Below are 57,671 nucleotides of genomic sequence, written 5' to 3'. Positions count from 1 at the left end.
GCCTGCGGAACCCAGCCGCGCAGCGCCGTGCCCAGGGTCTCGGTGATGTCGTGGAAGGGCATGTTCACCACCAGGTGCGTCCCCGAGGCCATGGCCAGTCCGGCCAGGGCCAGGGACACCGTGACCACCCAGGGCCCCGCGAGGTACGGCAGTGCCCGACCTCCCAGGGACGGCCTGCCGGGTTTGGCGTGGCGCAGGCGTTTCGGGGCCCGTCGGGCCAGCCACCACAGGGTCAGCAGGATCAGCCCGACCACGGCCGCACCGGCCCAGCCCGCGATCCAGACCCCGTAGGCCAGGCCCAACGGCAGCACCACTCGTCGGGGCAGCCAGCCGGGCCCCACGCCGGGCAGGGCGCGCGAACCATGCGGGCCTTGGGCGGCCGTCGACCGCCTGCCGCCCGGCAGCCAGCGGCGCGGCCACAGGGCCAGAACCACGAGCAGCGCGGCCAGGGCGCCGCCCGCCACCAGCACGCGGTGGTAGACGGCGTCCGGGGCGTAGGTGAGGGTGACCGTGCCCGCGCTGCCCTCGGGCAGCACCCAGGCCTGCTTCCAACCCTCGAGCCGGACCGGTTCCAGCGGCCCGTCGCCGCCGTCGACCCGGGCCTCCCAGCCCTCGTTGAAGTTCTCATTGACCACCAGGAAGCTGTCCTCGTCGACGTCCACGTCGAAGCGGCGCTCACCGGGCCCCCAGGTGTGCACCGCGTCGACCGCCGCCATGTCGACCCCGGGGGTTCCACCGGCCGCGCCGTCGCTGGTCTCCACCACGGCCGAACGCACCTGGTAGCGGTTGCCCGGGTCGACCACGATCCGGTTCTCGCCCTCGGTCAGGTCCAGGTCGGTGCAGGTCTCGTACCGCAGCGGGCGGCCGGTGAGCTGGTCGGCGAGGGTCCCGTCGCTGATCCGGGTCTCCACACGCTCGCCGTTGACGCGCAGGGTCGGGCCCAGGCCACAGGTGGTGGAGGCGTCCCCCTCGGGGAGCGGGTCCACGGCGGGCACGTCCGGAAGCTCGACGCCGCCGATCTCCAGGGCCTGACCCTCGGGGCGTTCGAAGGTCACCCGCACGGAGGAGGCGGTCAGTTCGGCGAAGTCGACCCTGCCGCTGCCGTCCAGCCACCCCTCCCGGACGGTCCCGCCGCCCTCGACGGTGACGCGGATCGGCCGCATCACGCTGTCGGCCCGGGGGAACTCGACCCTCATGTGGTCGATCGCGGTCCGCTCCCCCAGCTCGATGTCGAGCCAGGGTTCCCTCTCCTCGGGGTCCGGATACCAGACGGTGGTCTCGTCGTCGTCGAGCGCGCCCCGGCCCATGGCTGCGGGGTGGCTGACGGCGGTGGAGGAACCGGTCACCAGCGGGTACCCACCGGCCCGGTTCGCGGCGTTCTCCGCCTCGCGGGGGTCGGTGAGGACCACCTCCCCGGAGATGGCGTGCGGCCCGGCGGCAGCTCCGGCCGAGAGGTCGAAGGTGCGGTCGAGTCCGCTGGCGTCCTCACCGCTCACCTCCAGCCGGGGGTTGCACACCCACACGTGCGACCCCTCCATGCAGCCGGGGGCGGTGCCGGTCGACCCGGTGAAGAGGAGGGTCCCGGCGTCGGTGGGACCGGGGACCCTCAGCGTGCGGGTGGGCTCCAGGCCGGGCAGGGAGATCATGGAGATCCCCACCCGGGTGCCGAAGCGGTACTCCGGTTCCCAGGCCAGTTCGTCGATCCGCACCCGGAGCGTGGTGGTGAGCCCGGGCGGCGCCGCCAGCTCCTGGGGTTCGTCGGTGGCGGCCACGGCCGCCTCGGTCCTGCCCTCGTCGGTGATGAGGGTGACCCGCGAGGGCGGCGGTTCGCCGGAGAGCTGCTCGAAGGCCACGCTCAGCCCGCCGAGGTCGCGGGGCTCCTCGAACTCGACCTCGATCCACTGGCCGAGGGCGCCCGCGAAGGCGCTGGACCGCCAGGCGGTGCCGAGGTCGGAGTCCAGGGCCGCGTGGGGGGCGTGCCCGGGGTCGCGGTCGCTGGCCCGGGACTCCACACCGGCCTCGGAGCTGGACGCGGTCACCCCCGCCACGCCCAGGTCCTCGGCGTGGGAGACGTACTCCTCCCAGGCGGGGTCCATGATGTCGGGGGCGGGGACGTCGCGCTCCAGCTCCTGGTCCTCGGTCATGGTGGCCGAGACGTTGCGGCGCACGTCGGAGTAGACGACCTCGCGGCGGCGGACGGTGTCGGTGACGATCGTGTCCTGCGCGGCGACCGCGTCGGCGCCGGGGTCGTCGCCGAGCAGGATCGGGCGGTCGTCGTTGACCATGCCCTGCTCGGCCAGGTGGAGGACCGATTCCGTGCCGCCGGTCACCCGCAGCGCGTCGCCCGACGGCACGGTGCCGACCGTGGGCGCGGCCCCCTCCACCTCGTAGATCGTGAGTGAGGGGTAGGGCTGGTCGAACCACTGGGACGCGGACGAGTGGTCGACCGAGCCGATCACCGGGCCGAACTCGGCGGCCTCGGCGACCCCCGGGGAGTTCCTGAGCGACTGGTGGACGCGGGCGGGCCAGCCGCCGTTGTTGCCCACCCGTTGGAGGTCGTTGCGGACGATCAGGTGGGTGACGCCCATCCGTGCCAGGGTGTCCGCCAGCCCTTCGGAGCCGCGCCCGGAGGAGACCCTCTGGTCGATCTCGTGGTTGATCCGCGAGACACCCGAGGAGCCCCACGGGATGATCTGGTGGTTGGTCCAGGCACCGGAGAGCAGCGGCTGCATGGGTTCGTCGAGGGGGCGACCCCACTCGTACTCACCGCGCGCCGACCCCGGCAGCGCCATGGTCATGCCCCGCTCCTCGCCCTGGTCCTCCAACCACTCCACGGCCTCGTACCAGTGGTCCGGGATCTTCTCGAAACCGCCCCTGGGTGCGATGCCGACGGTCGCGATGGGGGTGAGCGTGACCAGGAAGACCGCCGCACTCGCTCCGGCCACGGTCCGGCGGACCCCGGCCACCGCTCCGGGATCGCGGTCGCGGCGGTCGGCCCAGTCCCGGGCGACCACGACGGGCAGGTGAGCGAGGCCGAGGACGATCGGCAGGCGGATGAGCGCGTCGAACTTGTGGACGTTGCGGAAGGGCGCCAGGGCACCGTCGAACAGATCCCGCATGAGCGGCGCGAAGGGGCCGGTGAGGGCCCCGGTGTGGCCCGCGACGACGATCACGGTGCCCGCCAGCAGACAGCTGATGAGGAAGAGGCGCTCGGGGGTGCGCCGGTTGATGAGCCCGGCCATTCCCAGCCCGGCGACCAGCGCCGTGACCGCGACCAGCCACGGGGTCAGGGAGAGTTCCGCGCCCGAGGGCAGGGCGGTGTTGCCCATGTCGGGCAGGAAGCCCATCCAGTTGGAGGTACCGCGCAGGGAGTTGAACAGGGAGGCGATCCCCGTGGTGACGGCGGCGTCCTCCGTGTAGGGCATGAACGAGTACACGTACCGCGACATGATGAGCAGCGGGACGACGTACCAGAACGACGCGAGCACGAGTGCGCCCGACCACCACAGGATCAGCCGCCACTTGCGCGGGCCGCCGGCCCTGGTGAGCAGGTACAGGCCGGGGACGACCAGGACCGCCAGCTCGGAGGCGGCGTTGGTGCCGCCGCACATGAGGAACGCCAGGCCGGACAGCAGCGCCATGCGCGCGGGCGGGTACCCGTGCCTGGCGCCCAGGACGAGCGGCAGCAGGATCCACGGCATGAGCAGCATGGGCTGGAGCTCGGCCGAGTTGTACGACAGCAGGGTGAGCACGCGCGGGGCGAGCGCGTAGGCCACACCGGCGATGATGCGGGTGTTGACGGTGCCCAGGCCCAGGGCCTCGGCGACCTTGTACACCCCCACGAACGCGGCGATGAGCAGCAGCGCCATCCACAGGCGCTGGATGAGCCACTCGGGCATGCCGAGCACATCGAACAGCAGGTGGAAGGGGCCGTTGGGGAAGAAGTACCCGTAGGCCTGGTTCTGGATCTGCCCGAAGTACGAGGCGTCCCAGAGGTGCAGGGCTCGCTCCATGAACCCCAGGGGGTTGACCGTCAGGTCGATCTTGGTGTCGCTGACGATCCTGCCGGGGTCGATGCTCGCCGCCAGTGCTCCCAGGAGCAGACACACCGCGAGGACCTTGAGCCGCGCCAGCAGCCTCTCGTCCACTCCGCCGGGGGCGGTCGGTGTTCTGGAATCCTCCGGTTCGCGCCTGGCGGTGGATTCCGCCGAAGTCACATCTTCGCTTTCTTGCCTGCTGCGGGGTGGGTGCCGGGGGCGGTGCGGGTGGGGGCGTCCAGACCGAGTTCGGCGGCGACCAGGCGGGTCATGCGGGCGCCGCTGGCCTCCCAGGTGAACCGGGACGCCCAGGAGCGGCAGGCTCGCCGGACCTCCAGGGAGCGCCGGGGGTCGGACAGTTGCGCCAGGGCACGGGAGACGACGTCCTCCAGGGTCTGGCCCTCGCGGACGAGCCATCCGGTCTCGCCGTCGCGGACCGAATCGCGAAGTCCGTCCACATCGTAGGCCACAGTGGGCACGCCGAGCCGTGCCGCCTCGATGACGGTGAGGCCCCAGCCCTCGAACTCGGAGGCGGTCACGTGCAGGTGGCAGGAGGACAGGACGGAGTTCTTGTCCTCCTCGGAGAGGAAGCCGTGCAGGTCCACGCGTCCCTGGAGGCCGTCCCCCTCGACCTGCTCGGCGAGGTGTTCGCCCTCCGGGCCGCGGCCGATGATGTGGACGCGCAGTCCGGGGTGGGTGTCGTCGAGGGCGCGGACGAGGTCGACGACGCGGGAGACCCGCTTCTGCACGACGAGACGACCGAGGCTGACCAGGGCGGGAACGGTGTCGGCGGTCGGCGCCGGAACCGTTCCGGGCTCCTCTACGGCAGGGGCGACGGACGGGCCGCCGTTGTGGACGATCTCTATGGGCGCGCGCCAGCCGAGTTTGTCGCGCATGGCCGCGCGGGAGGACTCGGAGACGGTGACGGTGGTGCAGTTCCGGTAGACGCGGGAGGCCACGGCGGACTCCAGGAAGCGTCCGAACCAGGCCAGCGGTGCCGGGAAGTAGGCGTTGAACTGGAGGTCGTGGACATGGTGCACGACGCTGACCACCCTGGTGCGTCGGCGCAGGACCAGCCGGGAGAAGAACGGGATTCCGTTCATGCAGTCGAAGGCGAGGTGGTACTCGCGTCTCCACAGGGCGAGCCAGGCCATGACGCGGGGGTAGACGGTGAACTTGCCGCCCATGCGGCGGATGACGACGCCGTCCCTGGTCTCGACCCGGGCCTGGTGGGGTTCGCGGCTGGTCAGGAAGGTGACGATGGCGCCGCGTTCGGCCAGGTGGCGGCTGATCCGCCAGGCGTACTCCTCCGCGCCGCCCGCGGTGGACTGCCAGGGGTCGCGCCAGTTGACCATGACGATCCGGACACCGTCGAGGCGGGGGCCGGGGTCGGCGGGTTCGACCCGCGCGATGGCGGGCGCGGGTGCGGGCTCGGGGGCGTTGGCCGGTGCGGGAACGGTGGCCTGGGCGGGGGTGGCCGTGGGGAGGCCGGACTCCACCCGGGCTGGGACCTTCTGGAAGACCACACGCTCTCCTTCCGCGCGGTGCCCGGCGCGGACCCTGGCGTGAACGCGGAGAACACGCGCGAGCACGCTGAGCGAGCACTCATGGGATGCACCGAGCGCACGCCGAACGGGCCCGTCGACCGGACGTCATTGGGGATGGGCGGTCACGAGGGGTGCGACCGTGATGGGGGCGGGGCGGGCGCCCCACTGGCGGCGGAGCGCCCGCCTACCTCGGCAAGAACGGCCGCCTAGCGGTCGCCGTAGTTGTAGAGGGTTTCGTTCACCGGTTCCGCGGTCGCGGTGGACTCGGTGGCGAGGTTGGTGGCCACCACGGTGGCACCGCCCGCCAGAGCCGCGCCGATCACGCAGGCGGCGATTACCTTGATCACTTGGGGATCTCCTTCCGCGCGCCCCGCTCCGATCGTGGTTGGGGACGCTGGAACCCGAGACTAGAACCTGATCTAGCCATAGACCAGATGATTGCCCCAACTGTAACTAACCCGCTGGTAACTTCCAACCCCGACAAAGGGTCTTTGTCCGCACTGATGTGCTGGTCATCCACTTCCAGAAGGGTCAGATCCGCACCCTCGACCACCGGGGACAGGGACTCCGCACCAGACCAGAACCGGTTATCGACGGGTGCCGAGACGACCACGTGGCGGACCCCGAGGCCGCCCAGTCGCTCCGCCAGTGCGTCGGGGTCGGACAACCACCGGTCCGAGGGCAGGCCGGTCGCGGGGTCGGGTTCGAGCAGGCGCGCGACCTCCCTGGCCCGCGTGTCCTCGCCGGTCACCACGACCCGGCCGCCGTCGGGGGTGCCCACGCTGAGGTCGTCGTTCCAGATCGCGCGCCGGTCGAACAGCTTGGTCGCCGGGTCGAGCGCGACCACCGGTTCGCCGGACCACTCCAGGCCCCGATAGGCGCTCCAGGGCAGGACCAGCACCGCTCCCGGCCGGTGGTCGGCGGCCACCGCCTCCTGGGCCGCCAGCCACTCCCGCGGGTACTTCACGGGCGCCAGCCGTCCTCCCGCTCCCCACAGCAGGCCCGGCAGCACCACCACGGGCGCCAGCACCACCAGCACCGTGCCCACCACTCGCCACAATGGGATCTCGGGACCACGGTGGCCCTCTCTCGTCACCGTCCGGGCAGTCGCTCCCCCAAGGTCACGTCCGGACCGGCCCCCTTCACCCGGACCACCACGGCCCCGCGAGCCCTGTGAACCGTCACCCCCCGCACGGTCGGGGTCCCCTTCCTCGGCTGCCCGCCCAACCGATCCTCCGCCACCCGGACCACCACGGCCCCGCAGGCCCCGCAGGCCCCGTGAGTCCCGCCCTTCGCCAACAGGCAGGGCGCGCAGCAGCCACAGCACCGCGGCGCCCGCCCCCAGAGCCTGCACCAGGGCCAGGGGCGCCAGGTACAGCTGACCGTCCCGGAGCGGACCGAACCCCGGCCAGAGGTCGATCAGCACGACCAGGAGCTCGCGCCCCGGCGCGAACACCCCCAGGAGCGCGACAGCAAACCCCACCACCGCCGACACCGACAGCCCGACCCCCACCACGGGGCGGTTCCGCCGCAACCACCAGACCCAGCCCGCCAGGGACACCGCGCACACCAGCAACCGGGCCGTCGCGGTCACCGGTTCGCCGTAGCCGGGCGGCACCGCGCCCGAGTTCCACACCCCTCCGAGCAACAGCAGGGACCCCACCGCCCCGAAGGGGGTGTCCGAGCGTGCCGCGAAGGCCTCGACCCCCGCCGGATCGGTGACGGCGCCGCTGGTCAGGGACGGCATCAACCACGGCAGCGACACCACGACCAGGCCCGCCGCGAACAGTCCCGCGTTCCGGAGGCGGCGCGGCCCGGCCAGCGCCTGAGGTCCGACGGTGAGCGCGCTCAGCACCACCGAGGAGAACCCGCCGATCGCCGCAGGGACCAACGAACAGACCACCCCGGCCAGGCCCGCGCCCGGTCGGGCCGACGCCAGTCGCACCACCGCCCACAGCACCCACGGCAGCCCCGCGTACCCCAGCAGCATCGCCCACTGCCCGAGCAGCAGGCGCTCGGCCACGAACGGGTTCCACACGTAGAGGACCCCGGCCGCGGCCCCGGCGGCCAGTACCGCACCCGGCACCCGGCCGCCCCCGGGTGCGGCCGAGCCGTCACACACCAGGCGGACCAACAGCCGGAAGGCGCCCGCGCCACCCACCGCGAACACCGCCAGCAGGGCGAGGGTCTGCACCACGTCACCCGGCAGCAGGAGTGACAGGGCCGCCACCACCGCGTCGCTCGGGATCGCTCTCGGGAAGCCGTCCGCCCCGGCCAGCACCGCGGACAGTGAGAGGTCGGGGACGAAGAGCATGTCGTACCGGAGCACGTAGCCCGGCCCCAGGGCGGGCCCCAGCGCGAGCACCCCGGCCACCACGCCCACCAACCAGGGCAGCACCCGGGCCGGGAGCCGCGCGGCGGACCGCATCAGCCCTCCGAGAGGACGACGCTGTCGGAGTAGCCGCCCTCCACGTAGTCCCGGTAGGTGCGGACCACGATCTCGTAGGGGCCGGACACCGACGCCACCCAGCGCGGACGCTCGCCGACGGAGCCGAGCGAGCGCCAGCCGTCGCCGTTCCCGGGGCCCTGACCGTCCTGGGGCGCGCAGGTGACACCGGGTACGGGCGCCGCCGGAACGGAGGGTTCGGGGGCCGGTCCGGGTTCTGGTTCGGGCCGGGACGGTTCCGGTCGTTGCGTGGGGGTCGGCCCCGGCTCCTCGACCCCCGGCTCGGTGACGTCGGGGACCTCCTGGTCGTCGGTGGCCGGGTTCCCCGGGCGGGGACCGACCAGTTCCCTCGGGGTGGTGAACACCCGGCGGTCACGGGAGACGTCCAGGTCGTCCCGCCCGCACTCCAGCTGTCGGATCCACACCTCGTAGTGACCGGCCTCCGCAACGTCCTCCCATGTCACGAGGGCGCCCCCGTCGTGCACGCGGATCCACGACGGCGCGGGCGGCGGCTCGGCGTCCCACAGCACCTGGAGGGGTTCGGACTCGGTGCCCTCGTCCCGTCCCTTGAACGGGTGGACGACGAACTCGTACCGGGCGCCGCTGAAGAGCGAACCGACCAGCATGGAGCGGTCGTCCTCGTCGCTCTCGACGTCGGCGGGGATCACCCCGGCCGCGTCCGGGTCCGGATCCACCCGGCGCTGCACCACCCGGTAGTCGGTGGCCCCGGGCACGTTCTTCCAGCTCAGCAGCAGGCCGTCGTCAGTCTGCTCGTACTCGGGCTCGGGAGCGGTCAGCGGTCCGACGGAGAGCTCGGGAAGAGGACGCGCGTACTCCTCCCCCACCCCCAGCGGCGCGGCCAGGGCGTCGGCGAAGGCGGCGGCGATCTTGAGCTCCCCGCGCGCGTTGGGGTGGGTCGCGTCCCAGTTGTCGAAGGCCGGCGCGTACTCCCTGGCGACCTGGGCGACGACCACGGGTGAGGTGGCGGAGGTGAGCTGTTGCGCGAGGTCGACAAGACCCATGTTGAAGCGCGTGATCTCGGCGTTGACCCCGGGGTCGTCACTGGTGCCGTCCACGGCGGGGAGTTCGCCCACCACGAAGCGGGCGTCGTCGAGCACGACCCGCACGGTGGAGACGGTCTCGGCGACGCCGTCGAGCGCCTGGTCCGCCCCGCCTCCGGCGAGGATGTCCTCGGTTCCGGCGAGCAGCAGCAGGTACTGGGGGTCGTGCTCGGCCGCGACCTGCGCGATGTCGGTGGACAGCTCCTGCGCGGTGGCGCCCCAGCGGGCCGCGTGGTCGGTGTCGAACTCGGGCTCCGCGTAGCTGAGGTCTCCGGGCTCCTCGTCGTCGAGGGAGTACATGTCGTCGTTGGGGCCGACGAAGTCGAACTCGACTCCCTGACCGGACAGGTGCGACCACAGGTGGTAACGCCAGGTGTGGTCGCCGCTGCTGCCCTGGGTCGCGGAGTCGCCCACCATCATGATGCGCAGTTCGCCGTCGGGCGGACCCGGTACCGGAAGGGGCTCATCGTCGGCGGCGTCCTGCTCACCACCGAGCCCGCCGGATCCGGTCTGGAGGAGCAGCAGGGTGACGGCCATGGCCGAGAGCATGACTCCGAGCAGTCCGAGCGGGCCGGGTTCGAACCGTGAGCCGGGGCGGCGCCAGACAGCGAGGTCGCGCCAGCTGAGGTCGCGCCAGAAGTCGGCGGTGAGCCAGTACGGCGGGCGGGGTGCCCACCGCGCGGCCGGACCGCGCCGCTCGGGGGTGGCGTCCTCGTCCGGGTCCTGCACCATGCCCCATCTCTCGCCGCCGCGGTAGTTACAGGTTCTGGTTCAGCGCCGGAGCGTCGTTCCCCCTAGTCCAGCGACCAGGGGGCGATCACTCGCCAGACAAGACTAGAACTGGTTATATGGATGCCGTCAACCTTCTGGCCCCGCCGGGTCCGGCGGCACCGAGCCGAAAGGCCCCCTCACCGTGATCGGACTCCTGATCGCGCTGCTCTCCGCGCTGGTCTACACGATCGGACTGACCGTGGAACAGCGCGCGCTGCACGGCTCCGAGTCGATCTCGATCAACCGGCCTCTCCACCTGGCCAGGGTACTGCTGGGTAACCCGCGATGGGTGTTCGGATGTGCCTTCGCGGCCCTGGGCAGCGTGGGACTGATCGTCTCCCTGGGGCTGGCCCCCGTGTCCGTGGCCCAGCCCGCCTTCGCCGCCGGTGTGGCCACCACCCTGCTGGTCGTCACCCTGGTGCGGGGCGAGCGGATCACCCGGGGCGAGTACGTGGCGCTCGGCGTCATGCCGGTGGCCCTCGGCCTGCTCGGCCTGTCCACCGTGGACGGCGCCGAGACCGGGACCACCGCGAACACCCCGCTGCTGGTCGGCGTCAGCGTGGTCACCGTCGTGGCGTGCGTGGCCGTGATGGGGTTCGTGGGCGGCCGGGGCAGGTACGTCTCCGCCGCCGCCATGGGCGCCGCGGCCGGGCTCGCGCAGGGCAGCGCCGGACTCCAGGGCAAGGGGCTGGGCGGACTGCTCGCCGACAACGGCTTCCTGGCCGCGATCGTGCCCGCCCTGCTCTCCCCGTACCCCTACCTGTACGCGCTGGGCTGGGCGGTGGGGATCGTGCTCTTCCAGACCTCGCTCCAGCGCTCCCGGGCCTCCATCACCGCGCCCGTGTCGAACGTGGTGGGCAACGTGTTCGTGGTGGTGGTCGGCACGCTGCTGTTCGGGGAGCAACTGCCCGAGGACCCGCTCCTGCTGGCGCTGCGGATCGGCGGCTTCGCGCTGACTCTGGTCGTGGTCGTCCTGGTGCGCGGCAACGTGGCCCAGGCCGAGGCCGAGACCAGCAGGTTGCGCGGCGAACCGGCCCCCGCCGCCAGCGACTAGGACCCCGACCATCGCGGCCGCCCCTGGTGGCCCCAAAGGGCCAGCATGAGGGCGAACGCCGTGAAGCGCCCGACGAGCGCCACCACCACCGGGCGCGGCCCACGCAGCAGGCCGTTGCGGAACGCGAGGAGGTTGTTGGCGCCAGGAGAGGCCGCCACCGCCAGCGCGGCTGGGGCGAAGACGGCCAGTTGTGCCGTGGAGAGCATGCGGCCAGCCTAGGCGCGGCGCACCCGCCGGACCAGGCGCCGCCGGGCCCCGAGGGTCGCGGTCCAGGGACACTCGCATCCCCGGACCGGACCGACCGGCGTACGGCTCCTAGGCCGCCACGGAGACGGCCTGGCGCAGACCGGGAGCGGCCACGTCGGCCCAGGCGCGCACGACGCTCTCGGGGCTGTGGGTCTCGTCGGAGGCCAGGATCAGACCGGGCTCGGCCACCCAGGCCCCCAGGTCGGCCAGGAGGATGCGCAGGTCCTCCTCGATCCCGTGGCTGTTGCGCAGGTCGTCGACGACGGCCAGCGGGACCGCGACGGTGTGCCCCAGGCCGAGCTCGGGCAGCCGGTCCAGGAAGACCTTGAGCAGACCCGTGTAGGTGCCGTGGACCTGCGGCGACGCCACCAGGAGCACGTCGCTCCGGCGCACCTGTTCGAGGGCCTCGGTCACGGAGTCGGCGGCCTCGGCGAGCAGGTCCTGGCCGAGGGCGGCCAGGTCGATGATCTCGGGTGTCGAGGTGACCCCGGCGCGGGTGGCGACCTCGGCGGCGGCGCGCAGCGCGGCGGTGTGCACGGAGGAATGGGACTGGGGGGCGGCGACGAGCACAGTGAAGCGAGTCATTGCGGAGAACTCCTGGGTTCGGTCAGAACGAGCCGGATCGACCGGAAGGAACGCGGGGGGCGGTGATCGGAAGACACCGGAGGGAAACCGCTGTTCCTCGTGGACCTCGACCGAGCGGGACGTCGTCGTCCGGGGCTCGTGTGCGGCGGTCCAGTCGGGGGTGCTCACACGGACCGGGAGAGATGGTCCGGGACCCAGGTGGGAGTCATGAGCGTCCGGTGTCTGCGTAAGGGCACGGGGGCACGGTTCAGAACCGTGACGGGGCGGGGCCCCGCAAGGCGCTAGCTACGACAGAGCGCGCTCGCCTGCTGTCGCAGATCGACATGCAGGCGCTGGACAAGCAGCTCACCGGCGGACATGGCTCCATCATGAGGCGCGTCGGCCGCTATCGTCAATGCGTGCCGCCACCCCTCCTTCGGGGGTGTCGGGCTCCGCGCGGGCCGGTCCACCTCGCGGACAACCGTCCCAGGGAGCGGGATCAGCCTGCTCCGCTGGGGATACGTGACGGGCCGGGGGCGCGCACGGCCCCCTGCCAACCCCCCGTTCACGGAAATGTAATTTACGACACAGCGCCCGACCCTCCGCCCCACGGCGGTACCCCCCAGACACAGGGAGAGACCCAGACATGGCCCAGACACCCCTCACGCTGACCGGCGCGCGCGTCGTCACGGCCGACGGCACCCACGACGGGTGGATCCGGATCGAGGACGGCCGGGTCAGCGAGCTCGGCACCGGCGAGCCCGGCCCGGGTGAACGACACGACGTCGGCGGACGGCTGGTCGCACCGGGGCTGGTCGACACCCACATCCACGGCGGCGCGGGGCACGCCTTCCCCGAGGCCGACCCGGAGGGCGTGCGGGAGATCGTCGCCTTCAACCGCAGGTCCGGTGTGACCTCCGTGGTCGGCGGTCTGGTCGCGGCCACCCCCGAGAACACACTGCGCCAGGTCTCCGCCCTGGCGGACCTGTGCGACGCGGGCGAGCTGGCCGGGATCTACCTGGAGGGCCCCTTCATCGCGCGCTCCAAGTGCGGGGCGCACGACCCGGACCTGTTGCGCGACCCCGACATCAAGGAGTTCGACGCCTGGCTGACCGCCGGACGCGGCCACGTCCGGATGATCACGGTGGCCCCGGAGCTGCCCGGAGCACTGGACCTGATCCGCGCGGCCCGCTCCGCCGGTGTGGTGGCCGCCGTGGGGCACACGGAGGCCAGCTACGAGCAGACCCTCGCCGCGATCGACGCGGGGGCGACCGTGGCCACGCACGTCTACAACGCGATGCGGCCGCTGAACCACCGCGACCCCGGTCCGATCGCCGCGGTCCTGGGCGACGAGCGGGTGACGGTGGAACTGATCCTGGACAACGTGCACGTCCACCCGGGCGCGGCCGGTCTGGTGTTCGACTCGGCGGGGCCCGAGCGCGTCTCCCTGGTGACCGACGCGATGTCGGCGACCGGTCTGGGGGACGGCGAGTACACCCTGGGCGACCTCCGGGTCAGGGTCCTGGACGGTGAGGCGAGACTGGTGGAGAACGGCGCGATCGCCTCCAGCACGATCGTGCTCCCCCAGGCGGTGCGCAACGCGGTGGCCCTGGGAGTGCCCGTCGCGGACGCGATCCGGTCGGCCTCCTCGGTCCCGGCCGCGGCGCTGGGCCTGGCCGACACGGGCCGGATCGAGGTCGGGGGCCACGCCGATCTCCTCGTCCTCGACGAGGACCTCTCGGTCTCCTCGGTGATGTACCGTGGCGCCTGGAAATCGGACACTTCGGTGTTCTAACGGCGTGTCGTGAGCACGGTACGGATTAGTAACTTGACCCTGAGCGACAATTACGGACAGGGCGTCGAGGAAAGCACCGTGCCTGACACGAAAGGAACCACCATGGCTCAGTCGAGACAGGCCAACGACCAGCAGCCGACCCGCGTGCCCTCCGAGGAACGCGAACACCTCGGCAAGCTCGCCAGCGAGCTGACCCGCTACGAGGTCCAGGCGGAGGTGAAGGACGAGCCCGCGCTCTGCCTGCGGGTGCACAATCCGTCCTCCGTCCACGCGGTCGAGGACGTGATCTGCGAACGGCGCGAACACGACTTCGCGTTCATCGCCTCCTTCGGGGTCCACCTGGGCAACAGCGGCAGTGTGTCGCTGACCGCCCACAAGGTGGCGTGGCTCGTGGGGGCCACCAAGGAGTAGGCCGCGGGACACGACGGGGGCGATGCCGACGGGTACCGCCCCCGTCCGGCGTTTCCCGAGGGCTTGGTACCTTCGCCACAGGTGACCCCGGACGCAAAGGACCTCTCGTGACCGCCTTCCGCTACGGGCTCGACCCCGTCGACGAGACCTTCTTCGAGACCGCGCCCATGCGCTGGCGGGTGGGCCTGGAACTGGCCGCCTCCCCCGACGAGGTCTGGGCGGGACTGACCTCGTCCCGGCCGCTGTCCTGGTGCCGAGCCCTGCCCGAGGTCACCTACGTCTCCGAACCGCCCTACGGCGTGGGCGCCGTCCGCGAGGCCAGCGTGCTCGGCACGTACCGGATGCGGGAGGAGTTCTTCCGCTGGGACGACACGGAGCGGCGCAAGTCATTCCACGCCACCGAGGCCACCCTCCCCCTCTTCAGCGCCTTCGCCGAGGACTACCACGTGCTCCCCTTCGACAACGGCAGCAAGCTCGTGTGGTCCTTCGCCTTCGCCCCGTGGAAGGGCCTGGACAGTGCGGTACAGCTGGGAAGGCCCCTCACCGAGACCCTGCTCGCCTCCCTCGTGAGGGACACCCGAAACCACTTCGGTTCTCTGACCGAAGTCCGGTGATCCACCGGCGCGCTGTCAGCGGTTCCTGATCCTCGCCAGAAGCCTGAACACGAGCCAGACCACGACGGTCATGGCCGCCAGGCCCACCGCGCCGCCCACCACCGCGCCCAGAAGGGTCGCCACCCGGTCGGCCGCGTCCCCCTCCCACAGGGTCCGCCCCAGTCTGAACAGTGAGACCACGAGGACCACCAGGAAGAACCCGGTCACCAGCACCCCCGGCACGCCCCAGGAGAACCGCTTCCCCGAGGGCTCGGGGCGCCCCTCCACGGCGGCCTCCGGTCCGACCACCGCGGCCCGTGCCCGCTTGAAGTAGGCGTGGGTCAGGTAGTGGCCGCACGGCTCCCAGCCCTCCGGGGCCAGCTGCCGCGCCAACCGCTCCCGGCCCCCGCGCCCGAGCGCCGACTCCTGCCGGTACTCCCACGCCTGCGGGGGCTCGTCCCGGTGGCTCACGAACCGGCCCTGCCGGTCCAGCCGGTCGATCTCCCAGCCCTGGGCGCCCAGCTCGTTCATCCGCCCCTGGGCCACGAAGGAGTCCGCGCCCCACACCAGCGACTCCGGCCCGGCCTCGCCGTCCTGTCCCCTGAGGTCGTCAGCGAACTCGGAGACCGGACCGAACTCCTCCTCCGGGTCGACACCGCTCTCGGCGACGAACGCCGCGAGGTCGTCCACCGTCTCCCGAACCCGCTCCCCAGCGACGCCACGGGCCCGCAGCAGGGACTCCAGCTCTTCGAGGTAACTCACGTGGTTCCGCCCTTCCTCAGCACCTCACGCACCGACGCGTCGAACTCCAGCCAGGCGGCGCCCTGTTCGGCCAGGACCGCACGGCCCTGGTCGGTCAGTTGGTAGTAGCGCCGTCCCGGCCCCTTCTCGGCCGCGCGGAACTCCGCGACGACCAGTCCCGCCTCCTCCAGCCGGTTCAGCACCGGATACAGGGTCCCGCCCTTGATCCGGCCGAACCCGGCCTCGTCCAGCTGGGCGGCGAGGGCGTAGCCGTAGCTCTCGCCCTCCGTGAGTCCGGCCAGTACCAGGAGGTCGAGGACCCCCTTCAGCCAGCTCGATCGACGATCCATCCGTTCTCCTTCAGGCCGCGGGGGTGAACTGCCCGGACCTCCCGGTCGCGGGCCTCGGGGTGAGCAGCAGGGCGCGCAGGTCGACCAAAACGTGCACGAGGATCGGCACGATCAGGCTGCCGGTGCTCAGGTACAGGTAGGTGAGCGCGCATCCCAGCAGGCCGACGAGGAGCATGTCCTTCGCGCCCTGGTAGAGGTGCGCGAGGGTGAAGACCACCAGAGCCGCTCCCGCCGCGACGTACAGCGGGAGTCCCAGCGAGACTCCGACGGCGATGAGCAGTCCTCGGAAGATGATCTCCTCGCACACCCCGGCCGTGACCGAGGCGCCGACAGCGCACCAGCGTTCACGCGTGGTGCGCGGCAGCATGGGGTCCAGCGTCGGGGACACGGGCATCGCCTTCCAGCGGGCGAGCAGTGTGACCATCACCGCCGCGACCGCGAAGCCGACGAACATCCCGGCCACGGTCCCCCAGTCGACGTCCCCGTGCAGCCCCAGGTGGGCCCACTCCGCTCCGGGCGAGAGCAGGACGGTCAGCGCCGTGAGCCCGGTCATCCCCCAGAAGACCGCCATCCCGGTACCGAAGAACCGCACGTACAGGCCCGGATCGGTGTCCCGGTCCCGCTTGAGGACCTCGAACATGCGCCTGCCCCACAGGGGCTCGACCAGGAGCAGGTAGGCGAAGACGAGGGCCGCGACCACCAGCGCCGCCGGAGAGAAGACGGGAGCGGTGAGATCTGGGGACATGGGGGCCTCCTCCATCAGTTGATCTATCTAGACGATAGACCTACCTAGTTAGGATCGCAACCTACGTAGCCATACGGCATCCCTGACACAACGAAGCGCCCCGCAGGGCGGAGACCAAAGACCTCCACACCACAGGGCACGCCGGGCACGAGCCCGAGCGAGAGCACACCAAGGGGACGGCGCACCCACCCACCCCGGACACAACAAAGCGCCCCGCAGGGCGGAGGCCAAAGGCCCCAGCACCAAGGGGCGCGCCGGGCACGAGCGCAAGCGAGTGCACATCGGGGGGTTCGGGGGGTCGTCCCCCCGAAAACAGGAACGGACCGCGGCGAGGAGGACGAAGTCCCCCGAGCAGCGGTCCGTTTCTCGTGGAGGTGGCGGGAATCGAACCCGCGTCCTTCAGCAACGAGCCAGGGCTTCTCCGGGTGCAGTCTGTAGTGTCGTTCTACTCGGCCCCAGCGCTTGTACAGACACATCGCTGACGGGCCCAGCCACGAAAATGTCCCGCTCAGGCCCCGTGGCCTGATCCGAGCGGTGAGTCATCTAAATGGTGCCGGATCCCGAGCCGATGACGAGCCCGGACCGACAGAGTCACAATCGCTTAGGCAGCGAGAGCGAACTCAGTGCGCTTGGAATTGGCACTTGAATTTATGCGAATGCAGGATTAACGAGGTCACAAACACAACCCTCGACCCGCTTCCCCTGGAACGACTACCAAAGTCGAAACCGATCACCCCCTGTGAAGTTGTCAAGACCACCTGTCACCCGAGGGCTCCGGGCGGCCGACAAGCGAGTGAACGAGCACTCGCGTGATCGTCACTCTACCTCTTGAACAGTGTGGGCACCAAGCTGATTCCAGGGGACGCCGGTGGATTCCCCAAGCATGGAGAAACCCCCGTGAGGCGGACGCAAGAGCGGTCGACGCACTCACGGGGGCGGTCGGCCTGGGTCGGGGCCGACCTTGAAACGCGACAGGGCCCTCCCCCGAGACGAGGTCCTGTCCTCACGCTGGCCCGCTGCCCGCTGTCGCGGTACCAGTCACAAGGAAAGACGCCGCCGGGGCACCCGTGGGTTGCTCCGGCGGCGTCCTCGTTTTCCTGGTCGGCCGCGCTCCTCAGTTTCCGCTGAGGTCGGTCCCGACGCCCTGGCCCTCGAGTCCCTCGCCCTCGACGCCCTGGCCCTCAGTGCCGGGGACCGCGGGTGGGAGGGTCTCCTCGGTGCCGGGGACGCCCTCGGTCTCGGGGACTCCGTTGGCCAGCCCGTTGAGGAAGCTGGTCGCGGCGGTGACGGCGTACTGCTGCCACTGGCTCATCTCCGGGTCGACCTCGGCGAGCACCGCGAAGGCGACGTCCCCCTGGTAGCCCACGAACCAGTGCAGCGCGGTGTCGTCCTGTTCGACGCGGGCCGCCTGGCCGTACACCTGCTCCTCCCCGACGTTCACCTCGGGCATGCGGATGGTGACCGCATCCCGCAGCCCCTCCCGCACCACCTCGAGGTGGGACTCGGAGAGCTCGTTGGCGTTGGCCGGGCTGGGGCCCTCCTCGCGGACGAGGGTCGGTCCGTGCCAGGAGCCGTCCGCGACGGCTCCCGCGGCCAGGGCCATGGAGAGCGGGCTCACCTGGACCCCGTGGTCGCCGATCATCGCGGACGCCAGTTCGGCGTCCCCGTCGGCGATCTCCACGGTGCCCGGGGAGACGGGCAGCGGCAGCTGCCAGTCGCCTCCCAGCCCGAGCTGTCCGGCGGCCTCGGCGAGCGCGTCGGCGCCGACCTCGGGCGCGACGTCGACGAACCCGACGGTGCACATGTAGGTCATGTTGCGGACCAGCGTGGGGTTCTCCGCGAGGAAGCCGTTGCTGGGGTTGGTGAACACCTGGTCACCGACCTCGGACTGGAACCCGCAGGGCATGGCGCTGTCCGCGGTGACCGCACCGGACTCCAGGGCGGCCAGGGCCGACACCATGGTGAAGATGCCGCCCGGAGCGTAGGAGCCGGTGAAGGCCGCGTCGTCCGCGGCACTGTCGGAGGCGTTCGCGGCGGCCAGGACCTCACCGTTGGTGGTGTCGACCGCCACGACGTACCCGTCGCCCGGCATCGCCTCGGTCGCGTTCTGCGCGGCCTGCTGGGTGGCCAGGTCCAGGGTGGTCTCGATGCCGCCGCTGCGCACGCCCTCCCAGGACTCCAGGACGTCGGTCTGGTCGCCGTCCTCGCCCAGGCTGACCACCTGGGTGGTGGCGGTTCCGGCCAACTCCTGCTGGAAGATGTTCTGGAGGCCGCTCAGGCCCACGGTGTCGCCCGCCTGGTAGGACCCGGCCACACGGGAGGAGACCCGGTGCTCCGAGGTCCCCGCGACCTCTCCGAGGACGAAGGGGGCCGCGCGCGGCGACAGGTTGACCTCGACCTCCTGGGTCTGGACGCCGGAGATGCTCCCGGCCTCGCGCAGGAGGGCGCTGTCCGCGTCGCGCATGAGCACCAGCGGCTGGAACTGCTCCGGCGGCGCGGAGCGCACCCGGTTGAGCAGCGGGTCGGGGTCCTCGTCGAGGAGTTCGGCGAGCTCGGTGACGCCCGCCTCCTTGTCCTCCATGTCGGCGGGCAGCACACCGAAGGCGGTGACGCTGTCCGCGGAGACGAGGGGTTCTCCGGACCGGTCGAGGATCTGGCCGCGGTCCTCGATCTCGTAGCTGACGGCCAGCCTCTCGCCCTCGCTGAGGTCGGGGTGGATGACGCTCGGAGACCAGTCGATGAGCCAGCCGGTGGGACCGTTGGTCAGGGACATCTGCCCGGTGTAGTTCCACACCGGGTCGCCGATGCCGAGGTCCGCGGTGACGCCGAACTCGGCGTTCGCGGATTCTCCCTCCGTGGAGATCCGGCCGAGGTCGAACCGGACGGAGGCGAGGTCGAGCTGGTCGTGGACGTCGGTCAGCGCCCGCTCGACCTCCTCCGGGTCACCGGTGGTGTGACGGGCGGCCTCGGCGTGGTTCCCGTCCTGCCAGGCAAGCAGGAAGGACCTGACTGCCACCTCGGGACTGGGGTGGGTCGTGCACGCCGCGAGACTCAGGGCGATGATCAGGCCACTGCTGGCGGCCGCGATCCTGCGGCCGAGGGGACGGGGGGACACCTTGTGTGTTCCTTTCAGGCGCCTCTGTGTGGGACAGCTCAACGCCGACGGCGAAGGGCGCGCTCCATGTCGCGCTTGGCCTCACGCTCGGCGATCGCATGGCGCTTGTCGTACTCACGCTTACCGCGAGCCAGAGCGATCTCCACCTTGGCCCGACCGTCACTGAAGTACAGGGACAGCGGGATCAGCGTGCGCCCGGGTTCCCGGGTCTTGCCGATCAGCCGGGAGATCTGCTCGCGGTGCAGGAGTAGCTTACGTGATCTGCGGGCGGAGTGGTTGGTCCACGTGCCCTGTGAGTACTCGGGGATGTGCACGCCCTCGAGCCACACCTCACCGTCGTGGATGTGCGCGAAGCCGTCCACGAGGGAGGCGCGCCCCTCTCGCAGGGACTTCACCTCGGTGCCGGTCAGGACCAGCCCCGCCTCGTAGGTCTCGTCGAGGTGGTACTCGTGCCGGGCCCGGCGGTTCTGGGCGATCAGTTTCCGCCCGGTTTCCTTGGCCACGGTTGTATCCCTTCATGCGTCCGGGGGGCCACTTCGTGTGGCCCCCCGGTACCCGGCGCCCGCCCGACTGGCGGGTGACCAGTCAGACCTTCAGGTAGCGGCGCAGGGTGAGGAACGAGGTCACGGTGCACAGGAGCACACCGAGGATCATCGAAACACCGATGACGTACAGCAGGGAGCCCGTGCCCAGCGCCACGTCGAACTGGAACCACTCCTCGATCTGGGTGAGCAGCGTGTACCTGGTGGCCACGATGAACCCGGATGCGATGACACCACCGATGAGACCGGCGATGGCGCCTTCCAGGAGGAAGGGCAGCTGGATGTAGAAGTTCGACGCACCGACCAGGCGCATGATGCCGGTCTCCCGGCGACGGCTGTAGGCCGACAGCCGGATGGTGTTGCCGATCAGCAGCGCGGCGGCGGCCAGCTGGACGCCGGCGACCACCAGAGCGGCCCACTTGAGACCGTCGAGCAGCCCGAAGAACTGTTCGAGGACGCGCTGGTCGTTGGAGACGGAGTCGACACCGGCGGCCCCGTCGACGGCCGCGCGAACGGTGTCGTAGTTGTCGGGGTTGGTGAGCTGCACCCGGTAGTTCTCCGGGATGTCACCCTCCTGCGCGGCCTCGGCGAGGGCCTCGTTGGAGGAGCCGATGCGCTCCTGGAAGTCGGCCCAGGCCTCGGCGGCGGTGAGGTACCGGAAGTCGTCGACCTCGGGCAGCGAGTTCAGCTGCGCTTCGAGTGCCTCACGGTCCTCCTCGGTCGCCGCGCCGTTCTCCTGGCAGGCCGAGGTCGGCGAGATGTCGTTGCACATGTAGATGGTCAGCGTGATCCGCTGGTCCCAGTAGTTGCGCATCTCGGAAACCTGCTGGTTGACCAGCAGACCGGCACCGAACAAGGCGAGGGAGATGGCCACGGTCGTGATGACCGCGATGGTCATCGTCAGGTTGCGACGTAGGCCGATCCACGTCTCGGAGAGAACGAATTGTGCTCGCATGATCTGTTAAAGGTCCATCCTTCGGGGCTTCGCCGTGCCGGTTGTCTCGCGGTCGCCGACCGCCCGGCGACGAGCGTGCCAGGGGTCAGTACGCCTGGCCGTAGACGCCGCGCGTCTGGTCGCGCACCACCAAGCCCTCTTCAAGCTCGATCACGCGCTTGCGCATCGAGTCGACGATGGCGGCGTCGTGCGTCGCCATGACGACGGTCGTGCCCGTGCGGTTGATTCGGTCCAGCACCTTCATGATGCCGATGGAGGTCGCCGGGTCGATGTTTCCGGTGGGCTCGTCGGCCAGCAGGATCTGCGGGCGGTTGACGAAGGCGCGGGCGATGGCCACGCGCTGCTGCTCACCACCGGAGAGCTCCCCGGGCATGCGCCCGGCCTTGCCCTCGAGGCCCACGAGCTCGACGACCTCGGGGACGACCTTCTTGATGAACCGCCGAGGCTTGCCGATGACCTCCAGCGCGAACGCGACGTTCTCGAAGACGTTCTTGTTCGGCAGCAGGCGGAAGTCCTGGAAGACGCAGCCGATGCGGCGGCGCAGGTGCGGAACCTTCCAGTTGGACAGGCGCGCGAGGTCCTTGCCCGCGACGTGCACCCGTCCCTCGTTGGGCTTCTCCTCCTTGAGCACCAGCCTGAGGAAGGTCGACTTGCCGGAGCCGGACGGGCCGACCAGGAAGACGAACTCGCTCTTGTCCACGTCGATGGAAACACCGTCGAGCGCGGGGCGCTTCTGAGTCGGGTACAGCTTGGTGACGTTATCGAAGTGGATCACAGGCGCATCACAAGGCTCTCGAAGGTATGGGCACCCGGCGGACTGAGCTCCGCGCGGGATGGTACCGGCCGCATGGCCACCGACAGTTTAGAGGGGGCAGGAGCCCGGATTGTCCAGGTCCTGTCGCACCCGAGAGATCTGTGGAGATCAGAGCACTATCGGACAACAGCCACGAGCATATCGGAGGTGTCAACCGATGATAACGTTCACATATAGCAGTTTCGGTAAAACTGCGGGGTCGTGCGCGTCACCGTTGGGCTACGAGGCGGGTTCACCGTCTCTGGTTCGTGCGCGCGACCGGGCGTGTCCCCGCCCCTCGGGCGGGGACGCCACGGGTCAGCTCTGCTCGTTCTTCTCGCGGCTGCGCATCCACCGGATCTCGGCGTCGATGAACGCGTCGATCTCGCCGTCGAGGACACCGGAGGTGTTGCCGGTCTCGGCACCGGTGCGGACGTCCTTCACGCTCTGGTACGGGTGCAGGACGTAGTTGCGCATCTGGGTGCCCCAGCTGCTCACCGAGTCACCGCGGATCTCGTCCAGCGCGGCCTGCTCCTCCTGGCGCTTGCGGGCCAGGAGCTTGGCCTGGAGCATCGACATCGCGGTCGCCTTGTTCTGCAACTGCGAGCGCTCGTTCTGGCAGGAGACCACGATCCCGGTGGGCATGTGGGTGATGCGCACGGCGGAGTCGGTGGTGTTGACGCCCTGGCCGCCGGGGCCGCTGGAGCGGTACACGTCCACGCGCAGTTCCGTCTCGTCGATCTCGATGTGGTCGCTCTGCTCGACCATCGGGACCACGTCCACACCCGCGAACGACGTCTGGCGCCGGTTCTGGTTGTCGAACGGCGAGATGCGCACCAGCCGGTGGGTGCCGTGCTCTCCGCGCAGGGTGCCGTAGGCGAAGGCGGACTTGACCGCGAACGAGGTGGACTTGATGCCCGCCTCCTCCGCGTAGGAGGTCTCGTAGACCTCCGTGGGGTAGCCGTGCCGCTCCGCCCAGCGCAGGTACATGCGCTGGAGCATCTGCGCCCAGTCGGCCGCGTCGACGCCGCCCGCCTGGGAGTTGATGGTGACGATCGCTTCGCTCTCGTCGTGCGGGCCGTTGAGGAGCGTGCGCACCTCCAGCTCACCGATGTCCTTGCGGAGCTGCTCCAGCTCACGGTCGGCCTCGGCCTTGGTGTCGGGGTCGTCCTCCGCCTCGGCGAGCTCGTAGAGCACCCCGAGGTCGTCCAGGCGCTGCCCGATGCCGTTGACCTTGTTGACCATGGACTCCAGACTCGAAAGCTGGCGCGTCACCTTCTGCGCGTTGCCCTGGTCGGCCCACAGTTCGGGGTCCGCGGACTGCTCACGCAGCTCGGCGATCTCGGTCTGCATGGCCTCCAGGTCCAACACGGCGGTCACACTCGCAAGGGTCGCCGCGAGTTCCTTGATCTTCTCTGCTGGGTCCAGTTCTGCCACGGGACCCAGTGTAGGTCCCAGTGGGAGGGCGGCCCCCATCCGCGGGAGCGGGATCCGGCCGGGGAGGCCACCGTCACCCTCACGAAGGGCCCGCCCCGACAGAAGGAGGGGCGCCCGGTGCTCCGGACGCCCCTCCCCCTGTGGAACCAGTCGGCTAGTCGACCAGCGAACGGATCGACCTCAGCGCCACCGAGAGCGTGGCGAGGTCGAAGCGCTCGTTCTCCTGGATCTCCGAGAGCGTGATCCCCGCGCGCTGCACCGAGGACTCGTTCTGCTCGGCCCACTGGCGGATCAGCTCCGAGTTGGAGCCCTCGCCACCGGACTCCAGCACGCGGCTGGTGAGGTCCGCGTGCGCCGAGTACAGGTCGTCGCGCAGCGCCGAACGCGCCATCGTGCCCCAGCGGTCGTCCCTGGGCAGGTCGATGATCCGCTCACGCCACCAGCTGATGTTGAACCGGTCGGCCAGCTCGAAGTACAGGCTGGCGACCTGACGGACCGGCTGGCCCGTACGCCTGGCGATCTCCACCAGGTCCAGCGTGGAGTAGGCCGGGACCATCACGGCGACGCGCTCCGCGAGGCCCCTGGGCACGCCCAGCGAGGTGTACCGGTCGCGGCGCTCCTCGAAGGCCTCCAGGTCCCGCCCGCGCAACAGCTCCTTGAGCTGCGGCAGCACCTCGCCCACGCCCTCGGCGAAGAAGCCGATCTCGCTGGCGAGGTCGAACGGGAAGGTCCGGTTGCGCAGCAGCCACCGGGCGGACCGCTCGGCCAGCTTGCGGATCTCCAGCAGGAGCACCAGCTGGCTGTCCACCGAGATCTGGTGGTCCAGCTCCTCGATCTCGCCCCAGTACTGGCGCAGCCCCAGGATCTCCTGGGTGACCAGGTAGGCCCGGGTGATGTCGGCGGCGCTGGAGCCCAGCTCCTCGTTGAGGCGGAACGCGAAGGTCGTGCCCGACCGGTTGACCATCTGGTTGGTCACCTGGTTGACGATGATCTCCCGGCGCAGCGGGTGCGACCGCACACCGGCTGCGAAGCGCTCCAGCCGCAGCGGGGTCGGGAAGTAGTTCGTCAGGGTCGACGCCAGGTACGGGTCGTCGGCCAGGTCGGACAGTCCGATCTGCTCCTTGAGGCTGATCTTGGTGTACGAGAGCAGCGTGGCGAACTCGGGGCCGGTCAGCCCCTTGCCCTGGGCGCGCCGCTCGGCGATCGCCTTGTCGGAGGGCAGGTCCTCCTGCTTGCGCTTGAGGACCTTGGTGCGCTCCAGGTGGCGCATGTAGCGGCCGTGGACGTGCAGCATCTCGTGGGTCTGCTTGCGCGCGGCGGCCAGCACGGCGTTCTGGGAGTAGTTGTTGTCCAGGACCAGCGACGCGACCTCGTCGGTCATGTCGATGAACAGCTGGTCACGGTCGGCCTTGGCCATCTCGCCGGAGCGCACCTCGCGGTCCAGCATGATCTTGATGTTGACCTCGTGGTCGGAGGTGTCCACACCGGCGGAGTTGTCGATGAAGTCACTGTTGACCCGGCCGCCGTCGCGGGCGAACTCGATGCGTGCGGGCTGGGTCAGGCCCAGGTTGCCGCCCTCGCCGACCACCTTCACGCGCAGCTCGGTGGCGTCCACCCGCACCTGGTCGTTGGCCTTGTCGCCGACGTCCGCGTGGGTCTGGCCGCTGGCCTTGACGTAGGTGCCGATACCGCCGTTCCAGAGCAGGTCCACCGGCGACGTGAGCACGCACCGGATGAGCTCGTCCGGGGTGAGCGCCGTGACGTCCTCGTCGATCCCGAGGACCTCACGCACCTGCGGGGTGATCGGGACGGACTTGGCGGTGCGCGGGTGCACGCCGCCGCCCTCGGAGATCAACGACGTGTCGTAGCTCTCCCAGGTGCTGCGCGGCAGGCGGAACACGCGCTCGCGCTCGGCCCAGGAGGTGGCCGGGTCCGGGTCGGGGTCGAGGAAGACGTGCCGGTGGTCGAAGGCGGCCACCAGCTTGATCTTGCGGGACAGCAGCATCCCGTTGCCGAACACGTCACCGGACATGTCGCCGATCCCGACGACGCTGAAGGGCTCCTCCTGGACGTTGACGCCCATCTCGCGGAAGTTGTACTTCACCGACTCCCACGCGCCACGGGCGGTGATGCCCATGGCCTTGTGGTCGTAGCCCACCGAGCCGCCGCTGGCGAAGGCGTCGCCCAGCCAGAAGCCGCGTTCGATGGAGATCGCGTTGGCGGTGTCGGAGAAGGTCGCGGTGCCCTTGTCTGCGGCGACCACCAGGTAGGAGTCGTCGCCGTCGTGCAGGACGGTGCGCTCGGGGTGCACGACCTGGCCGTCGACGAGGTTGTCGGTGACGTCCAGCAGGCCGCTGATGAACTGCTTGTAGCAGGACACGACCTCGGCCATGACCTCCTCACGGCCACCGCCGGAGGGCAGACGCTTGCAGACGAACCCGCCCTTGGCGCCGCTCGGCACGATGACGGAGTTCTTCACCATCTGCGCCTTGACCAGGCCGAGGATCTCCGTACGGAAGTCCTCGAACCGGTCCGACCAGCGCAGACCGCCACGGGCGACGGAGCCGAAGCGCAGGTGGACGCCCTCGACGCGCGGCGAGTACACGTACATCTCGAACCGGGGCCGCGGGTGGGGCAGGTCCGGGATCTCCTGCGGGTTGAGCTTGAGCACCAGGTAGGGGCGCCCCTCGGAGCCGCCCTGGTAGTGGTTGGTGCGCAGGGTGGCCTGAATGACCGCCAGGAACGAACGCAGGATGCGGTCGTGGTCCAGGCTGGCCACGCCGTCCAGCTCGCCCTCGATCTTGCCGACGAGCACGTTGCCGCGCTCGGTGCGGCCCTCGTCGGGCTGGTCGGGGTCGAAGCGGGCCTCGAAGAGCTCCACCAGCAGGTTGGCGATCCCGACATTGGCGACGAGGACGTCGGCCAGGTAGTCGGGGGTGAAGGTCGATCCGGTCTGACGCAGGTACTTGGCGTAGGCGCGCAGCACGGTGAGCTGGCGCCAGTCGAGTCCGGCGCGCACGACCAGGGCGTTGAAGCGGTCGGACTCCCCGAGGTCGCGCCAGGAGGCGTCGAAGGCGTCCTCGAAGAGGCTCTTCAGACGGCTCGGAGAGAGGTCGGAGGCCTCCAACGGGCCCAGTCCGAAGTCGTAGATCCAGACCCGGCCCACCCCGCCGACGGTGATGTCGTAGGGCAGCTCGTCCACGACCTCGACGCCCAGGTGCTCCAGGACCGGCAGGACGTGGGACAGCGAGATGGGCTCACCGATCCGGGCCAGGCGGAAGCGCCAGGTCCCTGGGGCGCCCTCGGGCTGGTGGAGGCTGGCCGAGAACTCGCCCTGGCGGTCCTCGGAGTCGGTGCGCTGGAGCAGCTCCTCGATCCGGGAGATGTCCTTGGCGGCCACCGTGGGGTCGTTGTCGATCTTGTAGGCCTCGGTGAGACCGGGGCCGTAGCGCTCCTTGAGCGTGGTGGCGCGCGTGGGACCGAACTCGTCGACGAGGGCGTCGTCGAAGTCGGCGTCCCATGAACGCGCCGCCTGGCGGACCTTCTCCTCCAGCTCGACCTGGTCGATGTCGGCGAGCGTCTGTCCGCTCTGGGCCCGGGCCACCAGGTAGAGGCGGGCCAGCGGGGCGGCGCCGATCATCACGTTGTGGTCCATGGTGGCGCCGTGGAAGGCGTCGGCCAGGACGTCCTGGATGTCGAGGCGCACCTGGGTGCTGTACTCGTCGCGCGGCATGTACACGAAGCAGGACATGTAGCGGCCGCCGTAGGGGTCGCGGCGCATGAACAGCTTGGTGCCCCGGCGGTCGCGCAGGCGCAGCACACCGCGGACGATGCTGTAGAGCTCGCCCACGGGGATCTGGAGGAGTTCCTCGCGCGGGAAGGTCTCCAGGAGTTCGATCAGGTCCTTGCCGTCGTAGCTGTCGGCCTCGAACCCGGCCAGGGCCAGGACCTCGGCCTGCTTGCGGCGCAGGATGGGGATCTGGGCGATGCTGCTGGTGTTGGCCTGGGACGAGAACAGGCCGAGGAAGCGGCGCTCGCCGACGATGTTGCCCTGGGCGTCGAACTTCTTGACGCTGATGTAGTCCAGGTACTTGGGCCGGTAGACCGTGGCGCGCGAGTTGGCCTTGGTGAGCACCAGCAGGTAGGGCTCGCGGGCCTTGCCCCGGATCTCGGGGGGCAGCGCGGAGAACCTGGTGGACGCGGACGGGTCCATGCGCAGGATGCCCAGGCCCGTGCCGGGCTCGGGACGCAGGGAGTCGTCGCCGTTCTCGTCGGTGACCAGGGCGTACTCGCGGTAGCCCATGAAGGTGAAGTGGCGCGAGGCGATCCAGCGCAGGAAGTCGACGCTCTCGCCGATCTCGCGGGGGTCGACGCCGCCGGCCACCAGGCGGTCCGGGTATGCGGAGAGCTCGTCGGCGATCCGGATGACCCGGTCGCTCATCTTGGCGGAGTCCTCGTCGGCGTAGCGGACGTCGCTGAGGACACGCTCCAGCCGGGTGCTGATCTCCTTGACCCGCTCGGGGTCGCTCTGCCGGTCGATCTCGATGTGCATCCACGACTCGTCGATGGGCAGCAGGCCGTCGCCGCCGATCTCCGGGTCGACCTGGACCAGGTTGCCGGACAGGTCGCGTCCGACGGTCATCTGCGGGTGGATGATCAGCCGTACCCCGGCGCCCAGGTCGCTGAGGGCCATGGTCACGGAGGAGACCAGGAACGGGGCGTTGTCCGTGACGATCTCGACGATGCTGGTCTGCTGTTCCCAGCCGTCGTGTTCGAGGGTCGGCGTGTGGACGCGGACCTTCGCCCGTCCCGGTGCCCGTTCGGCGCCGAAGGAGCGGTGGGCCTCGGCGGTCCCGCAGATCTGCTCGGGGCTGCGCCCGCTGATCTCCTCGGGATCCGTGTGGCGGTAGTAGAGGGGGAGGAAGGCGCGGACCGCGTCGGCGGCCTCGGGGCTCAGTCGGTCCCCCGGACTCCACCGGGAGGCCGCGTCATTGAGCAGCTTCTGGAGAATGACGTCGGATTGCCCGGACATAGGGATCTCTCACTCCTTTGTGAGCAACGTCGCACGAGCGCAGTTGAGGACACCCGGTCATGTGACGTGTGTGGCTCGTCAGGCGACCTGTGAACTTCTGTGGCTGACTTGTGAATTCTCGTGAGGCCTTGGGCCGCAAGGATCCCACGAGGGTGTTGGTTGGGTTGGTACCTGTGCGCACAGGTGGCGTCAAACGAGGTCGGGACGTCGTTGTCCCGGCCTCTGCCCCCACGGAGTGGGGACGGACCCCAGGCTACTGCTTTTCGCGCCTGAGAACAGGACCAACACCGTTACAGCCCAGTTACGCACTGTAAGACCTGGATTGCGGCGCATGCCGGAACACCCGTGTGCCCGGCGCGATCACCGTGTCGTGGCCTGGTGCACGGCCGTCATCACCGCTCTGGGATCGCTCAGGTCCGGCAGCACGATCTGCGCCCCGGCCTCCCGCAGCTGCCCTTCGGTCGTGGAACCGTTGAGCACCGCGATCGGGATCGCGCCGCCGATCAGCGCCGCGCGCACGTCCGGGGCCGAGCCGGTGACGAACACCGTCTCCTCCTCCGAGAAGGCGCGGCCGCCCTCACCGGCGGCGTGCAGCCTGATGGACTGGATCAGGCTGGACTTGGGGTAGTTGACCGAGCCGAACCCGCCCACGGCGAGGTTGAGGTGGGTGTCCAGTCCGAAGGCCACCAGCTTGGCCGTGGCGTTGGTCCGGGTGCTTCCGCTGACCACGGTCTGCATGGTGTCCGGCAGCGCGGCCACGGCGGCCAGGGAGGCGGCCGCACCGGGCATGACCCGCCCCTTGGCCAGGAGCTGTTCGTGACGGGCGCCGAAGGAGGCCTCCAGAGCGGCGAGGAAGTCGCCCAGGACCTCGGTGTCGGGCTCCAGCTCAACGTAGTTGCGAGCGCAGAACTCGAAGAACATCTCGGAGTCCGTGCGGCCCGCCGCCGAGGTCAGGTAAACCAGCGGTTCCCCCGTGACCTTCTCGAAGGCCTCGGCGTAGGCGGCCCTCATGACCTGCCCCACGTCGAGGAGCGTGAGGTCGATGTTCCATAGCACCAGGCGGCTGATGGCTGACTCCTCGGCGATCGGGGTTCGGGGACGCCACCATTGTGCCGGATGGGCGATTCAGGGAGGAAACGGAGTCCGAACCCGGCCGGACACCGGTTGTGCGGGCGCCCCGCCGCAGAGCCGCCGCGCCCCTGGATGATTCGGGCGCACGTGGGTAGGGGGAGCTTCCGATCCCCTCCAGCGGACAAGGAGCGATGTGTCCCTCTTCCACCCCAGTCAGAAAACCCAGCGCAAGTGGATGCCCCTCAACGTGCTCATCTCCTTCGGGGGCACCGTCATCGCCGGTTACGCCGTGTTCCGGGAGTTCACGGACGGGGGTGTCGGGGCGACGGTCCTCCCGGCCCTCGTGTTCCTGGGCTTCCTCGGGTTCTTCCTGTACTTCCTACGGAGGATGCTCTCCAACAGGTGAGGTGCTACGCCTGGGACTCCTCGACCAGGTAGCGGAGCTCCTGGACCCCGAACCACATGAGTTCGTGGTCCTCGGCGGCTTCGGAGGCCGGGTCGGCCGCGGCCTCGGCGACGTCGGCGGCCGCGTCGGTGTCGTCCACGTGGGCCGAACGCAGCTTCTTGTAGGGCACGCCGCCCCGAACGGTCACCCGGGCGACCCCCTCGGCGTGGCGTCCGCCCCGCTCCACGGCGGGGTCGGGCATCTCGGCGGCGAGGACCACGCGGCGGCGGGGCGCCCCGGGGTCCTCGGCGAGCATTCTCAGGGACGCCTCGGCCGCCGCGTACATGGCGTCGTACTCGGCCTCCTCCGTGTCCCCGTCGGGCCCGGCGTCGGCGGTGAAGGCCGGGAGGGCCTCCCCCTCCAGTCGGCCCCGGTCGAGCAGGGCCGTGAGCGCGGGGACGGTGCTGGGCAGGAAGACGTACATGGGCTCTCCAGGACGGGATCGGATCCCTACGAGTTTCCCAAAGAACCCGACCTGGTCAGACCGGCTGCCGTTGGTGATCGTCCTCGGGGGCCAGGAAGCGGGACAGCGCCCGGCGGGTGCTCTCCACGTCGGTGTGCAGGATGCCGGTCATTCCCAGGGACTCGGCCGTCTCGATGTTGTGCGCCAGGTCGTCGATGAACACGCAGTCCTCGGGCTCCAGGCCCATCTGCTCGCAGGTGTGCAGGTAGATGCGCTCCTCCGGCTTGCGCATTCCTACCTCTCCGGAGATCACCACGGTGTCGAAGGTGGACGCGAAGTGGTCGCGCGGATAGCCGTTGCCCCACGAGTTGGACAGCAAGGCGGTTCCGTGCCCGCTTCCCCGGGCCGTACGCAGGGTGTCGTACATGGCGTCGACCGGATCGAAGTGGGAGAACATGCGCTCGATGAGGCCCTGCGCCCGCACCGGGCCGCCGTGGGTGGAGCGCAGCAGGGCGGCCAGGTCGCGCTCGAACAGGTGGGTCTCGATCTCGCCGCGTTCCAGCGCGTGCACGGGGTTGTTCGGCACGCTGTTGTCGAAGTACGGACGCATGACCTCGTGGTAGTGGTCGATGTCGATCCGGTCGGACCTGAGCCAGGCCCGGATTCCCTCGGGCAGGGGTGGGGTGAGCACACCGCCCCAGTCGGAGATGACCCCTCGTCGGGTGCCGCTCATCCGGTCGCCTCCTTCGGTGTTCGCCTCGGGGACAACCCGCCTGACCCTGTGTGGAGCCGACAGAGGCCGGGCGGGGAACGGTTCTTCCCGTTCCCCGCCCGGTTCAACCGTGCGACCACCAGGTGGCGTCAGTACCCGAGACCGGTCCCCGACGTCACGTCGGCACCGGGGATGTCCACCGGCAGCGTGCCGGAGGGGTCGATCTTCCCCGCGATCGCCCGGGCCGCGGCCAGGCGGGAGACCTCCACCGCCGAGTACAGGGCGATGTAGCCGTCCACCTCCGGGAAGGCCTCCAGGTCGTAGGGCCCGCCCTGGGCGACCACGACGACCGGGGTGCCCTCGGACTGACCGGAGGCCACCATCCCGCGTTGCTCCTCGGAGGTGCGCGCCCCGTTGGTGCCCACCACGAGCACGTCCTCGCCGCTGTCCACGACCTCCAGACCGGCGTCGGTGAGCGCCGGGGCGATCCGGTCGGCGCCCACGCCCTGGACGCGCACACGTGTGCCCGCGTCCAGCGGCAGGAGGTCCGCCTCGTTCCTGACGAGCGTGACGGAGGCGTCGGCCACCCGCTGGGCGGCCTCGGCGTGCTCGGGGTTCTCCATGGCCGCGTCGGCCTCGGCCGGGTCGGCGGACTCGCGCTCCAGGATCCCGCGCTTCTCCTTGAGCGTGAGGATGCGCAGCACGGACTGGTCGATGCGCTCCTCGGTGAGCCGACCACTCTCGACCGCCTCGCGGATCGCGGCGACAGCGGCGCCGGGGTCGGGCGGCATGAGGAGCTGGTCCACCCCGGCCTCCACCACGCGAACGGCGACCTCACCATCGGCGTGGGTCTGGCGCACGCCCTCCATGTTGAGGGCGTCCGTGGTGACCACACCGTCGTAGCCGAGCTCGTCGCGCAGGATCTCGTCGATGATCACCGGCGACAGGGTGGCCGGGTCCTCGCCCGGGTCCAGCTGCGGCATCAGCACGTGAGCGGTCATGATGGCGTCCACGTCGGCGTCCACCGCCGCCCGGAACGGCGGCAGGTGCTCGGCCTCCCAGCGGTCGCGGGGCAGGTCGATGACGGGCAGGCCCGTGTGGCTGTCGACGTCGGTGTCGCCGTGGCCCGGGAAGTGCTTGATGACCGGCACCACGCCGTGCTCGGCGTAGGCGTCCGACTCGGCCAGCACCATCTCCGACACCAGGTCCGGGTCGGACCCGAAGGAGCGGATGCCGATGACCGGGTTGTTGGGGTCGGTGTTGACGTCGGCGTCGGGCGCGTAGTTCATGTTGACGCCGACCGCGAGGAGTTCGTCCGCCGTGGTCGACGCCCGCAGCGCCGCGAGGTCGGTGTCACGGGTGGCGCCGACCGCCATGGCGTCGGGGAACAGGGTGCCCACGGGCATGCGCACCACGAGGCCCTGTTCCTGGTCGATGCTGATGAACAGGGGGACTCCCTGCCCCTGTTCGGCAGCCTGGTCCTGCATGCCCGCCGACATCCGGGCGATCTGCTCGGCGTCGTCCAGGTTGGCATCGAAGTAGATGACGCCGCCGGGCCGGTGCGCCTCGATCTGCGCGGCGTTGTCGGCGGCCGTGGTGCCCTGCGCGGTCAGGACCAGGAGCTGGCCGATCTTGTCGTCCAGGTCCATGTCGGCGAGCAGATGCGGGGCCAGGACCGGCTCGAAGGGCTCGGCCGTGGCCTCGGCGCCGGGGTCGTTCTCGGGCGAGGTCTCCACCTCCTCGGGTGTGGTGCACGCTGTGGTGATCAGGGTGAGGGCCACGCAGGCCGGGGCCAGGGCGCGTGGAACGGACGGTCTCATAGGGACTTCTTCTCCACCGGATCGCTGGTTGCGGGCGGAGACTACCCGCTCGCGGGAGCGGGCTGGACGCACCCCGCCGTGGCGGGGGGCCGAACGCGGAGGGTCACTCCCAGACGAACAGGACCTCCCCCGGTTCGACGGCTCCCGCGGCCAGCTCGGAGAGCGAGCCCGGCTCACCGTCCAGGGCCACCACCGGCACCACAGAGGGCTTGCCCGCGGCGGCCACCGCTCCGGGTGACCAGCGGATCACCGGGGTGCCCGCCGCCACTTCCGTGCCCTCCTTCGCGAGGAGCGTGAACCCCTCCCCCGCGAGCTGCACGGTGTCGATGCCCAGGTGGACGAGGACACCGCGCCGGTTGTCCGCGGCCATGACCACGTAGGCGTGGGGGTGGAGCTTGACCAGGGTCCCGGCGATCGGGGCGACCGCCTCGTGTTGGGACTCCTGGCCGCCCTCCTGGCCCGGTTCGGGGTGGACGGCCACGCCGGGGCCGACCATGCTCTGGGAGAACACCGGGTCGGGCACCGTGTCCAGGGACAGGGCCGTTCCGGAGACGGGCGAGAGTACGCGCAGCGCACCGTTCAGGACTGACATGGGGGAGGTCTTCCCTGGGAGCGGGACTTAACCCGGATAAGGGGCAGCCAAAAGAGGACAAAGGCCTGACTTTCCGGGGCCCGCTCCGGCGGCTATTCGAGCAGGTCCCGGATGTCGTCCGTGAGGGAGTCCGCCTCCGGACCGACCACCACCTGGACGACGTTGCCCGAGACCAGGACGCCGTGCGCGCCCGCCGACCGCAGGTCGGCCTCCCGAACCAGCGCGGGGTCGCCGACCTCGGTGCGCAGCCGCGTGATGCAGGCCTCGATGTCCTCGATGTTGGCGGCGCCGCCCAAACCGGCGACGATCGCCGTTGCCTTGTCCGACATGTGCCCTCCGTGCTCTACCCGGGATCACGTGACCCGGGGGGTCTGAGCCGAGCTTAGAGGTGGCGTGCCTCACACGCCAGGGTCGGCGCGGTGGTCGATCGTCGCCGGGGACGCGGCGCTCAGCCGGAGCGGCCGGAGTCCGCGCCGGTCGGGTTGTCCGGACCGGGTTCGGCCGTGCCGTCCGCCGTGGCTGCCGGGGCGGCCTGAGGGGTTCCCGGTTCGTCCGGATCCGGCTCGCGTCCCGGGGTGGGGAAGTTGAACCGGCTGATCAGCACATAGAAGATCCCGAAGTAGACCAGGAAGTAGAAGGCCCCGAACAGCAGCAGGACGCCCAACCCCTCGGTGTTGCTCTTCGTGGCGTTCAGGAGCAGGTCGATCAGCCCGGCCGAGAACCCGAAGCCCAGCTGGACGTCGAGCAGGTTCATCACCGCCAGGGAGACGCCGGTGAGAACGATGTGCACCCCGAACAGCACCGGAGCGACGAAGATGAAGGCGAACTCCACCGGCTCCGTGATGCCCGTGACGAAGGCGGTCAGCGCCGCGGGGATCATGATCGAACCGATCTGCACGCGCCGGGCCCTGGAGGCGGTCAGCCACATCGCGAGCGCGGCGCCCGGCAGACCGAACATCAGCACCGGGAAGAACCCGGACAGCATGCTGCCCGCCTCCGGGTCCCCCGCGAAGTAGCGCGTGATCTCCCCGTGCGAGACCACACCGTCCCCGTCGGTGTAGGTGCCCGAGACGAACCAGACGAACGAGTTCACCACGTGGTGCAGACCCATCGGCAACAGGATGCGGTTGACGATCCCGTAGAGCCCGGCGCCGAGAGCGCCCGCGCCGATGAGGGCCTCGCCCAGGTTCTGGATCCACATGCCGACGATCGGCCAGACCAGGCCGAGTACCACGCCCATGCCCAGCCCGGCCAGTGCCGTGACGATGGGGACGAAGCGGCGTCCGCCGAAGAAGCCGAGCCAGGTGGGCAGTTTGATCCGGTGGTAACGCTGCCACAGCACCGCGGCGACCAGGCCCACCGCGATCCCGCCGAGCACGTCGGTGGGGTTCTTGACCGCATGGTCGATCATCGGGACGACGGCGTTGACCGCCTCCGGATCGGCGACCGGTTCCCTGGTGACCGGATCGGTCTCCAGCGGATAGGTGACAAGCCGGGATCCGATGTCACCGGTGGGGCCGTCGAACGTCACCATCGTCCAGGTGGCCACGCGGTCGAAGACCAGGTAGCCGACCACCGCCGCCAGGGCGGTCGAACCGTCCGCGCGCCTGGCGAAGCCGATGGCCACACCGATCGCGAACAGCAGCGGCAGGGCCTCGAAGATCGCTTCACCGGCGGTGCCCACGGCACCTGAGACCGGCTGCATCCAGCCCATACCGTCGATTCCCGCCAGGCCCTGCGCGCCGAGCAGGTCGTCCTGGCCGAGGCGGAGCAGGATCGCGGCGGCGGGCAGGACCGCGATGGGCATCATCAGGCTGCGGCCGAGCCGTTGGAGCACGGCCAGGGCGGTGGAGCCGCGTTTGCGTGCGGGGTCCCCGGACTGGTCCGGGGCCTTCTTCGCTGGGATGGGGTCCGACATGGTGGGGGGTCCTCCCTCTCGGACGCGCGCCCCGAGGGCGCGAGACGTCAGTCTCCGTGCCTCCGCGGATCCAGACGGGAGTGCAGCTGGTACCGGTCGGCACGGTAGGTGGACAGGGCGAGTTCCACGCACTGTCCCTTGGCGAAGCTGCGGCGCTGCATGATCAGCACCGGGCTTCCGGCGGGTAGGCCAAGGAGACGGGAGTCGGCCGAGTCGCAGATCCCGGCCTCGATGGTCTGCTCACCGGAATCCAACAGGATGTCGAACTCGTTTTCCAGGACCTCATAGAGGGATCGTTCGGCCAGATCGTGGTCCTCCAGACCGGGAACCATGGCCGCCGGGATGTTGGAGCGCTCGACCGCCATGGGCTCGTCGTCGGCGGTACGCATGCGCTCGATGTGGTGGACGAGGGTGCCGGGGGCGATGTCGAGCATGCGTGCGGTGTGACCGCTGGCCGGGATGACCTGGCGAATCAGCTCCCGCGCTCCGGGCTCGAAGCCCCGGGCCCGCATGTCCTCGCTGAAGGAAGCCAGGACGAGGGACATCTCGATCTTGGGCCGGGCCACGAAGGTGCCCTTGCCCGGCACCCGGTACAGGCGGCCCTCGGCGACCAGGAGGTCGATGGTCTGGCGCACGGTCATACGGGAGAGGCCGTAGGTGGAGCTGAGCTCGCGCTCGGAGGGGACCATGTCGTCCACGCCCAGCCCGGCCGCGGTGATCCAGTCCAGGAGCAGATCGCGGAGTTGGACGTACTTGGGCAGGGGGTTGCTGGCGTCGATCGGCATGGAGCGAGTGGCCTTCTCGGTCGGCGGGTCGGGTGGTCCGGTGGTCGGCGTTCGACCTTAGCGCGGCATCCGCCCGGACTCGTGACACTTGCCGGGTCATGCCGGGATCTGACTGGTATAGTCCGGACTAGACCATAGCTCGACCCGCGTGTCAATCCTCCTTGTGCCACGCGGTGTGAACCAGCATCGTGGCTGGCCAGAGACCTCGTCCGGGGCCGTCCACGAGCGACCGACGCGGCCCCCGGCGTACGTCCAGGACCGCACGTCCCCACCGGAAGGCTCCGTATGACCACCACGACGAGCGCGATGCGCTCCGAGATCGCCGATCAGCCCGAGGCCCTGCGCCGCACCTTCGCCGAGCTGCTGCCCCTGCGCGGGGAGATCGAGGCGCTCGGCCGCGCCACCAAGCACGTCCTGTTCATCGCTCGGGGCTCCTCGGACAACGCCGCGGTCTACGGCAGCTACCTCCTCCAGGCGCACACCGGTCGCCTGGCCACGCTGGGCTCCCCCTCCATCGCCACCGCCTACGGCGCGCGGATCGACCTGTCCGACGTCCTGGCCGTGGCCATCTCCCAGTCCGGCAGGACCGAGGAGATCGTCGAGACCATGCGCTGGGCGGCCGACTGCGGCGCCCGAACCGTCGGCGTCACCAACGGCGCGGACTCCCCGTTGGCCTCCGAGTCCGACGTCGCCCTGGTCACCAGGGCGGGGAGTGAGCTCGCGGTCCCCGCCACGAAGACCTACAACACCCAGCTGGCCGCCCTCGCGGTCCTGGCCCTGGGCCTGGGCGCGAAGCTGGACGCCGGGGAGCTGGAGCTGGTGCCGGACGGCATCGAGCAGACCCTCGCGGCGCCCACAGACTCCCTCGAGGAGATCGTGGAGCGGATGGTGGCCGTCCAGGGCGCGGTGGTCTCAGGGCGCGGCATGGCCTTCTCCACCGCGCTGGAGGCCGCGCTCAAGCTCAAGGAGGCCTGCTACCTGCACGCCATGGGGCTGTCCTACGCGGACCTCCAGCACGGGCCGATCGCCGTCGTGGACCCGCGCACCCCCGCCCTGCTGGTGGCCGCGCCCAACGGTCCCACCCTGGAGGGCACGGTGGCCCTCGCCGAGCGGGTCCGCTCCGCCGGCGCCCCGGTGTTCGGCTTCGGCGGGGGTTCGGCCCTCGCCGCAGCCAGCGACGTGTCCGTCGCGGTTCCGGACGTTCCCGAGTGGGTCTCCCCGATGAACCTCATCGTCCCCGCCCAGCTGCTCACCGAGCACCTCGCCCGCCGTCTCGGCTACAACCCCGACGTCCCGCGTGGCCTCAACAAGGTCACCCAGACCACCTGAGCCACAGCGTTCTCACGCGCTCCGTGGGCCTCGGGCCACACGGGCGGCACACACGGCCCGGTACCGCACACACGCGGTGCCGGGCCGTCGGTGTTCCAGGTCCCGGTAAAGAATCCGGCCGCAGTGTCGAGAACGCGCGCCCGGCTCCGTCCCCGGTGTGAACGCGAACCACAATGGGTCGCACCGCACCAAGGAGAGGGACCATGGCCAAGTACCTGCTGCTCAAGCACTACCGAGGCGCCCCGGCCTCCGTGAACGACGTCCCCATGGACCAGTGGACGCCCGAGGAGGTCTCGGCGCACGTGAAGTACATGAACGACTTCGCGGCCCGACTGGAGGGGACCGGCGAGTACGTGGACTCCCAGGCGCTCGCCCCGGAGGGGACCTTCGTCCGCTACGACGGAGAGGGACGCCCGCCCGTCACCGACGGCCCCTTCCCGGAGACCAAGGACGTCATCGCGGGCTGGATGGTGATCGACGTCGACGACTACGACCGCGCGCTGGAACTGGCCGGTGAACTGTCGGCCGCTCCCGGAGCCGGGGGAAGGCCCATCCACGAGTGGCTGGAGCTGCGTCCGTTCCTGGGCGCCTCGCACACCATCGAGGAGTGAGCCCCGCGTGGCCGCCAACGTGGACGAGGCCCTGCTCCGGGGCCTCACCCCCGAGGTGACCGGCCTCCTCGTCCGACGAGGAGCCGACTTCGCGTCGGCCGAGGACGCCGTCCAGGACGCGCTGGTGGAGGCGGTGCGGGTCTGGCCCTCCGAGCCGCCCCGCGACCCCAAGGGATGGCTGGTCACCGTCGCCTGGCGCAGGTTCCTGGACGCCACCCGCGCCGACACCGCTCGCCGCAGACGCGAGGAGGTAGTGGAGGAGGAACCGGAGAGCGCAACCGCGCGGGCCCTGGACGACACGCTCCTGCTGTACTTCCTGTGTGCCCACCCCTCCCTGACCCCGTCGTCGGCGGTGGCGCTCACACTGCGCGCCGTCGGCGGACTCACCACCCGGCAGATCGCCCGCGCCTACCTGGTCCCCGAGGCCACCATGGCGCAGCGCGTCAGCCGTGCCAAACGCACTGTCTCCGGTGTGCGGTTCGACCGCCCCGGGGACGTCAGAACCGTGCTCCGCGTGCTCTACCTGGTCTTCAACGAGGGCTACTCGGGGGACGTCGACCTCGTCGCCGAGGCGATTCGGCTCACGAGGCAGCTCAACGCCGCCGTCGACCACCCCGAGGCCGCCGGTCTGCTCGCCCTCATGCTGATCCACCACGCCCGGCGCCCCGCGCGAACCACCCCGGACGGGGCCCTGGTACCGCTCGCCGAGCAGGACCGCTCCCTCTGGGACACGGGGGCCATCGCCGAGGGGGTCCGCGTGCTCCAGGGCGCGCTGGCGCGCGACCGCCTGGGCGAGTACCAGGCCCAGGCCGCCATAGCCGCGCTGCACGCGGACGCGCGTACCGCCGAGGAGACGGACTGGCCGCAGATCGTCGAGTGGTACGACGAACTCGTGCGCCTGAGCGACAACCCGGTGGCCCGCCTGAACCGGGCCGTCGCCGTGGGCGAGGCGGAGGGTCCGCGGGCGGGACTGGCAGCCCTCGGTGAGCTGGACGAGTCGCTGCCCCGGTACCGGGCCGTGGCCGCGCACCTGTACGAGCGCAGCGGCGACCTCGAGCGGGCGGCGCGACTGTACGCGCGGGCCGCCCTGGACGCCCCCGACCTCGCCGAACGCGCCCACCTGACACGGCGGGCCGCCCGGATCAACAGCGGGCGGTGACGCGTGTGGGCGCGGCCCCCTCGGGAGCCGCGCCCACACGCGTGATCTCTGGTGTCCCTCAGCCGTTACCTGGCCGTGGGGTCACCGTGGCACTTCTTGTACTTCTTGCCGGAACCGCACGGGCAGGGCGAGTTGCGGGCCGTGCCCGCGTACTCGTTGTCCACCGTCTCGCTGTGCCGCTCGACGGTGCCGTCCTCGCTCGGCGCGGAGTACTGTAGCCTATTCGGCTGGTCCTCACCGAAACCGGGGACGACCACGTCCTCGGCGGGCTCGGCCTCCTCCTCGGGGGCGTCGGCCCTGGCGGCCTCCACGTCCTCGTCGACGGCCGTGGCCACCGCGGTGGCGCCGGAGGATCCACCGACGGCGGAGGCGGTCTGCGCGGCGGCGGCCGCCGTCAGGGCGGGCTCCTCCTTCTTGCGGACCTGGACCTCGACGTTGAAGAGGAAGCCGACCGACTCCTCCTTGATCGCCTCCAGCATCTGCTGGAACATGTCGAAGCCCTCGCGCTGGAACTCGATCAGCGGGTTGCGCTGGGCCATCGCGCGCAGGCCGATGCCCTCCTGGAGATAGTCCATCTCGTAGAGGTGCTCACGCCACTTGCGGTCCATGACCTGGAGGATGACGCGGCGCTCGACCTCGCGCATGGCCTCCTCGCCCAGCTCCGACTCGCGGGCGTCGTAGGCGGCCTTGGCGTCCTCGACCACCTGCGTGGCGATGAGTTCGCTGGTCAGCGTGTGGAGGTCGCCGTTCTCCTCGATGAACTCGTCGACCGTGAAGCTGATCGGGTAGACCTGCTTGAAGGCCCTCCAGAGCTTGTCGAGGTCCCAGTCGTCCGGGTCGCCCTGGGTGGTCTCCTCCACGACGTAGCCGCGCAGGACCTCCTCCAGCATCTCGATGACCTGGTCGCGCAGGTCCTGGCCCTCCAGCACCTTGCGGCGCTCGGCGTAGATGACCTTGCGCTGACGGTTCAGGACCTCGTCGTACTTGAGGACGTTCTTGCGGATCTCGAAGTTCTGCGTCTCGACCTGGCCCTGGGCGGAGGCGATCGCCTTGCTCACCATGCCGGACTCGATCGGCTGGTCGTCGGGAATGTTCAGCTGGTTCATGAACACCTCCAGACGACTGGAGTTGAACAGACGCAGCAGGTCGTCCTGGAGCGACAGGTAGAAGCGGGACATGCCCGGGTCACCCTGACGGCCGGAACGGCCACGGAGCTGGTTGTCGATGCGGCGCGACTCGTGGCGCTCGGTGCCGAGCACGTAGAGACCGCCCGCCTCGACGACCTTCTCGTGCTCCGCCTCGAACTCGGCGGTGGCCTTCTCCAGCGCCTCGGGCCAGGCCGCCTCGTACTCCTCCGGGGTCTCGAGGGGGCTCAGGCCGCGGGCCTGGAGCTCCTCGTCGGCGAGGAAGTCGGGGTTGCCGCCCAACATGATGTCGGTACCGCGACCGGCCATGTTGGTGGCCACGGTGACGGAGGCGAGCTTGCCCGCGCGGGCGATGATCGACGCCTCACGAGCGTGGTTCTTGGCGTTGAGGACCTCGTGCGGGACGCCCTCGCGCTTGAGCATCCGGGAGAGGAGTTCGGACTTCTCGACGCTGGTCGTACCGACCAGGACCGGACGTCCCTCCTCGTGGCGCTCGGCGATGTCCTCGGCCACGGCCTGGAACTTGGCGTCCTCGTGCTTGTAGACGACGTCCTTGACGTCCTCGCGGACCATCGGCTTGTTGGTCGGGATCGGCACCACACCGACGCTGTAGGTCTGCGTGAACTCCGCCGCCTCGGTCTGGGCGGTACCGGTCATGCCGGACAGCTTCTCGTAGAGGCGGAAGTAGTTCTGGAGCGTGACCTTGGCGAGAGTCTGGTTCTCGTCCTTGATCTTGACGCGCTCCTTGGCCTCGATGGCCTGGTGCATGCCCTCGTTGTAGCGGCGACCCGCCAGGACGCGACCGGTGAACTCGTCGACGATGAGGACCTCACCGTCCTTGACGATGTACTCCTTGTCCTTGCGGTACAGCTCCTTCGCCTTGAGGGAGTTGTTGAGGAAGCTGATCAGCGGGGTGTTGACGGCCTCGTAGAGGTTGTCGATCCCCAGCCAGTCCTCCACCTTGGCCACACCGGACTCGGTGATGCCCACGGTGCGCTTCTTCTCGTCGACCTCGTAGTCGTCGTCCTTCTTCAGGCGCGGCGCGATCTTCGCGAACTCGGCGTACCAGCGCGAGTTCTGCTCCGAGGGACCGCTGATGATCAGCGGGGTGCGCGCCTCGTCGATGAGGATGGAGTCGACCTCGTCGACCAGGGCGAAGAAGTGGTCCCGCTGGACGGTGTCCTTGAGCGAGAGCGCCATGTTGTCGCGCAGGTAGTCGAAACCGAACTCGTTGTTCGTTCCGTACGTGATGTCGGCCTGGTAGGCCTTGCGACGCGCCTCCGCGGTCATCTGGGGGCCGACGACGCCGACCTCCAGTCCGAGGAAGTGGAAGATCCGGCCCAGGTTCTGGGCGTCGCGTCGGGCGAGGTAGTCGTTGGTGGTGATGACGTGCGCGCCCTTGCCCGCGAGGGCGTTCAGGTACACCGCGAGGCTTCCGGTCAGGGTCTTGCCCTCACCGGTCTTCATCTCGGCGATGTTGCCCAGGTGAAGGGCGGCGGCGCCCATGATCTGAACGTCGAAGGGGCGCTGGCCCAGGGTGCGCTTGGCCGCCTCACGGACGGTCGCGAAGGCCTCGGGGAGGAGGTCGTCGAGGGACTCCCCCTCCTCGTAGCGCTCCTTGTACTCCTTGGTAAGGTCGCGCAGTTCGTCGTCCGAGAGGTCGACGTAGTCGTCCTCAAGGGCGTTGACCTGGTCCTTCAACTTCTTGAGCCGGCGCAGGATCTTACCTTCACCCGCGCGCAGGAGCTTGTCGAGTATGCCTGGCACTTCCTATGCGCTCCTCGCAGATCGCGGTTGGCTCCACCGAGGGGGTGGAGAGTCAGATCTAGGCCCGCTGACCGCTTCCCTTGGCCACGGAGGTCAGGGGTCAATCCTGGGTCCTCGGGCCTACATCCTAGAGGACCCGGAACCGCTTCCCGTCCTCTGGACAAACGAGCAGGACGGGCTTGGATGTTCCCGCCTTTTTCGTGAACATTCGTGCAGAGTCGTGCATTGTTCCGGGTAGTTCAAAGGGAGAGAGCGGTGGTTTCGGCCGACCTTTCAGGCCGGTTCGGGCGAATCTCCACCGAACGCGACCGTGTTCCCAGGGGGATCACCATGCGAACCAGAAGAGAGCGTGAACCCACCGAGACACCAGGCACTCCCCGACTTTCGAGGACACCGGACGACGCCGTGGACGAGTTCCTCCACGGACGGCGCCCCTCCGTGCTCGGTCCCAGGGACGAGGAGGACCCCGGGCTCGCGTGGGAGATGCACCGCCCCACGGACGAAGAGCAGGCCCGCAACGGGCACATCCGGGGGTTCCAGCGCCAGGGCGGTTCGCTGGCCCCGACCAACGGGCACCGGGGCAGCGCGGCGTCGTGGGTGTGCGTGGCCCTCGCCGTGGTGGGGTTCGGCTTCGGCGGTCTGGCACTGGTCCTGGGCGGATCGGTACCGCTGCTGGTCGTCGGAGCGGTCCTGATGGTCGCCGCCGCGGTGGTGGCGGGCGTGTTCGACATCCTCAGTGACGTGGTGCTGGACCCGCCGCGGCTGGAACCGGAGGAGCCGCACGGGACCCCGCTCCGCCGCATCAAGCACCCGCGGAGGGCCTGACACCACAGACGCCGCGGCGGGCCGATCGGGCCCGCCGCGGCGTCTGTTCGATGCACCTCCGTGCGGGGGTGTCGGGGACGAGGACGGTGCGGACTAGTCCACCAGACGCAGGACTCCGTAGTCGAAGCCCTTGCGGCGGTAGACGACGCTCGGGGTGTCCTTGACCTCGTCGTGGAAGAGGTAGAAGTCGTGTCCGACGAGTTCCATCTCCATCAACGCCTGGTCGATGCTCATCGGCTTGGCCTGGTGGAACTTCTCCCGCACGACGACGGGGGTCTCCCCCTGGGTCTCGAGTTCCACGAACTCGTCGGAGAAGCGTCCGTCGAGTTCGACGCCGTCGATCGCCTCGTCGTCACCTCGCTGGGCCGGGGGGGCCTTGGTGACCGTCTGGACGGATGAGGGCAGATCCCCGGGGAGGTCGGCCGTCGCGGCCGCGACGGAGACGGGAGTGTGGTTGCCGCGGTGCACCTTACGGCGGTCCGCGGACTTGCGGAGGCGGGCCTCGATCTTGTCGATCGCGAGGTCGAGAGCGCCGTGACGGTCCACGGACGCGGCCTCGCTACGGATGACCGGGCCGTCGGAGTGGATGGTCAGTTCAACCCGCTCGCGGACGTCAGCGAGCTTGGGGTTGCGCTCCTGGGACACCTCCACATCGACGCTCATGCCCTTGCGCTCCCACTTGGAGAGCCTGTCGAGCTTGTTCTCGACGTGCTGTCGGAACTTCTCACTCACACCAGTGCGTCGACCTTTGACGATGATGTCCATAGGACCCCCTTCATCGCGTGGCCGCCGTGAAGGCGACGGCCAGGCTGGCTCTGCTCCCCTCCCGTGGCGGGGAGGGTGTGACGCGTCAGCCCTCCTTCCGTTCGTGCCCCGTTTCCTGGAGGGACACCGCTCGGTTGGAAATGCGTATACCCACCAGAGGCAGGGTCATCACGCGCCCCAGGGACTCGATTGGCCGGGACCTCTGGAGGGAAAAGAAGACATGAGACTCGATTGGGGTGAGTCACCCACCAGATGGCGCACACCGGGCGGGCCGATCGGAGCCCGGGAAGCTCCGGGAGGGGAGGGCCGAGGCGTCGTCGGGCCGTGGGCAAGCGCGTGAGGGCCCGCGCCCCCGGGGTCTGCACCCCGGGCACGACGGACCCCCCAACGTCGGTATGCCACCCGTCCGGCCGACCTGGTCTTCGTCCCCACATCCGCCTGCTGAGAGTGTCGCCGCTCTTGTACGCGACTACTGCTCTTCTCCCGGTCATGAGGGACATCGGGACCCTCAGCGGGGCAGGGCTTACCTCTAAGGCGCACCGTGATCGGTCGACGAAAAGTCGCCTTACGTGGGCCGTTTCGCCTGCGCCTGGCATCGGCTTGCCGGATGGGCTCCACGGTGTTTCGGGGAGCTCTGAGTATCCGGCGCAACCACGGACCCGGACGGGTGCCATACCTGGACCGTAACCTGTCCCAGCGCGGATGTCAGGTAGCGAACGGGGTACCAAGCGGTCGACAAGCGCCGCAAACCCTTGCGAACAGGCATGTTTCGCCCGATCAGGGGGGTTTGTAAAACCTTCTTTCCGACCTGCTCCCCAATCCCGAACCTGGACGGCCCGGAACCCGGTCCCGCTCCGCGAACACCAGGGCGCCCACCACCCTCGCACCCTCCGCGCGCAGCGCCCGGGTCGCCTCCTCCACCGTCGCCCCGGTGGTGAGCACGTCGTCCACCACGACCACCCGACGCCCGCGGACGTCCCAGCGTTCACCCCTCGGCCCGTCCGCACGAGCCGGGACCTCTCCCGAGCGGCTCCGGCGCCACCAACCCCTCCAGGGCCCCCGGGGGCTCCGGGGCTCTGCCGTCAGGCCACCTGTCCGGTCACCCCGCGCCACCCCGGGCGGACCCGCGTTCCGGACCGCCGTGGTGGACACGTCGTCCGGTGGAGCCTCGCGTGGTCCGTGCGTCGACTGACGCCCGGTCCCGAGGCCGGGCACACCGAGCCGTTCCGTCCGGAGCTGACCCACCCGGCGCCGCCAACCCCTCCACGCCCCACCGGGCCTGCGCGGTTCGGCCGTGAAGACGTCCAGCCGGTTGCCCAGGCGGTCCGCACGGCACAGTCCCGCCTGGGGTCGGGCGCGGTGCCGGTAGCGGAGCACCGGCGCCACCCCGGCCGTGCCCGTGGGACCCACCTCGTGGGCGCAGACGCCCGCCAGGCCCAGGACGGGGCTCCGTCCCGGGCGCGGGCCCCCGCGCGCCGGAACCGGCACCAGGAGGGTGTCCGGGGCCGCCCAGCCCGAGGCGCGGTAGGCGACGGCCATCCGCTCCCCCAGGAACCGCGTGAGACGGCGTTCGCCGCCGTGCTTGAGGGAGAGCAGGACCCGGCGGTGGTGTCCCGCGTACGGCCCGGCGGCCCAGACCGGCGGACAGTGTTCGCGTCCCCGCGCCCGGTGCGGCCGGTGGTCCAGCAGGGCCCGACAGGCCGCGCACAGGGGATCCCCGGGGCCGGAGCAGCCCGCGCAGTCCCGGCGCTGCACGAGTTCGGTCAGGGGGTCGAGGAGGGCGGCGACCATCCGGAGCACCCGCAGGAGCGCGCCGAGCCACCGCCTCCCGCAGGAGGCACCGATCGGGTTCATGCTTCCAGCTTGTGCGGTCCGGGCCCCGGGCGCCAGTGCGGGATCGCGGCCTGTGGACAACCGAGCCGGAAGCGGTCAGCCCGGGAAGGTGGGCGAGCCGCCCTCCACCACGTTCTGCCAGTTCAGGGGGTCGTTGGACACCCAGATGTTGCCGTCGTCCGACCCCGCGAGCAGCGGCTGGCCGGGGGCACCGGAGATGGAGATCATCCCGGCGACCGGCGCGCCAGCGCTGGCTGCGGGCGTACCGCCGTCCAGGGAGACGAACAGGGCCTGCGTGGTGCCGCCGTCCCGGCTGCCCAGGACGACCAGTTGGTCGCTCGAACGCCAGGAGATGCTGGTGATGTCCTCGAGTTCCTGGTCGGCGAGGCTGATGAAGGCGCCGACGGACACCTGACCGTCCTCGTTCTCCACCACCCGGCCGACCTGGAGCGAGCGCTCTCCGTCGCGTTCGGTGACCACTGCGGCGCGGGCGCCGTCACGGGAGATCCTGAAGTGCACCAGCGACTGGTCCCGCAGGCCCCTGACCTCGGCCTGGACCACCTCGTCCCCGTCACGGAGCAACCACAGCGCGATGTCCCCGGGGGCGGGCGGGTCCTCTTCGGCCGCGCCCTCGGTACCGGGTTCCTCGTCGGCGCGGGGCGCGTCCTCGTCGTCGTCCTCGTCCTCGGAACGGCCCCCGTCCCCGGTCTCCTCGACGACCCAGAGGTCGCCGTTCACGTCCCAGGACAGTTCGGTGAACACGCCGTCGCCGAGCACCTCCCGGGTCTGGGCTCCGGGGCTGGCGAAGCTGGTGACCACCTCACGGCCGCCCAGGGTGATGCCGGCGATGGTGCTCTCGTCGAGGGAGACCGCGAACCGGTCGAGCGGGACCTCACCCGCGCCCAGGGGGCCGGCGACCCGCTCGGCGTCGTTGAAGTTGTCGGCGTCCCAGTCGGCCGCCGACCACAGCTGGCCCTCGTGCGTGTAGTAGGCGTGGACCCCCGAGAAGGTGGCGCCGGGGCTGACCCGCGACCAGTAGTCGCTGCCCGGGCGGGGGCGGTCGGAGCTGTCTCCGTCGGACTGCGGGAAGCTCACCTCCTCGCCGTTGATCCTGAGGGTGAACTCCTGGATCTCGGGGAGTTGGCGCAGGGTCCAGGCGATCTGGGCGCCCATGCCGTACTCGTCGGCCTCGTTCTGGCCGTTGATGTTGATGACCGCGCGTTCGGCGTCGATCTCCAGTCGGGGCGCGGTCTCCTCGGGGAAGGCGGACAGCACGGCCGGGGCCAACCAGTCGGTGGGGCCGCCGATGAGCTTGCGCAGCAGGCGTTCGGCCAGCTGGTCGGTGCTCACGGGCAGGTACACCGGGTCCGGTACCAGGGCCGTCCCCGCCGGGTTGAAGAAGTACAGGTTGAACGGGCGGTAGGTGCGCTCCACGTCCAGCTGGCTGAGGATGATCTCGTCCGGCAGGTCCTGGATGCGCCACTCGCCCTCGGGGTCGTCGCCCTCCTTGGCGAGGGTGAACGTCTCCTCCAGCATGGTTCCGGTCTCGGCCGGGACGTACTTGCCGCTCTGGTCGATGCTGGCGATCTCGTTGCTGCGGATGCGCACGGTGGCGCTGAGGCCGTCCGAGGAGACCTCGGAGTCCATGTCCACGGCGTCGAGGTCGGAGAAGACCCGGACCGCGGCGTCCGGGGTCCACTCCTCGCTCTGCTCGGGGAGCATGTAGCTGCGGGCGGCCTTGTGGTCCTCCTCGAAGCTGCCGAGGTCCTTGAGGAACCCGTCGATCAGCCCCTCGGGCTCCACCCCGGGTTGGGGACCGGCGGGCAGGAGGCGCACGTAACCGCCATAGGGGTCGCCGGAGCCGTCCCCGCCCTCACTGGGGACCACGGGTCCGGTCATGGGGACGCTCGCACAGGCCGCCAGGGACACACAGGCGAGCGTTCCGGCCGCTATGGACCGCACGGCCCGGGCCAGTCGCCCCTGGCGCTCCACGTCGCTCACAGCGCCTCCTCCTCGTCGGGACCGAACCGGCCCCGCTCCGGTCCCCGCACGTCCTCGGTCCCGTTGCCGCCGTCCTTGTCGCCGAAGGGCGGGTAGTTGCGTCCCAGCGCGATCTCCGGCGGCACCAGCGGCAGCGGTGAACCGCGCAGCTCGGCGCCGGACTGGCGGGGCAGGGAGAGCCGGAACTGCGAGCCCTGGCCGGGCAGGCCCCAGGCCTGGAGCCAGCCGCCGTGCAGGGTGGCGTCCTCCTTGGCGATGGACAGGCCGAGACCGGTCCCGCCGGTCGTGCGCACCCGTGAGTAGTCGGCCCGCCAGAAGCGGTCGAAGCACAGGTGCTCCTCCCCCTCCTTGAGCCCCACCCCGTAGTCGCGCACGGCGACGGCGACGGCGTCGCGGTCGCCCGCGGCGGCGACCACCACGTCGCGTCCCTCGCTGTGTTCGATGGCGTTGACCACCAGGTTGCGCAGGATGCGGTTGATCCGCCGGGTGTCGAACTCGGCGACCACGGGGTCGACGGGCAGGCGCAGGATCACCTTGATGCCCCGGCGCTCCGCGATCTGTTCGGCGTCGCCCACCGCCTTCATGACGGAGTCCCGGATGTCCGCGGACTCGATGCCCAGGGTGGCGGCCCCGGCGTCGTGGCGGCTGATCTCCAGGAGGTCGGCCAGGAGTTCCTCGAACCGTTCCACCTGGCTCTGGAGCAGCTCCACGGACCTGCGGTGGGAGACGTCCAGCTCCTCGCGGTCGTCGAACAGGAGGTCACCGGCCATACGGATGGTGGTGAGCGGCGTCCGGAGCTCGTGCGAGACATCGGAGACGAACTGGCGCTGGAGCTTGGACAGCTCCTCCAGTTCCTGGATCTTCTCCTGGAGGTTGCCCGCCATGTCGTTGAAGGACATCGCGAGCCGGGCGAGGTCGTCCTCGCCCTGCACCGTCATGCGTTCGGTGAGGTCCCCGGCCGCCAGCCGTTCGGCCGACTGCGCGGCGGAGCGCACCGGTGTGACCACCTGGCGGGTGATCATGAACGCGATCAACCCGAGGAGGATCACCAGCAGGACCGCCACCAGGGCGACCGTGCCCTGCACGAGGTCCAGGATCTCCTGCTCGTGCTGGAGCGGGAAGATGTAGTACAGCTCGTAGGCCTGGTTGATCTGCGCGCCCACGACCAGGGCCGGTTCGACCGAACCGTCCTCCATGTCGATGCGCGTGTACGTGTGGTACTGCTGATCGAACACCTCGGACTGGCGGACCTGCTCGACCAGCCGCGGCGGGACGCTGCCCTCGCCGGTGGCCCAGCCGAGTTCGTCGCTCACCGACGGCAGGATGAACACGCTGTAGAGACCGGTGTCGCCGCTGCGGCTGGTCAGCTCGCTGGCGACGTTGTTCAGGAGACGGTTGCGGTCACCGATCTCGTTCTCCTGGAGCTCCGCGAGCGCGTAGCTGAGCCCCGCGCGGTGGTCGTTGACCGCCGCGTTGGTCTTGGCGTCCAGCAGACCGCTGCGCACCTCGGAGATGAGCACGTACCCCAGCCCCGCCATGACCAGCAACGACAGGACCAGGGTCGTGCTGATCACCCGCAGGTGCAGGGAGCGGCGCCAGTTGGTGTGCACTCCGCGCACCAGCGCGCGGGCCGCGCGCTGGGCGAGGAGGTAGGCACGGGTCAGGCCCGTGTTGTTCTCCCGCCAGCCGCCGCTCTCGGGCAGGCCGGTGGGAGGGGCGGACCGCTCCCCCTCGGAGTCGGCTCCCCTCCCCTCCTCGGGTTCGGACGCGGTCATGTGGGTCCCGAGCGGGTCAGGCGGTCCCGGCCTTGTAGCCGACGCCGCGGACGGTCACGACGACCTCGGGGTGCTCCGGGTCCTTCTCGATCTTGGCGCGCAGGCGCTGCACGTGCACGTTGACCAGGCGCGTGTCAGCGGCGTGGCGGTAGCCCCAGACCTGCTCCAGCAGGACCTCGCGGGTGAAGACCTGGCGCGGCTTGCGGGCCAGGGCGACCAGCAGGTCGAACTCCAGCGGGGTGAGGCTGATCTGCTCGCCGTCGCGGCGCACGGCGTGCCCGGCGACGTCGATGGTGATGTCCCCGATCTGGAGGACCTCGGGCGCGGGCTCCTCGGTGCGCCGCAGGCGCACACGCACGCGGGCCACGAGCTCCTTGGGCTTGAAGGGCTTGACGATGTAGTCGTCGGCGCCCGACTCAAGGCCGAGGACGACGTCGACGGTGTCGCTCTTGGCCGTGAGCATGACGATGGGAACCCCGGACTCGGCGCGGATCTGACGGCACACGTCGATCCCGTCGGCCCCGGGCAGCATCAGGTCGAGGAGGACCAGGTCGGGTTTGGTCTCGCGGAAGGCCTCGAGAGCCTTGTCGCCGTCGTGGACGAACGAGGGCTCGAACCCTTCACCGCGCAACACGATGCCCAGCATCTCGGCGAGGGCGAGGTCATCGTCGACAACCAGTACACGTCCCTTCATTGGTGTGTCCGGCGCCAGGGGTCCGCAACCGCCTCGGGGCGGAAGGGGATACCGGCGCCTACTCCTCTCTCCTGGAACACTCAAGCGGCGTCAGTGGTCGGTGCCCGTGATCCCCGTGTCGGGGAACGATCCCCGACTGGGGACCGCGTTTCGTCTCCCCCAACCTTGCCAGCTTCGGACACTGTTGGAAGAGCGGTCAGCGGTGTTGGGCCCTTTTGGACCGTATTCGGTCACCGGCGGCGTCATCCCTGGCAAGGAAGGCCCGGAAAGCTTCGTGACTTGGCCGGTTGGTAACAGAAAGCATACAAAAGGAATGAAGTGCGTGGGTTGCCTACGACACACTGCAAGCCCACTGAGAAGCGGTGGAACCGGCCGGTAGGTTGGTTTCCGACACGTCAGAATTGGCGCGAAAACGCTCGCGCGCAGTAACCGAACCTCACGGAGGGCGGGCAGATGAGCCAGGAGGACGACCACCGGGAGAGGCCGGGGGACGCCCCCGACGTTTCCGGAGGACAGGGGTCGCCCGATTCTGGAGACACCGGGGCGGGTGGTTGGGCCGCTCCGGGACAGGGTCCCGCCGCACCTGGTGAGGGTGGTGCGACACCCACGCCTCCGGGACCGCGGCCAGGTCAAGGGACCCCCGGCTTCGCTCCCCCCGAGCAGGCGCCGACCCCCGGATACGGCAACCCTGCGGGGCAGGGCACCCCGCCGGGGTACGGGCAGGCACCCGGCCACCCGCAGCAGCCGGGCCCGGGAACCCCTCCCGGTTACGCGCCACCTCCGGGGTACGGCCCGCCCCCCGGGTACGGGCAACAGCCCGGGTACGGCCAGCAGCCCGGGTACGCGCCGCCTCCCGGGTACGGCCAGCAGCCCGGCTACGGGCAGCAGGGCTACGGTCCGCCGCCCGGCCACGGGAACGCGCCCCCGGGGTACGGACCCCCTCCCGGATACGGTCCCCCCGGCCAGGGCTCCCCCACCGGTCACGCGGCCCACGGCCAGGACCCGAACTCCCCCCGCCCGGCGCCCATCAAGCCTGGCGTGGTGGCACTTCGGCCGATGTCGCTCGGCGACGTCTTCAACGGCGCGTTCAGCTACGTCCGCCAGAACCCCCGGACCACCTTCCTGCTGTCACTGATCGTCATGGCGGCCGCGTCGATCATCGGCAGTGTCGCGGCGACCTGGGCCACGGGCGACTCCCTGGCGTCCCTGAACATGTTCGACGAGATCATGGCGGACCCGGAGGCGTTCGACCCGGACGACCCGATGTTCGCGACCTCGCCGATGGCCACGATGCTGAGCTTCCTCGGCAGCCTCGTCGTCATGGTCGGCGGGGCGATGCTGATCGGCATGCTCTCCGGTGTCGTCGGCATGGCGGTACTGGGCTACCGGCTCACCATCGAGCAGGCCTGGGCCTCGGTTCGCGGACAGATCGGCTCCATCATCGGTCTGGCCTTCATCAGGCTGGCCATCCAGGTCGTCATCGGCGTCGTCGCCTTCATCGCCTTCTTCGTGGCCCTCTTCGTCGGCCTCATCACGGGCTTCGGCATGGCCGACCCCGTGGTCGGGCTCATTATCGGGTTCCTCATCATGCTCGTGGCGGCACTGGTGATCGGCGTCCCCGCGCTGTGGATCTGGGTGCGCCTCTACTACGCCATGCCGTTGGTCGTTCTGGAACGACTCGGGCCGGGCCAGGCCATCGCTCGCTCGTGGCGGATCTCCCAGGGCGCCTGGTGGCGCACCCTCGGCTACTGGCTGCTCAGCGCGCTGATCGTGCTGGTGGTCAACCTGATCCTGGCCGGACCGGTCGGCCTCGCCATGCCCTTCCTGTTCGAGGTGGAGACCTTCGGCCCGGTCCTGGCGGGTGTCGTCAACTACGTGGCCACCGTGCTGATCTACGCCCTCACGCTGCCCTTCGTGGCCGGTGTCACCACGCTGCTGTACATCGACCTGCGGATGCGCCGTGAGGGTCTGGACCTCCAGCTGCACCAGATCGCCCAGCGGGGGCAGCCGGTCGGCGCGGAGGTCTACCTTCCGGGGTACCGGGCGTGAGGCCGCTCGTCGCTCCCATGGACGTGACCGGGGAGGAGGGTCGGCGCCGCGCCATCGAGGAGCTGTCCGACCCCCTCTACGGCAAGAGCGAGCCCTCCCTGCTGGACCGGTTCCTCAACTGGCTGGGGGAACTCCTGGACCGCCTGGCCTCAGCGGGCGCGGGGGTCATCCCCGGCGGGTGGCTCCTGGGCCTGGTGCTGCTGGTGGTGGCGGTCCTGGTGATCGCCCTGATCGTCTACCTGCGCCCCTCCCGCAACCGAGGGGTGGAACCTCCCCTGCACGAGGGCGCGGTGCGCACTGCCGCCGACCACCGCGCGCTGTCCGACCAGGCCGAGGCGCGGGGCGACTTCGCCGAGGCCGTGACGGAGCGGCTGCGTGCCATCAGCGTGGACCTGGAGGAGCGGGCGATCGTCGCACCGCGTCCCGGACGGACCGCCACCGAGCTGGCCGCCGAGGCCGCCCGGTCGCTGCCCGGGCAGGCCCAGGGACTGGATGAGGGCGCCCGCCTCTTCAACGACGTGGTCTACGGCGACCGCGTCGCCACGACCGAGTCCGCCCGCACCATGCGTGAACTGGACGTACGGCTGAGCGCGGCCCGCCCCGTACTCGACGACGAAGGGGCCCGATGACGACCACCGCACCGGGACCGGTCACTCCCCGACCAGCCGCCGGACGCCTGTGGCGTGCCAGCCGGCTACCACTCGCCGTCATCACCGTGCTGGTCGTGGCCGCCGTCCTGTTGTCGCTGGGCGAGGAACAGTTCCCGTCCGGCTACATGGAGCCCGGCAGTCCCGAACCCCAGGGTTCCCGCGCGCTGGCGCAGTTGCTCGACGAGGACTCCGACGTGTCAGTCACCCGCACCTCCGAGGCGGCCGTCCGGGCGGTGGAGCAGTCCGGGGACGACACTCTCCTGCTGCTCATGCTCGACCACCGGCTGCTCCCCGAGGAGCTGGAGGCGCTCGCCGAGCTGGAGACCGACACCTTCCTGGTACAGCCCTCGTTGCGCTCCCTCACCACCTTCGCGCCCGGTGCGGACGTGACCGGAAGGGCTCACGGGGACGCCAACCTCGCGCCCGACTGCGCGCTGCCCGACGCCACCCTCGCGGGGGACGCCGGGGTGGCCGGTGAGGTCTACTCCGCCGGGTCCGGGGTCGAGGCCCTGGGCTGCTACCCGTCCGGGGACGGCTTCTCGGTCCTCCAGGTGGCCAGGCCCGACGGCTCCACGACGACGGTCCTGGGCACCGGCGCCCCGCTCACCAACCGTGATCTCGACTCGGCGGGCAACGCGGCGCTGATGCTCAACCTGATCGACGCGGAGCACGTGGTGTGGCTGCGGCCGGACCCGCCGCAAGAGGTCGGGGGCGCCAGCCTGTGGGAACTGGTCCCGCCGGGTCTGCGCTGGTCGCTGGTTCCGCTGACGCTGGCCCTGCTGCTGTTCGCCCTCTGGCGGGGGCGGCGGATGGGCGCGCTGGTCCCCGAGGCGCTCCCGGTCGTGGTCCGGGCGGCCGAGACCACCGAGGGCCGCGCCGGGCTGTACCAGTCCCGGCAGGCGCGCGACCGAGCGGTCGCCGCGCTGCGCGCGGGTTTCCTGGAGCGGTCGGTGCCGAGGCTCGGCCTGCACTCGGAGGCCGGTCCGGACGCCGTGGTGGCCGCCGTGGCCGAGCGGAGCGGGGCCGACCCCCAGACCGTCGGGCCGTTGCTGTACCCGGCCGAACCCGACCCCCACACGGCCGACGACTCGGCCATGCTGCGGCTGGCCGAGGAGCTTGACCGACTCTCCGAGGCACTGCGGTGAGCCCCGCGCCACCGCGCCCCGGACGAGAACTGACCACTGAGGTATCGAGAGAGGTAGACGGCACGTGAGCGCCTTCACACCCGAGGCACTGCCCTCCGCCGACGAGGCCCGGGCGGCGCTGACCGCCCTGCGCCACGAGGTGGCCAAGGCGGTCGTGGGCCAGGACGAGACGGTGACCGGTCTGGTCGTGGCACTGCTGTGCCGTGGCCACGTACTGCTGGAGGGCGTGCCGGGTGTCGCCAAGACGCTGCTGGTGCGCACGGTCTCGCAGGCCCTGTCGCTGGACCACAAGCGGGTGCAGTTCACCCCGGACCTGATGCCGGGCGACGTGACGGGTTCGCTCGTCTACGACCAGCACACGGCGAAGTTCGAGTTCATGAAGGGCCCGGTCTTCACCAACCTGCTGCTGGCCGACGAGATCAACCGGACGCCGCCCAAGACCCAGGCCTCCCTGCTGGAGGCCATGGAGGAGCGGCAGGTCACCGTGGAGGGGCGTCCGGTCGCGCTGCCGGACCCGTTCATGGTGGCTGCCACCCAGAACCCGGTCGAGTACGAGGGCACCTACCCGCTGCCCGAGGCGCAGCTGGACCGGTTCCTGCTCAAGGTGACCGTCCCGCTGCCCGAGCGCAACGCCGAGGTGGCCATGCTGGGCCGGCACGCCGCCGGGTTCGACCCGAGCGACCTGACCGCCGCCGGGGTGAGCGCCGTGGCCGGGGCCGCCGAGCTGCACGCCGCCCGTGCGTCGGTGGCACAGGTGCGGATCGCCCCCGAGGTCCTGGGCTACATCGTCGACCTGTGCCGGGCCACCCGTTACTCCCCCTCGCTCCAGCTGGGCGCCTCGCCCCGTGGCGCCACGGCGCTGCTGCGCACGAGCCGGGCGTGGGCGTGGCTGTCCGGCCGTGACTACGTGACCCCCGACGACGTCAAGGCCCTGGCCAAGGGCACGCTGCGACACCGGATCGGTCTGCGCCCGGAGGCCGAACTGGAGGGCGCGACCGCCGACGGCATCCTCGACGGCGTGCTGTCCTCCGTCCCGGTGCCGCGCTGATGGTGGTCACCGGCCGGGCCGCTCTGCTGGCGCTCGTCGCGGCGGGCGCGGTGGCGATCTCCGGCGACATCGGCGGGATCGTCACCTACGTCTCGGCGGGCCTGGTGGTACTGCTGATCGTTCTGGACGTGCTGCTGGCGACCGGTCCGGGGCGGCTTCGGCTGTCCCGGGAGGGCGACACCACACTGCGCCTGGGCGAGACGGCCGAGGTGTTCGTGACGGTGGCCAACCCGACCCGGCGGCGGCTGCGCGGCCGGGTCCGCGACGCCTGGCAGCCGAGCGCGCACTCCTCTCCCAGGGCCCAGCCGCTGCTGGTGGGCCCCGGGGAGCGGCGCCGTGTGCGGACCACGCTCACACCCACGCGCCGGGGTGACGCCCGCGCCGCCGGGGTGACCGTGCGCAGCGTCGGACCGCTGGGGCTGGCCGGGCGGCAGCGCACGCTCACGGCCCCCTGGACCGTGCGGACACTGCCGCCCTTCCACAGCCGCAGGCACCTGCCCGGCAAGCTGTCCCGGCTCCGTGAGCTGGAGGGGCAGCACACGGCGATGGTGCGGGGCCAGGGCAGCGAGTTCGACTCACTGCGCGACTACGTGCCCGGCGACGACGTGCGCTCCATCGACTGGCGGGCCACCGCGCGCAACGACGGCGTGGTGGTGCGGACCTGGCGGCCCGAACGGGACCGGCGCATCCTCGTCGTGCTGGACACCGGCCGCACCTCGGCCGGCCGGGTGGGCGACACCCCGCGACTGGACCACGCGATGGACGCCGCGCTGCTGTTGACGGCGCTGGCGGGCAAGGCGGGCGACCGGGTCGACTTCATGGCCCACGACCGGACCGTGCGCGCCCAGGTCCGGGCCTCCGGAAAGGGCAGCCAGGTCAACCGGGTGGTGGAGGCCATGGCCCCGCTGGAGCCCACGCTCGTGGAGTCGGACCCGGCGGCACTGGTGAGCTCCGTGCTCACCCAGGGGCGGTCGCGCAGGCTCGTGGTGCTGCTGACCGACCTCGACGCGACCTCGCTCGAGGAGGGGCTGCTGCCGAGGCTGCCGCTGCTGTCGGCTCACCACCTGCTGCTGGTGGCGGGGATCAGGGACCCGGAGGTCGAGGAGATGGCCGCGGGTCGGGGCAGCCCCGAGGCCCTGTACCGGGCGGCGTCGGCCGAGCGGACGCTGAGCGAGCGGCACCGAATCAGCAGGGAGCTGCGCCGGATGGGCGCCGAGGTGGTGGACGCGGGTCCCGAGCAGATCGCTCCGGCGCTCGCGGACGCCTACATCAACCTCAAGGCCCAGGGGCGGCTGTAGCGACGGGACTGACAAGGGGGCCACCACCGCGCGCGGTGGTGGCCCCCTTCGTGATCCCGGGTCAGGCATCCTCGCCGGAACCGCCCCGGAGTTTGGCGCCGACCTCGAGGGCGGACCGCTCCTCGGTCAGCAGCCGCAGGGCCTCCTCCTTGGAGATGGGGGTGCGCGGTGTGACCAGGCTGACGGCCACCCCGGCGACCAGGGCCACCGCCAGCGACGGGATCACGGCGTTGCCCCAGAAGGCGGTGAACGACGGGACGTTGTTGACGACCAGGGCGGCCACCGAGCCGCCCAGCATCGCGGCGATTCCGCCCTGCCAGGTGGCACGGGGCCAGAACCTGCCCAGGAGCGACGCCACCAGCAGGCCGGTGAGCACGGTGGAGATCATCAGGGTGATGTAACCGATGAGGGTCGTGGCCATGAGGGAGAACACCAGGGCGAGCCCCATCACCGCGGTCAACCCCCACCGCGAGTAGCGCACCACGTGTTCTGGGTTGGGCAGTCTGCCGGTGACGACCTGGGAGATGTCGCGCACCAGGATGGTGACGCTCACGATGGCGTCCGAGTCACCCGAGGACATCGTGGCCGACAGTCCCGCCACGAGCAGGAACGCGCCCAGCCACACCGGGAACAGGGTGGTGACCAGGTAGGGGAAGGCCATGTCCGGGTTGTCCAGGGCGGGTTCGAGCGTGCGGGCCGACATCCCGGCGATCGCCGGGAGGGCCGAGAAGGCAGCGAAGAGGACACCGGCGAGGAGGAAGCTGCGCCGCACGGTCCGCACGTTGACCGCGGAGTAGATCCGCTGGCGGTACGACGGCGTGGCCAGCACTCCGACGGCGATGACCACGGCGAGCGACAGCGCCGGGATCGGGCCCAGGGCCTCGTGGCCGAAGAGGGAGAGCGCCTCCTCGGAGGAGCCCTCGCTGAGCCCGTCGAGTCCGCCGACGCTCACCAGGGCCAGAACGGCGAGGACGGTGAAGCCGAGGAAGAGGATGGTGCCCTGGATGGCGTCGGTGATGACCACGGCGAGGTAGCCGCCGACGATGGTGTACACGCCAAAGCCCAGGGCGATCACCACCTTCGCCGTGTTCTGGTCCATGTCGGTGAGGAAGGACAGGTACATGGCCCCGCCCATGATGTGCGCGCCCAGCCATCCCACCGAGGCCAGGAACAGCAGGACGGCCACCACCCCCTTGATCGCGCGGCTGGCGCCGAAGTAGTAGCTCATTTCCTCCGGGAAGGTCATGAACCCCTTCTCGCGCACGTCCGCGAAGAGCCACAGGAGGAGGAAGACACCGGCCGCTCCGCCGACCCCGTACAGGGTTCCGGCCCAGCCGTTCTGGTAGGCGAAACCGACCGCGCCCAGGCTGGACCCGGTGCCGACGAGGGTGGCCAGGGTGCTGCCCATGACCAACGGGGTGCCCAGACCGCGCCCCGCGAGGAGGAAGTCCTCCCCGTCCTTGGTGCGCCGGGCGACCCACCAGCTGATGGCGACCATCAGCAGCACGGAGGCGAGCAGGGCCGACAGGTAGATCACATGGGACTGGCTCATGGCGAACCTCCGGGGGTGACGGGGGTTGAGGGGTGGGTGTGGGG

The 57,671-nt window shown here is 70.5% G+C and carries 45 protein-coding genes and 1 other RNA gene (1 of these 46 running past the window's edge); 14 read left to right on the top strand and 32 right to left on the bottom strand.

All coding sequences use genetic code 11. The features are described 5' to 3' along the window. From KBX21_RS22310 to KBX21_RS22285, 5 genes are all read right to left on the bottom strand, one after another. Window positions 1–4,217, bottom strand: the 5' portion of a protein-coding gene (locus tag KBX21_RS22310; protein ID WP_307869252.1) for an alpha-(1->3)-arabinofuranosyltransferase. 226 nt of this gene lie to the left of the window's left edge; 4,217 of the gene's 4,443 nt are visible here — the first part of the coding sequence; it begins with the start codon at window positions 4,215–4,217; its stop codon lies off the left edge, out of view. Then, a complete protein-coding gene (locus KBX21_RS22305) occupies window positions 4,214–5,563 on the bottom strand; it encodes a glycosyltransferase family 4 protein (protein ID WP_210843497.1) in 1,350 nt (449 codons plus the stop codon). The genes KBX21_RS22310 and KBX21_RS22305 overlap by 4 nt, the downstream gene beginning before the upstream one ends. Before the next feature lie 227 nt (window positions 5,564–5,790). Next, window positions 5,791–5,931 (bottom strand): hypothetical protein, encoded by a 141-nt coding sequence (locus tag KBX21_RS22300; RefSeq protein WP_017542507.1) that lies wholly within the window; start codon window positions 5,929–5,931, stop codon window positions 5,791–5,793. After that, on the bottom strand, window positions 5,928–8,012 hold the full coding sequence (locus tag KBX21_RS26770) for a hypothetical protein (RefSeq protein WP_247666161.1): 2,085 nt from the start codon (window positions 8,010–8,012) through the stop codon (window positions 5,928–5,930). Before KBX21_RS26770 ends, KBX21_RS22300 begins: the two co-directional genes overlap by 4 nt. Beyond that, window positions 8,012–9,823, bottom strand: a complete 1,812-nt coding sequence (locus KBX21_RS22285) for an SGNH/GDSL hydrolase family protein (protein ID WP_049573189.1) — start codon at window positions 9,821–9,823, stop codon at window positions 8,012–8,014. The genes KBX21_RS26770 and KBX21_RS22285 overlap by 1 nt, the downstream gene beginning before the upstream one ends. Before the next feature lie 181 nt (window positions 9,824–10,004). Between KBX21_RS22285 and KBX21_RS22280 the strand changes: the two genes are divergently transcribed. Further along, entirely contained in the window at window positions 10,005–10,916 is a 912-nt protein-coding gene (locus tag KBX21_RS22280; protein WP_210843496.1) for a hypothetical protein, read from the top strand. Here KBX21_RS22280 and KBX21_RS22275 read toward each other — a convergent pair. After that, a complete protein-coding gene (locus KBX21_RS22275) occupies window positions 10,913–11,122 on the bottom strand; it encodes a hypothetical protein (RefSeq protein WP_247666160.1) in 210 nt (69 codons plus the stop codon). The two genes, KBX21_RS22280 and KBX21_RS22275, sit on opposite strands and share 4 nt — an antisense overlap. A 109-nt stretch (window positions 11,123–11,231) precedes the next feature. Beyond that, entirely contained in the window at window positions 11,232–11,747 is a 516-nt protein-coding gene (locus tag KBX21_RS22270; protein ID WP_210843494.1) for an NADPH-dependent FMN reductase, read from the bottom strand. Between the two features lie 625 nt (window positions 11,748–12,372). Between KBX21_RS22270 and nagA the strand changes: the two genes are divergently transcribed. From nagA to KBX21_RS22255, 3 genes are all read left to right on the top strand, one after another. Further along, on the top strand, window positions 12,373–13,521 hold the full coding sequence (nagA, locus tag KBX21_RS22265; protein ID WP_049573201.1) for an N-acetylglucosamine-6-phosphate deacetylase: 1,149 nt from the start codon (window positions 12,373–12,375) through the stop codon (window positions 13,519–13,521). Between the two features lie 102 nt (window positions 13,522–13,623). Next, the gene (locus KBX21_RS22260; protein WP_049573203.1) at window positions 13,624–13,932 is read left to right on the top strand and encodes a hypothetical protein; all 309 of its coding nucleotides are present in this window, start codon (window positions 13,624–13,626) and stop codon (window positions 13,930–13,932) included. 107 nt (window positions 13,933–14,039) lie between these two features. Beyond that, entirely contained in the window at window positions 14,040–14,546 is a 507-nt protein-coding gene (locus tag KBX21_RS22255) for an SRPBCC family protein (protein ID WP_210843492.1), read from the top strand. A 15-nt stretch (window positions 14,547–14,561) separates the two neighbouring features. On the opposite strand, the gene KBX21_RS22250 is transcribed toward KBX21_RS22255, so the two are convergent. From KBX21_RS22250 to KBX21_RS22200, 11 genes are all read right to left on the bottom strand, one after another. Then, window positions 14,562–15,287 carry a DUF2812 domain-containing protein gene (locus KBX21_RS22250; RefSeq protein WP_210843490.1) on the bottom strand — a complete coding sequence of 242 codons (726 nt, stop codon included), beginning with the start codon at window positions 15,285–15,287 and terminating at the stop codon, window positions 14,562–14,564. After that, window positions 15,284–15,616 (bottom strand): PadR family transcriptional regulator, encoded by a 333-nt coding sequence (locus KBX21_RS22245; RefSeq protein WP_049573213.1) that lies wholly within the window; start codon window positions 15,614–15,616, stop codon window positions 15,284–15,286. The genes KBX21_RS22250 and KBX21_RS22245 overlap by 4 nt, the downstream gene beginning before the upstream one ends. Before the next feature lie 10 nt (window positions 15,617–15,626). Beyond that, window positions 15,627–16,361, bottom strand: a complete 735-nt coding sequence (locus KBX21_RS22240) for a CPBP family intramembrane glutamic endopeptidase (protein ID WP_210843488.1) — start codon at window positions 16,359–16,361, stop codon at window positions 15,627–15,629. Window positions 16,362–16,727: 366 nt separating this feature from the next. After that, window positions 16,728–17,099, bottom strand: a transfer-messenger RNA (tmRNA) gene (gene ssrA / locus KBX21_RS22235). Window positions 17,100–17,475: 376 nt separating this feature from the next. Further along, the gene (locus tag KBX21_RS22230) at window positions 17,476–19,476 is read right to left on the bottom strand and encodes a penicillin-binding transpeptidase domain-containing protein (protein WP_210843486.1); all 2,001 of its coding nucleotides are present in this window, start codon (window positions 19,474–19,476) and stop codon (window positions 17,476–17,478) included. A 38-nt stretch (window positions 19,477–19,514) separates the two neighbouring features. Further along, window positions 19,515–19,979 (bottom strand): SsrA-binding protein SmpB, encoded by a 465-nt coding sequence (smpB, locus tag KBX21_RS22225; RefSeq protein WP_017542494.1) that lies wholly within the window; start codon window positions 19,977–19,979, stop codon window positions 19,515–19,517. Window positions 19,980–20,061: 82 nt separating this feature from the next. Further along, window positions 20,062–20,973, bottom strand: coding sequence for a permease-like cell division protein FtsX (ftsX, locus tag KBX21_RS22220; protein WP_210843484.1), 912 nt, complete (start codon window positions 20,971–20,973; stop codon window positions 20,062–20,064). A gap of 85 nt (window positions 20,974–21,058) precedes the next feature. Beyond that, window positions 21,059–21,748, bottom strand: coding sequence for a cell division ATP-binding protein FtsE (ftsE, locus tag KBX21_RS22215; protein WP_017542492.1), 690 nt, complete (start codon window positions 21,746–21,748; stop codon window positions 21,059–21,061). A 336-nt stretch (window positions 21,749–22,084) separates the two neighbouring features. Next, window positions 22,085–23,203: a peptide chain release factor 2 gene (gene prfB / locus KBX21_RS22210; RefSeq protein WP_049573219.1), complete on the bottom strand. Its 1,119-nt coding sequence runs from the start codon at window positions 23,201–23,203 to the stop codon at window positions 22,085–22,087. Between the two features lie 154 nt (window positions 23,204–23,357). Beyond that, window positions 23,358–28,235, bottom strand: a complete 4,878-nt coding sequence (locus KBX21_RS22205) for an NAD-glutamate dehydrogenase (protein ID WP_210843479.1) — start codon at window positions 28,233–28,235, stop codon at window positions 23,358–23,360. A 360-nt stretch (window positions 28,236–28,595) separates the two neighbouring features. After that, on the bottom strand, window positions 28,596–29,291 hold the full coding sequence (locus KBX21_RS22200; RefSeq protein WP_210843477.1) for an HAD family hydrolase: 696 nt from the start codon (window positions 29,289–29,291) through the stop codon (window positions 28,596–28,598). A 208-nt stretch (window positions 29,292–29,499) separates the two neighbouring features. Here KBX21_RS22200 and KBX21_RS22195 point away from each other — a divergent pair, with 208 nt between their 5' ends. After that, a complete protein-coding gene (locus KBX21_RS22195) occupies window positions 29,500–29,712 on the top strand; it encodes a hypothetical protein (protein ID WP_210843475.1) in 213 nt (70 codons plus the stop codon). Window positions 29,713–29,716: 4 nt separating this feature from the next. On the opposite strand, the gene KBX21_RS22190 is transcribed toward KBX21_RS22195, so the two are convergent. From KBX21_RS22190 to KBX21_RS22160, 7 genes are all read right to left on the bottom strand, one after another. Beyond that, window positions 29,717–30,175 (bottom strand): hypothetical protein, encoded by a 459-nt coding sequence (locus tag KBX21_RS22190; protein WP_210843473.1) that lies wholly within the window; start codon window positions 30,173–30,175, stop codon window positions 29,717–29,719. A gap of 55 nt (window positions 30,176–30,230) precedes the next feature. Further along, window positions 30,231–30,887, bottom strand: a complete 657-nt coding sequence (locus KBX21_RS22185; RefSeq protein ID WP_210843471.1) for an HAD family phosphatase — start codon at window positions 30,885–30,887, stop codon at window positions 30,231–30,233. 128 nt (window positions 30,888–31,015) lie between these two features. Then, complete coding sequence (locus KBX21_RS22180) at window positions 31,016–32,686, bottom strand: glycoside hydrolase family 3 protein (protein WP_210843469.1); 1,671 nt, start codon at window positions 32,684–32,686, stop codon at window positions 31,016–31,018. A gap of 103 nt (window positions 32,687–32,789) precedes the next feature. Further along, complete coding sequence (locus tag KBX21_RS22175) at window positions 32,790–33,278, bottom strand: PTS glucose transporter subunit IIA (RefSeq protein WP_049573247.1); 489 nt, start codon at window positions 33,276–33,278, stop codon at window positions 32,790–32,792. Between the two features lie 92 nt (window positions 33,279–33,370). Then, window positions 33,371–33,607 carry a glucose PTS transporter subunit EIIB gene (locus tag KBX21_RS22170; RefSeq protein ID WP_049573250.1) on the bottom strand — a complete coding sequence of 79 codons (237 nt, stop codon included), beginning with the start codon at window positions 33,605–33,607 and terminating at the stop codon, window positions 33,371–33,373. Between the two features lie 119 nt (window positions 33,608–33,726). Continuing rightward, window positions 33,727–35,196 (bottom strand): PTS transporter subunit EIIC, encoded by a 1,470-nt coding sequence (locus KBX21_RS22165; protein WP_210843461.1) that lies wholly within the window; start codon window positions 35,194–35,196, stop codon window positions 33,727–33,729. Between the two features lie 47 nt (window positions 35,197–35,243). Continuing rightward, the gene (locus KBX21_RS22160) at window positions 35,244–35,981 is read right to left on the bottom strand and encodes a GntR family transcriptional regulator (protein WP_017542475.1); all 738 of its coding nucleotides are present in this window, start codon (window positions 35,979–35,981) and stop codon (window positions 35,244–35,246) included. A 285-nt stretch (window positions 35,982–36,266) separates the two neighbouring features. Between KBX21_RS22160 and KBX21_RS22155 the strand changes: the two genes are divergently transcribed. The 3 genes from KBX21_RS22155 to KBX21_RS22145 all read left to right on the top strand — a co-directional run bounded on the left by KBX21_RS22155 (window position 36,267) and on the right by KBX21_RS22145 (window position 39,080). Next, entirely contained in the window at window positions 36,267–37,310 is a 1,044-nt protein-coding gene (locus KBX21_RS22155; protein WP_210843453.1) for an SIS domain-containing protein, read from the top strand. A 203-nt stretch (window positions 37,311–37,513) separates the two neighbouring features. Beyond that, the gene (locus KBX21_RS22150) at window positions 37,514–37,921 is read left to right on the top strand and encodes a YciI family protein (protein WP_049573256.1); all 408 of its coding nucleotides are present in this window, start codon (window positions 37,514–37,516) and stop codon (window positions 37,919–37,921) included. A gap of 19 nt (window positions 37,922–37,940) precedes the next feature. Then, a complete protein-coding gene (locus tag KBX21_RS22145; RefSeq protein WP_210843501.1) occupies window positions 37,941–39,080 on the top strand; it encodes an RNA polymerase sigma factor in 1,140 nt (379 codons plus the stop codon). A 65-nt stretch (window positions 39,081–39,145) separates the two neighbouring features. Here KBX21_RS22145 and secA read toward each other — a convergent pair whose 3' ends face one another. Next, on the bottom strand, window positions 39,146–41,992 hold the full coding sequence (secA, locus tag KBX21_RS22140; RefSeq protein WP_049573259.1) for a preprotein translocase subunit SecA: 2,847 nt from the start codon (window positions 41,990–41,992) through the stop codon (window positions 39,146–39,148). A gap of 330 nt (window positions 41,993–42,322) precedes the next feature. On the opposite strand from secA, the gene KBX21_RS22135 reads away from it, so the two are divergent. Beyond that, window positions 42,323–42,817 carry a hypothetical protein gene (locus KBX21_RS22135; RefSeq protein ID WP_049573310.1) on the top strand — a complete coding sequence of 165 codons (495 nt, stop codon included), beginning with the start codon at window positions 42,323–42,325 and terminating at the stop codon, window positions 42,815–42,817. Between the two features lie 93 nt (window positions 42,818–42,910). On the opposite strand, the gene hpf is transcribed toward KBX21_RS22135, so the two are convergent. From hpf to mtrA, 5 genes are all read right to left on the bottom strand, one after another. After that, on the bottom strand, window positions 42,911–43,582 hold the full coding sequence (gene hpf / locus KBX21_RS22130) for a ribosome hibernation-promoting factor, HPF/YfiA family (protein WP_049573262.1): 672 nt from the start codon (window positions 43,580–43,582) through the stop codon (window positions 42,911–42,913). Window positions 43,583–44,359: 777 nt separating this feature from the next. Continuing rightward, on the bottom strand, window positions 44,360–45,436 hold the full coding sequence (locus tag KBX21_RS27160) for a phosphoribosyltransferase family protein (RefSeq protein WP_307869251.1): 1,077 nt from the start codon (window positions 45,434–45,436) through the stop codon (window positions 44,360–44,362). 75 nt (window positions 45,437–45,511) lie between these two features. Then, window positions 45,512–47,416, bottom strand: coding sequence for an LpqB family beta-propeller domain-containing protein (locus tag KBX21_RS22120; RefSeq protein WP_049573271.1), 1,905 nt, complete (start codon window positions 47,414–47,416; stop codon window positions 45,512–45,514). Continuing rightward, window positions 47,413–49,191 (bottom strand): MtrAB system histidine kinase MtrB, encoded by a 1,779-nt coding sequence (gene mtrB, locus KBX21_RS22115; RefSeq protein ID WP_210843450.1) that lies wholly within the window; start codon window positions 49,189–49,191, stop codon window positions 47,413–47,415. Before mtrB ends, KBX21_RS22120 begins: the two co-directional genes overlap by 4 nt. A gap of 16 nt (window positions 49,192–49,207) precedes the next feature. Next, window positions 49,208–49,885, bottom strand: a complete 678-nt coding sequence (gene mtrA / locus KBX21_RS22110; RefSeq protein WP_014908694.1) for an MtrAB system response regulator MtrA — start codon at window positions 49,883–49,885, stop codon at window positions 49,208–49,210. Between the two features lie 1,038 nt (window positions 49,886–50,923). Between mtrA and KBX21_RS22105 the strand changes: the two genes are divergently transcribed. From KBX21_RS22105 to KBX21_RS22085, 5 genes are all read left to right on the top strand, one after another. After that, window positions 50,924–51,934 (top strand): glycerophosphoryl diester phosphodiesterase membrane domain-containing protein, encoded by a 1,011-nt coding sequence (locus tag KBX21_RS22105; RefSeq protein WP_210843448.1) that lies wholly within the window; start codon window positions 50,924–50,926, stop codon window positions 51,932–51,934. Between the two features lie 17 nt (window positions 51,935–51,951). Continuing rightward, a complete protein-coding gene (locus KBX21_RS22100; RefSeq protein ID WP_210843500.1) occupies window positions 51,952–52,563 on the top strand; it encodes a DUF4129 domain-containing protein in 612 nt (203 codons plus the stop codon). After that, window positions 52,560–53,729, top strand: a complete 1,170-nt coding sequence (locus tag KBX21_RS22095; RefSeq protein ID WP_049573283.1) for a DUF4350 domain-containing protein — start codon at window positions 52,560–52,562, stop codon at window positions 53,727–53,729. The genes KBX21_RS22100 and KBX21_RS22095 overlap by 4 nt, the downstream gene beginning before the upstream one ends. Before the next feature lie 64 nt (window positions 53,730–53,793). Continuing rightward, on the top strand, window positions 53,794–54,777 hold the full coding sequence (locus KBX21_RS22090) for a MoxR family ATPase (RefSeq protein WP_210843445.1): 984 nt from the start codon (window positions 53,794–53,796) through the stop codon (window positions 54,775–54,777). Then, on the top strand, window positions 54,777–56,075 hold the full coding sequence (locus KBX21_RS22085; RefSeq protein WP_049573293.1) for a DUF58 domain-containing protein: 1,299 nt from the start codon (window positions 54,777–54,779) through the stop codon (window positions 56,073–56,075). The genes KBX21_RS22090 and KBX21_RS22085 overlap by 1 nt, the downstream gene beginning before the upstream one ends. A gap of 61 nt (window positions 56,076–56,136) precedes the next feature. On the opposite strand, the gene KBX21_RS22080 is transcribed toward KBX21_RS22085, so the two are convergent. Beyond that, window positions 56,137–57,627, bottom strand: coding sequence for a sodium:solute symporter family protein (locus KBX21_RS22080; protein ID WP_210843443.1), 1,491 nt, complete (start codon window positions 57,625–57,627; stop codon window positions 56,137–56,139). Between the last annotated feature and the right edge of the window lie 44 nt (window positions 57,628–57,671).

This window comes from Nocardiopsis sp. B62, assembly GCF_018070675.1.
Lineage (GTDB): Bacteria > Actinomycetota > Actinomycetes > Streptosporangiales > Streptosporangiaceae > Nocardiopsis > Nocardiopsis prasina.
Note: the sequence above shows the minus strand (reverse complement) of the source record. Positions and strands in the feature narration are given on the sequence as shown.

What these genes read in the sequence shown, in the direction of transcription:
- KBX21_RS22150 (WP_049573256.1), top strand. Translation starts at nt 37,514, where the DNA reads ATGGCCAAGTACCTGCTGCTCAAGCACTACCGAGGCGCCCCGGCCTCC.
- KBX21_RS22190 (WP_210843473.1), bottom strand. Translation starts at nt 30,175, where the DNA reads ATGTACGTCTTCCTGCCCAGCACCGTCCCCGCGCTCACGGCCCTGCTC.
- KBX21_RS27160 (WP_307869251.1), bottom strand. Translation starts at nt 45,436, where the DNA reads ATGAACCCGATCGGTGCCTCCTGCGGGAGGCGGTGGCTCGGCGCGCTC.
- KBX21_RS22100 (WP_210843500.1), top strand. Translation starts at nt 51,952, where the DNA reads ATGGACGTGACCGGGGAGGAGGGTCGGCGCCGCGCCATCGAGGAGCTG.
- KBX21_RS22175 (WP_049573247.1), bottom strand. Translation starts at nt 33,278, where the DNA reads ATGTCAGTCCTGAACGGTGCGCTGCGCGTACTCTCGCCCGTCTCCGGA.
- KBX21_RS22160 (WP_017542475.1), bottom strand. Translation starts at nt 35,981, where the DNA reads ATGCCGATCGACGCCAGCAACCCCCTGCCCAAGTACGTCCAACTCCGC.
- KBX21_RS22285 (WP_049573189.1), bottom strand. Translation starts at nt 9,823, where the DNA reads ATGGTGCAGGACCCGGACGAGGACGCCACCCCCGAGCGGCGCGGTCCG.
- KBX21_RS22275 (WP_247666160.1), bottom strand. Translation starts at nt 11,122, where the DNA reads ATGCTCTCCACGGCACAACTGGCCGTCTTCGCCCCAGCCGCGCTGGCG.
- KBX21_RS22095 (WP_049573283.1), top strand. Translation starts at nt 52,560, where the DNA reads ATGACGACCACCGCACCGGGACCGGTCACTCCCCGACCAGCCGCCGGA.
- mtrB (WP_210843450.1), bottom strand. Translation starts at nt 49,191, where the DNA reads ATGACCGCGTCCGAACCCGAGGAGGGGAGGGGAGCCGACTCCGAGGGG.
- nagA (WP_049573201.1), top strand. Translation starts at nt 12,373, where the DNA reads ATGGCCCAGACACCCCTCACGCTGACCGGCGCGCGCGTCGTCACGGCC.
- KBX21_RS26770 (WP_247666161.1), bottom strand. Translation starts at nt 8,012, where the DNA reads ATGCGGTCCGCCGCGCGGCTCCCGGCCCGGGTGCTGCCCTGGTTGGTG.
- ftsX (WP_210843484.1), bottom strand. Translation starts at nt 20,973, where the DNA reads ATGCGAGCACAATTCGTTCTCTCCGAGACGTGGATCGGCCTACGTCGC.
- KBX21_RS22085 (WP_049573293.1), top strand. Translation starts at nt 54,777, where the DNA reads ATGGTGGTCACCGGCCGGGCCGCTCTGCTGGCGCTCGTCGCGGCGGGC.
- KBX21_RS22260 (WP_049573203.1), top strand. Translation starts at nt 13,624, where the DNA reads ATGGCTCAGTCGAGACAGGCCAACGACCAGCAGCCGACCCGCGTGCCC.
- KBX21_RS22270 (WP_210843494.1), bottom strand. Translation starts at nt 11,747, where the DNA reads ATGACTCGCTTCACTGTGCTCGTCGCCGCCCCCCAGTCCCATTCCTCC.
- KBX21_RS22180 (WP_210843469.1), bottom strand. Translation starts at nt 32,686, where the DNA reads ATGAGACCGTCCGTTCCACGCGCCCTGGCCCCGGCCTGCGTGGCCCTC.
- KBX21_RS22205 (WP_210843479.1), bottom strand. Translation starts at nt 28,235, where the DNA reads ATGTCCGGGCAATCCGACGTCATTCTCCAGAAGCTGCTCAATGACGCG.
- KBX21_RS22240 (WP_210843488.1), bottom strand. Translation starts at nt 16,361, where the DNA reads ATGTCCCCAGATCTCACCGCTCCCGTCTTCTCTCCGGCGGCGCTGGTG.
- KBX21_RS22135 (WP_049573310.1), top strand. Translation starts at nt 42,323, where the DNA reads ATGCGAACCAGAAGAGAGCGTGAACCCACCGAGACACCAGGCACTCCC.
- KBX21_RS22170 (WP_049573250.1), bottom strand. Translation starts at nt 33,607, where the DNA reads ATGTCGGACAAGGCAACGGCGATCGTCGCCGGTTTGGGCGGCGCCGCC.
- mtrA (WP_014908694.1), bottom strand. Translation starts at nt 49,885, where the DNA reads ATGAAGGGACGTGTACTGGTTGTCGACGATGACCTCGCCCTCGCCGAG.
- KBX21_RS22080 (WP_210843443.1), bottom strand. Translation starts at nt 57,627, where the DNA reads ATGAGCCAGTCCCATGTGATCTACCTGTCGGCCCTGCTCGCCTCCGTG.
- KBX21_RS22245 (WP_049573213.1), bottom strand. Translation starts at nt 15,616, where the DNA reads ATGGATCGTCGATCGAGCTGGCTGAAGGGGGTCCTCGACCTCCTGGTA.
- hpf (WP_049573262.1), bottom strand. Translation starts at nt 43,582, where the DNA reads ATGGACATCATCGTCAAAGGTCGACGCACTGGTGTGAGTGAGAAGTTC.
- KBX21_RS22155 (WP_210843453.1), top strand. Translation starts at nt 36,267, where the DNA reads ATGACCACCACGACGAGCGCGATGCGCTCCGAGATCGCCGATCAGCCC.
- KBX21_RS22165 (WP_210843461.1), bottom strand. Translation starts at nt 35,196, where the DNA reads ATGTCGGACCCCATCCCAGCGAAGAAGGCCCCGGACCAGTCCGGGGAC.
- KBX21_RS22185 (WP_210843471.1), bottom strand. Translation starts at nt 30,887, where the DNA reads ATGAGCGGCACCCGACGAGGGGTCATCTCCGACTGGGGCGGTGTGCTC.